The organism is Aliivibrio friggae (assembly GCF_057368515.1).
Genome location: NZ_CM170648.1, coordinates 1,902,266 through 1,959,936 on the forward strand (window position 1 = coordinate 1,902,266; position 57,671 = coordinate 1,959,936).

A 57,671-nucleotide genomic window follows, 5' to 3' on the forward strand; every position below is an offset into this window, starting at 1 on the left:
TCTACCCACTCAATCGCTAGCTCGCTTTCTTCCGGCTTACCAATCATGATAATACGAGTGTCTAGATCACTGTGCAGGGCGACTGAATACAAAATCCCTTTTTCAGAACATTCGATATCTAAAGAGACTTTACTAAATACAGGAGTCACTGGTGTGGCTTTTATTTTTACATTTCGATATTCAACATGGTCTTTTCGCTGTATCGGCGTCCCAATAAAAGAGAGCCCACCACAAATAAATCGCTCCATTAGATAACGATCCGCCAAACGAATATCACTTTCAAAAATAGGTAACTGAGTTTGCTCAAAATATTGAGCAACCTGTCGCTTTTGTTGAGTCGACGAAAAATAAATACCAAGGACAGGTTGATGATGATAGGTCGTTAATTGTGTGGATTTAAGTGTGTATGAAATATTGAGATTCTTTAATAAACTCTCATACTCTGACAATCTTTCTTGTAAAATAAAGGCAACCGCTAGCTCATTATCAATAAGTAAATGGGCAATATGACCATCACACTTAACCCATAAATCAACTAAGGTTTGTGAATTTATTTCTTTATTTTGTCGGGTAAGTAAAAATCCAGTCTGATGTGAATTCACTCTTAACCTATTCTTCTTTCAATCTTATTAAATTCACCGACAACCCAACCACCAAATTCTAGTAATAATGCAACTGCTGAGCGCTTAGGTATTTTTCGTCCTTTTAATAACATGACAACTCTTTCGATCTCTGTTTGTTTCTCAGGGTAATACTCTAAGAATTTTCGTGCGCATAATATTGGGTGATCATACCACCCTTTATCTTTGTGCATGACTAGGGAGTAGCAGCTGCGTAGTAGCTTTTTCGCAATGGCTTTTTGGTGTTCGACTTGAGAATCGATAGTTTGACTGGCAGAGATTTTCTTTATATATGCCTCTAACCACTCTTCAATATCCATATTCATGTTTTTGGCTATTTCCCAACTTGGTTCAAAATCACCAAATCGAGTCGATAGATCATCACCAAAAATACAAACACAGCAATGACGAAGCCAAAACCCCCAGCTAAATATGGATTCTAACTGCAGTACTTCTGCGGTTTCGCCAATAGTAAAGGTAACACCAGTTATTTGAGGGTATTTGGATTGGAAGCGAACTTTAATCGTGTTTATTAACGTCTGCTCTTTATTTGTCAAAGGAGCGGTTGTTAATAAGGTGACGTCTAAATTTGAACGCCCTGCTGTCGCTTCTCGTCTTGCTACGCTGCCGTATAAATAAACACTATGAACGGATTTAGGTGCAGCAGAACGAATATGTCCTATAAGATCACGGATAACGATTTCGAATTCTTTTTGAAAGGGTGATTGTTTATCAATAATAGGTAAAGTATAGCGAGACACAAAGCACTCCAATCAAGATAGATAAGGAGTTATGATCGCGATTTCATGGTTAAAAAGCAATAAAAAAACCGACCATTGTGGTCGGTTTGTTTAAGATAGTTTATGCCTTAAGCTGTAATTGCTCTCTTTTTAGACAGAACCATTAAGCCTGCACACACTAAAATAAACGCGGCTGTTGAAGCAATGAATGCCATCAATACGGAACCAGTAAAACCAAGAGCGATATAACCAATCGCTGAAACTCCGGCAACTGATAATGCATAAGGTAGTTGTGTTGATACATGGTCAATATGACTACAGCGAGCACCCGTTGAAGACAAGATTGTCGTATCAGAGATTGGAGAACAATGGTCACCAAATACTGAACCGGCTAATACTGCGCCTAACATTGGTAAGATTAGCGCAATGTCCGTTGCTCCTGCCATGTCACCTGCAATTGGTAGCATGATGCCGAATGTACCCCATGATGTACCGGTACTAAATGCCATCAAACCAGATAGTAAGAATAAGATAACAGGGATCCAATGAATACCAATGCTACCTTGAGCTAAACTAGATAGGTAAGAACCAGTGCTCATATCACCGATAACCGAGCCAATTGTCCATGCAAAGAATAGAATTAAGATTGCACCAAACATTGATTTAGCACCAATCCACATTGTCATTCCAATATCTTTTGCTGAGATGTCTTGACGGAATACAGTAATAAGAGCAGCAGCTAGACCAATTAAACCACCGTAGCAAAGCGAAGCGCCTACATCGGTATTTTCAAACGCACCTAAAATATTAAATTCTTTACCATCACCAATTAATGCTTGAGCACCGGTGTAAATCATAAAGAAAATAGTCGCAACGATAAGTACGATAATTGGGAAGATTAAATCAGATACTTTTCCTGTTTCACTTTCTGTAATGTTTAGCTCTTCGTTTAAGTCTTTAGATTCAGCATTAACCGCTTGATCATCAAAACCATTACCACGCGCCGCTTCATTTTCATGATCGCGCATTGGGCCAACATCTAATTGGAACCAAACAACAGCAAATACCATTAATAATGCGAAGACTGCATAAAAGTTCATAGGGATTAAGCGAACGTAAGCACCTAAAGCAGAATATTCAGTCACACCATGTGAAACTAAAATGCCACCAATAATCGTAATGATGTAAGCGCCCCAGCTTGATGCTGGCATTAATACACACATTGGTGCAGCTGTTGAATCTAGAATATAAGCTAGCTTTGCTCTTGATACATAAAAACGGTCAGTTACAGGGCGGGATATTGAACCAACAGCTAAGCTATTAAAATAATCATCAACAAAAATGAAAACACCAAGGAAAGCAGCAAGAAGTTTTGCTCCACGTTTACTTTTAATTCTTGTTTGTGCCCACTCAGCAAAAGCTCGAGTACCACCAGAAAGCGTTAAAAGTGCCGTCGTCATTCCTAATAAAAGAAGAAAAGCGACAATACTCATATTCCAAGTATTAATAGAACCATCATCGATAAAAACACCTTTAACAGAGCTAAAAGTATAAGATGCAGTGCCAGAAATGGAGAAGTTAGACAGCAAAATTGCGCCTAGAACGATACCTACACCAAGAGAAAGTAGTACTCGGCGAGTAACAATTGCTAAACCCAATGCAACCAATGGGGGCAATATCGATATCGGAGAATTTGAAAAATCAGCTAAGTTCATGATCTACAACAACCAGTTTGGTTGGAGATCTACTGTTGATACGGCAATGCCGTTAAAGGAAGTGAATGTTAAAACATTTCCCCACAGTAGCGCTCCATAGTTAAAAAATAAAATTGACTATGGCAGTGTTATTCCTTTTCGAAATAACCCCAGCTAAATACATCTGATTAACGTACTTAACTTCGGCATTGACTCCTTTCGATCGCTGTCATCAGAATCACCCTCTAACAATCTACTTTTAGGCAATGCGCCTCTACCCGTTTAGGTGCGACCATTGTACGGATCGAACACAACTTTGCAATACTATATCTGAGTATTTTAACATTAACTCATAACATCATTAGAATGAGATACTTTAAATTAATTATCCTGTTAGCGATTCAATAAACCACAGTCACTTTTAATATTATTATCATTATATCTTTTTATTTCATTATCAAAATATTTGTTATATTATTTTCTTGTTATATAATAAATGTATTATCAAAATAAATATGGAATCAATCATGTCTGATACTATTAAAACATTACTAAACCTACGTAGCCTACGCGTACTTTCTCGTGAAATGACACTTGAGCAATTAGAAGAAGCACTTGAAAAACTGCAATCAGTAGTTGCAGAACGCCAAGAATCTGAAGCTGAAGAACGTTCTCAACTTGCTGAAAAACAAGCAAAACTTGAAGAGTTCCGTCAAATGATGATCGAGAGCGGTATCGCACCAGAAGACCTATTAGATACTATGTCTTCTACTACTGTTAAGACAAAGCAAAAACGTGCTCCACGCCCTGCTAAATATAAGTTTTTAGATCATGCAGGTGCAGAAAAAACATGGACAGGCCAAGGTCGTACTCCATCAGCACTACAAACTCAACTAGATGCTGGTAAGTCTTTAGAAGAATTCCTAGTGTAAAAGTTAATACTTTTATATTCAAAAGCTGCTCTCTTGAGCAGCTTTTTTTATGTTTGAGATATAAAAAAAAAGAAATCTTCTTAACTATCACAATACTTAGTATATATTCTATTGTATCTGAATGTTTCTGAGGGAATTTTATCTTCATTCTCAAATCTTAAACAAAAAACAGTGATAAATTAATTCATCACTTTTCATTCAATTTATCTACCTTAAAACACGTATGCTATACCGACATTACCTGTTGTACTTGTCGTATGCTCTATCATTGAACTCTTTTCTAAATTACCTTCTAGATTTACATATCTAAGACCACCAGTCACACGAATATTCGGTGTTAAATGGAAGTAAGTAGATAAACCGACAAAAAATTGCCCATCCCAATCAGCATCAAACTCACTAATTACTCCCTTAGTTCTTTGTGATTCTTCAGCAGACACACCATATAAATGGTTATTTAAACGCTCACTATTATATGAGTAACCTATTGACGGAGTTATTGCCCAGCCTTTTCTGCGAATTGGTAATTTCCAAACCGCTTCAGCATATAAGCCATTATGTGTATTACCAATATCTGTACCACCGCCAATTTCAAATAAACCAATATGCGTAATGGCTTGGTAAGTCACACCACCTAAGATTGAAGCTTTACGTTCATCCAACTGTTGCATTGCTGCATTATCGGAATCTTCAGGCTTAAATGTTCGAGGATCATAAATAAAACGGAAAATGATATTCTGTGGTGTTCCTACTGGATATAAACGGTAACCACCACTAAAGCCACGTAAGAAGAGGTGCTCACCTTCGTAACCAACTACTGGTATAACTGTAGTATTTGAGGGTGTTTCTTTATAAAAAGAAGGTGAATAGGCAGCAGCAGCACCAATCGACCATTGAGAAATTTTTGCATTAGCGCTAGTAGCAACAGTTAATGCAGCCCCAACAATCAATCCACTTACTAGTTTATTCACGGTAACAACCTTTCTAATTGTTTTATGTATTTATACTTAGATTACGAACAGCATTATACAGTACTTAATACCTTTTCATAGTTTTTTAGCTTTTGATTTGAAAAATCTGTACTCATAGTAAAAACAACATAAAAAAACCACAATGACTAACGTTCCAGCAACGCGTAATAGGATTACAAACAGGTTAATCTAGATAACTATATTTTAGGTATAAAAAAAGCAGGCTCAGGGCCTGCTTTTTTATATATTTTTACAATGACACTTAACTGTCATCTTCTCTAAAATTACTTGGTAGATTCAATTTCATCTCATTCCAAATAAGATTACCTTCAATACCATATTGACGCATTCTTGGCATTACTGCATCTTTTCTTTCTTCTTCACAAATCTGCTTTAAATCTCGATAGAATTGCAATGCAAGTTCACGAGCTTCTGGATTTGAAAAATAATAACTACCAACACGAGCATATAATTTTTTCAGGCCATTAAAAATCAGTCCGTAAATTTGATTTCCTGATTTAAAAGCTACACCTTGAAATAACATATAATCGTAATAGTTAAATGTTTTAGCTATCAATATTTCTTCACGTTTTACTGGATCTTTCTCGTTATCTTCTTTTACTTCAGCTTTAATTTTAGCACCAAAAGGAGACTCTTCAATAAACGTATTCCAATTATCAGCAGCTAATAATTGCTCACAAGATTCGATTACACGATCAAGAGTACGCAAAGAGCCCTCTTTATTCGTTTTAAACGCTTGTCTCATGAAAATACAACTAATATTAGTACGTGCCGCTAATAGATCTTCAACAATTGATGTCGCGTTATTCGCATCAACTAATGTCATTAACGTATCTAAAATATGCAGACCCGATGTCTCCATATAATCATTAACCTTCGTTGGCTTACCATGTTGGATAGTTAGCCAACCGTCACGGGAAAGACGCTGCAATACTTCGCGAAGCGTTGTTCTTGTAACCCCGATTAGTTCGGATAATTCACGCTCTGCTGGTAAAATTGAACCAGGAGGGAATCTACCATTCCAAATACTTTCAATAATGTATTTTTCAGCAAATCCAGCAGGACTTTTAGCCTTAATAACCATACAAGTTTACAATCCGTTCTTTATATAAATTAACTGCACTCATCATACCACCAGTTCAATAATTTCTTAACCACTTATTAAATTAAGCGACTAATTAGACACATAACTCTCACTTTTAAGCTTGCTTAAACTTGAATATTCAAGCCTAACAATGCTTTTTTTATATACATTTCTTTAGTTTTAATCATAAAATCGACCAAAGGCACATTTTGATCAATTTACCTCTTTTCGAATATTGACTATTCACTAATAAAGAGTAAAGTTCCCCCGTTTGGTATAAGGTTAGGTACACATAGGTAGTTATTTGGCAAAGCAGTAACATGATTTTGTTGTTTTTCTAAATAGTTGTTTATCCTTACTAATAACAATATGTTAGGCGATTATTATCAACTCCCTACTTAACCTTATTTTTATAGTATTTAATGTAACAATGTAGAGAAAATCACATGTCTATTTCGCTAGGGAATGCATTTATCAAAAACTTTCTTGGTAAAGCCCCCGACTGGTACAAACTTGCAATACTATCCTTTTTAGTTATTAACCCTTTTGTTTTCTTTTTAGTCGATCCGTTTACCGCTGGTTGGTTATTAGTAATAGAGTTTATTTTTACTCTTGCTATGGCATTAAAATGCTATCCTTTGCAACCCGGTGGTTTACTTGCCATTGAAGCAATTGCGATAGGCATGACAAGTGCAGAGCAAGTGAAGCATGAACTGGTTGCTAACATCGAAGTATTACTATTATTAGTATTTATGGTTGCCGGTATTTATTTCATGAAGCAACTGCTTCTATTTATCTTTACCAAAATATTAATTGGCATTAAATCAAAACCAGCACTTTCTGCTGCTTTCTGTTTTACTGCGGCTTTCCTATCTGCTTTCCTTGATGCATTAACCGTTATTGCGGTTGTTATTAGCGTTGCTGTTGGCTTCTATGCGATTTATCACCGCGTTGCTTCAGGACAAGGTAGCACCCCAAGTCATGATCACACCTGCGATTCAAACGTAACAGATGAACTGACTCGTGATGATCTTGAAAACTACCGTGCTTTCTTACGTAGCCTTCTTATGCATGCTGGTGTAGGTACAGCCCTTGGTGGTGTAATGACCATGGTAGGCGAACCTCAAAATCTAATCATAGCTGATCAAGCTGGTTGGATGTTTGGTGAGTTTATTATTCGAATGTTACCAATCACTGCTCCTGTATTTGTCTGCGGCATGCTAACTTGTGTTGTTGTAGAGAAATTAGGCATCTGTGGTTACGGTGCAAAACTGCCTGCTAATGTTCGTAATATTCTTGAAGAGTATGAATCAGAAGAACGTAAAAACCGTACTAATATTGATAATGCTAAGTTAATTATTCAAGCGGTTATCGCTGTTTGGTTAATTGTCGCTCTTGCACTTCATTTAGCTGCTGTGGGACTTATCGGTCTATCGGTTATTATCTTAGCCACTGCGTTTACTGGTGTTATCGAAGAACACTCAATGGGTAAAGCGTTTGAAGAAGCTCTACCGTTTACCGCCTTATTAGCCGTCTTCTTTGCCGTTGTTGCTGTAATTATCGATCAACAATTATTTAAACCTATTATTGATGCCGTATTAGCTGTCGAAGATAAAGGCTCACAGTTAGCTCTATTCTATGTCGCAAATGGTTTGCTATCTATGGTGTCTGATAATGTATTTGTTGGTACGGTTTATATTAATGAAGTGAAAACAGCATTATTAAATGGTCAGATAACTCGTGACCAGTTTGACTTATTAGCAGTAGCCATCAATACCGGTACAAACTTACCATCAGTTGCAACACCAAATGGTCAAGCTGCTTTCTTATTCTTACTGACTTCAGCACTTGCTCCATTAATTCAATTATCATACGGACGTATGGTTTGGATGGCATTACCATATACGATTGTTTTAGCTCTTGTTGGTATGTTTGGTATTGTGTTCTTCCTTGAACCGATGACAGCAATGTTCTACGATTTAGGTTGGTTAACTCATAGTACAATAGAAAGTGCAACTTCTGCGGTTTCTAGTGGTCATTAATAAGGTATAACCTATTTTTGATATATAAAGGCTCTGTATATACGGAGCCTTTCTTTTTTTATTAAGGAATAATTAATGCAAGCCCTTAACCACTTCTCCCGCATTCGCTTATCTTGGCTATTATTGCTTCTCTGTATTGCTGCATTTGAAGCCGCAGCACTTACCTTTCAGCATGTAATGAAACTACCTCCTTGTGTAATGTGTATTTATGAACGCGTAGCTATGATGGGAATTGGTGGTGCCGCTATCATTGGTTTACTTAACCCTAATAACCTATTCATTCGTTGGTGCGGATTTATTGCTTGGGGTATCAGTGCCGCTTGGGGTTTAAAACTTGCTATGCAGCACGTTGATTTTCAATTAAATCCATCGCCTTTCGCGACCTGCGACTTATTTGTTACCTTCCCTTCTTGGGCACCACTGAACAAATGGGCGCCGTGGATGTTTGAAGCGTATGGAGATTGCAGCAAAATTGTATGGCAATTCTTAACACTAACTATGCCTCAATGGTTGGTTATTATCTTTGCCGGTAATTTAGTGGCTTTGGCTATTTTCGTTATTGCTCAATTTTTTAATAAGAAATCAGCCTAAAAATCTTTCGATTTGACACAAAAAAGCCATCAATCATTTGATGGCTTTTTATTCTATTTTTCACTAAAAGATAGCTTAGTATTTATTTCCCACAACACTTCTTAAATTTCTTACCGCTTTCACACGGACAAGCATCATTACGGCCCACATCTTTATATGGGTTTACCTTTTGTCCTTTATAACCAATTTGATATTCATCCGCAGCCATTGCTACTTCTTGTATCATGAAATCAATTTTAGGTAACATCTGCTCTAGCGTTGGTGGCGTATCAATTCCTGTTTCTGCCATTTGACGATGAGTTTCTTTTTCATCAACGGCAAGCATCATAGTCGTCAGTAATGCAGACAGCATTCGCATCGTACCATCAGCTACGTTAAGATCAGCCCATAACTCTTCAACTGTTGGCCATAGCGTCATAAAGCCTTCAGCAAATTCTGCTACATCATCAAGATTATCAAAATTTACAACCTCAGTGACTTCATATTCATGACGCTTTAGTAAAGTGTATTGATGCTCTATTTGCTGAGATACTGGTTTTAGTATTGCTTGTACATTATCAGCACCAACCAAGTCGCTTAACCACACTTCAGGGCCTAATGGCTTGGTTGCCATATTTGCAGCAAGTACTGCCCCTTCAAGAAAAAGGCCAGAGCAGTTCAAATCAACACCATCTAGTGCAATTAATTGATACTTCATTATTTATTCACTTCCGAAATTAAGTTTTCGGCGTAGTATAGCGCAAATAATTATTAGAGCCTAAGTGCCATTATTATTAATTTTTTGCTGTCGAGTACGTTATGAAAAAAAATCGAGGATTTACCTTAATTGAGTTAGTTGTTGTTATTGTAATTTTGGGGATTTTAGCGGTTACCGCTGCTCCCAAGTTTTTAAATCTACAAGATGATGCTCATAAGTCTAGAGCTGATGGTGTATTTTCTGCCTTTACTGCCGCTGTCAATATGTATCACGGCGCATGGATTCTGCAAGGTGAACCATCAGCAAGTTCTGCTGTTGGTGTTACTTTCGCTGATGAAACTATTTACCCATCAAATGAAGGTTTTCCATTAGGTACAACTTATCATGGTAAAATTACAGGTGAAGGTTGTGGTGAACTTTGGAATGCATTATTAAATCAAGAATTAACTATTGAAGAATATAAAGGCGACGGATTTGTGACTACTAGCGCTGATATAGAATATTGGTATGGTTCTCCGATTTCAGGTAAACCACAAGCATGCATGTATTACTATACATCAGACATAGCAAACAAAACTCAACAAGGTTACCAACTGAATTATTTCCCATCAACGGGAGAGACTATTACTAAAAGTTATACTAAAGGAAGTAAGTGACATAGTTCCCCTTTCCCCCTACAATCCCACCTCCAATAAAAGAGGTGGGATATGCAAGTAATACTAGGCCCGATGGAGGGCGTACTCGATCACTTAATGCGTGAACTATTAACCGAGATTAATGACTATGATTTCTGCGTTACTGAGTTTGTTCGCATCGTAGACCAGTTGTTACCTCCACACGTGTTCCACCGTATCAGTCCAGAACTACTCAATGGCAGTAAAACACAATCTGGTACTCCTATCCGTGTACAACTATTAGGACAAGAGCCTAATTGGATGGCAGAAAATGCCGTACGTGCTATTGAACTCGGCTCTGATGGTGTCGATCTTAACTTTGGTTGCCCTGCAAAAGCGGTAAACAAAAGTCGAGGTGGTGCTGCACTATTAAAAGATCCTGAGTTAATTTATCAGATCGTCAAATCGTGTCGTGATGCCGTTTCAAGTGATAAAAAAGTCACAGCCAAGATCCGTTTAGGTTGGGAAAATCCAGAAGAGTGCTTTGCTATTGCAGATGCGATAAAACAAGCAGGTGCAAGCGAGCTAACCATTCACGCAAGAACTAAAGTCGATGGTTACCGCGCAGAAGAAATAAAGTGGGATTACATTAACCAAGTTCGTCAAAAAGTCGATATTCCAATCATTGCCAATGGTGAAATTTGGAACTATGAAGATGGGCAACGTTGTATTGCTGCAACAGGCATTGATTCATTAATGGTCTGCCGTGGCGCATTCAACATCCCTAACTTAGGTAATGTTGTAAAGCACAATCACACCAAGATGCCATGGCCTGAAGTAATAGCCCTACTTATTCATTATTCAAAGTTACAAATGGCGGGTGACAAAGGTCAGTATTATTCAAACCGAGTAAAACAATGGCTCGTTTATCTTCGTCAAGAGTACACTGAAGCAAAAGATATTTTTATGGATATTCGCAGCCATAAAAAATCAGACCCAATCGTTGCAAGACTCCATCAAGAGCTAGAAAAAGTAAGCTAACTCTTATAAAAGCAGATTAATCTCCGGGTTTATGAAAAATAAACTCGGTTTTTACCTTCTTGCTTTGCTTTATAAAGAAGATCATCTGCTTTTTTAATTACATGCTCAAATGAGAATTCTTGTTGAGAATCAATTACGGCAACACCACCAGAGACAGTGAAGCCACCTTTCACCACTTTGCCAGATGAGTCTTGAATCGATTTTCTTACTCTTTCACACACATTTTCTAAACTAGCTCTAGATTCTGCATTAATACAAATCACAAACTCTTCGCCACCAAATCGAGATACAATATCACTATCGCGAACACTTTTATTCAATATCTTCGCGACGTATATAATCGCTTCATCGCCCACATCATGACCAAATACATCATTAATTTGTTTAAAGTCATCAATATCATAAAGCGCAAAGCCAACAAATTTCTTAACCACACGATCTTGTAAGCTCATTTCAAAACCACGACGATTATATAAACCTGTCATTGGATCTTGTTTTGCTAAATCACGATAATAACGTTGAGATAGATGTGTTTGATAATAAAACATCGATAAAACGGCAAGAATATAGGTTACAAAAATCAAGGTTAACGATTTAATTTCATGAGTTAAAAAACTAATTAGTTCTTGTTTTATTGAGCTTTTGTAATATAGAAAGTAGGTAAAATTAGTATCCGAAAGCGTCACTGGTTGCATAAAACGATACTGTTCGAAGCGTTCATATTTATCACTGTCTAATAATTGAATATGCTTTGAAACAACACTATTTGAACGTAATAATTTTTCAACCGATAAGTCGATTACCAATACGCCCTTAAAGAGATCCTTATAATAAATAGGCGTAGAAAAAGTTAACACTTCTAAACCATCAAAAAAAGCATCAGTATACGGTGGGGTAAAGGTGACATGTTTTCGATTGGTATTCTTCATACTGTTCATCCAATATGGTCGAGAGTAGATAGTCTCCAATGTTTGCTTGGTTAAATTTTCTGCAATTTGTTTTGGCGATGAGATGATGTAATTGTATTTTGAAATAAAATAGATCCCATGTAGATAAGATTCATAATCATGAATAAATGAGATAACAGGAGCAAGCGTAACCTTCTTAGAAGCAATATCATAGAGATCTGAACTTGGATCACACAGCTCTTTTGCTCCTGCAATACTGTAATCTAAACGACTTTTAGGTACCGATACATTCTGATTATCCATTACCGCACTTTGATCATTACTCGGACGAATAACACAAAGGCCAGCCTGTTCATCTAATTTATAGTTATGATTATAAAAACCGCCTGAACTTTGTTTATAGAGCTGGGATAAATTGTAATCAAGCGAAATCATCACTTTGATAGACCGTTGTAAAGAATCCATAATACGATCATATTCACGGTTCACTTGTCGCTGAACAGAACCAATATGATTATCTAAAACAATACTAAGCAGTAACACTAAAAACAGTGTTGGAATAACAAAGATATGTTTTAAATTTGATTTTGGCATATATAAATTCTTTAACAGAAAATGAACAGACTATAATACCTATTTATTTACTGAATATCTTGCAGAAATGTTTCATTTAACATTTATCTGACAGTAAATTACCGTTAGAAACATAACTAATGATTATCTAACTACTTGAGAAAGCAAAGATACCCCACTTTTAGTCCACGTTTTGCTATTTACCATCTCTTCAATATCTTGAGTTCCATATTGCTCACCGTCATAAACCACCACGATGCTTTCATCGCCTGATTGTAAGAAGTTAGTTTCACCAAATTCAGTGTATCGCGTTGCTCCAATACTAATGATTGCTTGTTCTGGATAATTAGCCTCAGATAAATAAAGCGCGAGATCTTCAGCGGGGCCTTCATCTTTTTGATTGTTCATTCGATCAATCATCCAATCATTCAGTTGCTCATGGAAGTAGCTGTAATCAATCGCAGCGCTATCTTCACCGTATCGATTAATTTCACCATTGCGAATATGAAAACTAGCGATACGATATTTATCTAACTCACAGCCTTTAGTAAACGAGGTTAGCTCAATAAAATCTTGCGAGATCCCCTTGGTGTTTTCACCCCAGTTTTTCTTTTCACTGATCTTCTTCGCATTGGGTTTTCTAATTGAACAATCATTGTATGCCGCAAACTTCACCGGAGTTAACGCCACGACTTTGTTGTCTTGATAAGTGATATCAAACACAATCGCAACTTCTGGTTCAATTTGCAGGTTATCAGCATCATTAGGTGGGATAATTAAATCAGACGACAGTGGATATTGAGATAAAAATCCCGCTTGTTGTGATGGGATATAAAATGGAAACAGTGCTTTGGGTTGAATGGCATTTTCAACTTTTACACTTAAAAAGTCAGTCGCTTCACCTGCTTGCTCCAGATGCCCAGCAAAGTTACCTGCTACACCAAAACCCACTGCATGTTTAAATGTCATATTGCCTTCTTAATTATTCTAAAAGTAACGTTAAGAAGGCACCTTAATTTATTCTTTAATTCTGTTCGATGATACGGATCTAATTTTATGATTTCTTTGCTTTTCTACGACGTTTAAATTGCGGTTTTGTCGGGCTTTTCAACGTTTTTAATGATTCTGGTACCGGACCTTGCTGAACTCTTTGCATAAAATTTAGGACTTTGGTTTCTAATTCAGACATAAAAGGACGATATGCGCAGGTTCTTTCTGTCATTCCTTGTAGCTGAAACTCCCAATGTGCCGTCATATCTGGGTAAGTCGCCTCATTCGGTAACGCATTAATCAAGCCTTTACCTGCCTCACTCGCATGAATGTTTTTACCATTTCGAGTTAATAATTGGCGTTTAAATAAAGTATCTAATATCCCTGCTCGCGTGGCCTCTGTTCCTAATCCATCCGTATCTCTTAGGATCTTTTTCAGCTCTTTATCTTCAACAAAGCGTGCAATACCCGTCATGGCTTGCAGCAACGTAGCCTCAGTAAAATACTTAGGAGGCTCCGTCATCTTGTGTTTTATTTCACCTTCACGACAAGTATGTACTTCGCCTTTTTTAAGCGGAGGAACTTTATTCGCTACATCATCATCGCTATTTTGTGCTTGAGCTTTGCCCAGTAATACTCGCCAGCCTGCAAACAACATCTGCTTGCCTTTGGCTGCAAAGACACCCCCTGCAATATCAAACACCAACTCAGCTTCGGCGTAAACAGCAGCAGGATAAAACTGCATTAAATACTGACGGGCAATTAAGTGATAAACCTTCTCTTCAAACCCAGAAAGCCCTGCCGAACCACTCGATTTTGGGGTTGGAATAATTGCATGGTGAGCATCTACCTTACTGTCATTCCAAGCGCGTGATTTCAACGTTAAATCTGCATTGGTTACTACGCTAGATAATTGCTTATCGTTATTACCAATTGCAGCGCATACTTGTTCACGCTGCTTATAATGGTCTTTGGGTAAATGACGACTGTCTGAGCGTGGGTAAGTGATTAATTTGTGCTTTTCATACAACGCCTGGCACGCATCTAATACTTGCTGTGCACTTAGGTTGTAACGTTTTGAAGCATCTATTTGTAATGACGATAACGAATAAGGCAAAGGCGCATTTTGCTTGGTTTCTTTATTTTCAGCTTTAGTGACGGTTGCTGGTTGATTCGCAATTCTCTGAGCCACGTTTTCGACCAATTTCAGACTGAGCACGCGCCCTTCTTCGTCTTGCCATTGTTGACACGCTTCACTTGGCTTCCACTTCGCTCGAATATCAAACGCTTGTCCATCATTCAACTGAGGATTTTGATAAGGAATTAATGCTTCTAAGGTGAAATACGCTTTAGGAACAAAATTAGCAATCTCTTCATCACGGCGAGTCACTAAGCCTAACACTGGCGTTTGTACACGGCCTACGGATAAGACACCTTGATAACCACCACGTTGACCTAATAAGGTATAAGCACGTGTCATGTTCATGCCATACAACCAATCCGCACGAGAGCGCGCTAAAGCTGAGATAGAGAGAGGAATAAACTCTTGGTTACTTCGCATTGACGTTAATGCACGTTTTACTGCCGGTAAGTTTAAATCGCTAATTAATAATCGTTGAGTCGCAGCTTTTTTCGTTTTAGACAGTTTTAAATAATCCAAAACTTCATCAACTAACAGCTGCCCTTCTCTATCAGGATCACCCGCGTGAACCACTTGAGAAGCGGTTTTCAGTAACTTTCGGATCACCGTTAATTGTTTGCTCGACGATTTTCTTGGACGAAGTTGCCACTGCTCAGGAACAATAGGTAAATGCTCCATACGCCACGATTTGTATTTATCATCATATGCATCAGGCTCAACTTGCTCTAATAGATGGCCAATACACCAAGTTACAATGTCGCCATTGCCACATTCTATGTAGCCTTGTTGATTCTTCTGTGGCTTTGCTAGACCGGCGGCAATCGCTCGACCTAAACTCGGTTTTTCTGCAATAAATAATCGTGACATAAAAAAGTGCTGATGTTGTGAATAACATCAGCACTATACCTGTATGAATAGACAGTTATCAAGTTTTGTTGCCTAACTTGTTGGAATTTTAGCTTAAAGTTTTGCGGCTAGTTCAACCCCTTGACGGATTGCTCGCTTCGCATCCAATTCACCTGCATGCTCTGCACCGCCAATAACGTGATGCTCAATGTCCGCTGAGGTTAGCGTTTCAACTAAGTCATTGACGGATACTTGGCCTGCACACATTAAGACATGATCAACATCCAGTAGCTTAACTTCTTCATTTTGACGAATATACAAACCTTCATCATTCACTTTTAAATATTCAACACCCGCTAGCATATGTACGCCGCGTTTTTGTAAGGTACGTTTATGGATCCAACCTGTTGTTTTGCCTGGGCCTTTTCCTATGCTGCCTTTTTTACGCTGCATCAGCCATACTTCGCGGGTGGTTTGATATGTATCTTGTGGCTTTAAACCGCCTTCGAACTCAATATTTTTATCGATATCCCAATCTTTTAGCCACGCATCTAATGTGTGATCTTCAGGCTCAGTTATCATGGTCGCGACATCAACGCCAATACCACCAGCACCAATCACCGCCACTTTTTGACCAAGTTTAGGTTGAGTCTTAATGTAAGTTTGATAATCAATCACCTTTGGATGATCACTGCCTTCTAGCTGTGGTGCTCTTGGTTTAACTCCTGTCGCCACCACCACCTCATCAAACTGGCGTAGTTCATCCATCTCAACGGTATAATTCAACTTAACTATAATATTCTTATGATCTAATTTATTGGAGAAATAACGAATTGTTTCTTTAAACTCTTCTTTTCCTGGGATCTGCATGGCTAAATTAAACTGCCCACCAATGCGATCACTTCGCTCAAATACCGTTACTTGATAACCACGTTCAGCCGCTGATGTAGCACAAGACAAACCGGCCATTCCCGCGCCAATTATCGCAATGGTTTTCTTTTTCTCAGCAGGTGTAATTACTAACTCGGTTTCATAACACGCCTGAGGATTAACCAAACACGTAGCTCGCTTAGCTTTAAATACATGATCCAAGCAGGCTTGATTACAGCCAATACAAGTATTAATTAATTCTGATTTGTCTTGTTCTGCTTTATTTACAAATTCTGCATCTGCTAAAAATGGTCGTGCCATCGATACCATATCGGCTTGTCCTGATGCCAATATATCTTCAGCGACTTCAGGTGTATTAATACGGTTACAAGTAACTAATGGGATAGATACTTTACCTTTTAGTTTTTCAGTTACCCAACTAAAGGCCGCTCGCGGTACTTGAGTCGCTATGGTTGGTACTCTTGCTTCATGCCAACCAATTCCTGTATTTAGTATCGTGACTCCTGCTTTTTCTAATGCTTGAGCAAGCTCCACCACCTCATCAAACGTGCTGCCTTGCTCAACTAAATCAAGCATAGATAAACGGAAGATAATAATGAAATCAGTACCTATTTTTTCACGTATCGCTTTAATTATTTCTAACGGAAAACGCATACGATTTTGATAGTTACCACCCCAATCGTCATATCTCATGTTAGTTCTAGCACAAATAAATTGATTAATGAGATAGCCTTCAGAACCCATCACTTCAATACCATCGTAATTGGCTTTTTTTGCATAATAAGCACTATTAGCAAAGTCATTAATCGTCTTCTGGATTTGACGCTCACTCATTTGACTTGGCGTAAACATCCCTATTGGTGCTCTAATATCAGAGGCGCTGACCGCTAAAGGATGCATCGCATATCGACCAGCATGAAGAAGCTGAAGTGCAATTTTCCCGCCATTATCATGTACCGCGCTGGTTAAGGCTTTATGCTTATCCGCAGCACGAGAAGAGCTAAACTGCGCACTAAATGGGGTTAGGCGCCCACGAAAATTTGGTGCAAAACCACCAGTAACAATAAGACCAACCCCACCTTTTGCCCGCGCAGCATAAAAGGCTGAGAGTTTTTTAAATCCATCATTACTCTCTTCTAATCCAGTATGCATAGAGCCCATTAATACTCGATTCTTTAATTGGGTAAACCCCAAATCTAACGGCTGAAAAAGGTGTGGGTACGTCATAACAATCCATCGCTTATAATTATTGTGGTCTGACCAGAATAGTAGCTATAGGCTTCTGCTACAATTAAGTATTTACAAATATGCAACATCCATCAATGTTTTTATTTCAATTTACTAATAACAGTAATTCTCATTTAGAACGATTTAGTCTAGTTACTTTCTGATTCAGTTAGCGTAGGATAGTGACAGAGTTCAAACTAATAATAAGGAACAATATGAAAGGGTTATTCCACTTCATAGGAAAATGTTTTAAAGCCATATGGAAGTTACTTTCCTTTACCCGTCAACTGGTATTAAACCTATTTTTTCTTGCTTTTGTGGGAGTGATTGCCTTCACTTTCCTAGCCAGTGATGAGACTAACGTTGAAACTCAACAAGTTGAGAAGAAAGCATTAATCCTTGATTTGTCTGGTCCTATTGTTGAAGAGAGTAAATTTCGCGAACCATTAGAGCGTGTTACTTCTGATTTATTAGGCAGTCAAAAATCTCAAGAAAATGTCTTATTTGATATTGTCGATACTATTCGTTTTGCGGCTCATGATGACAATGTTTCGGGCTTAGTACTTCATTTAAAAGAAATGAATGAAACCAGCTTAACTAAACTCCGTTATATCGCTAAAGCCATCAATACCTTCAAAGCTGCAGGTAAACCGGTTTATGCCATTGGTGATTACTACAATCAAAGCCAATACTATTTAGCAAGTTACGCTGATAAAGTTTTCATGGCACCTGATGGTACGGTTCTATTACGTGGCTACGGCGCTTATACGCTGTACTACAAAGACCTACTTGAAAACCTGAATGTCTCTACGCATGTTTTCCGTGTTGGAACGTACAAATCAGCGGTAGAACCGTATCTTAGAAATGACATGTCTGATGCGGCAAAAGAATCGACATCAGTATGGCTGACTCAATTGTGGGATGCCTATTTAGATGATGTTGCTACTAACCGTCAAATTGATGCAAAAACATTAACGATGCCAATGGATCAATTCATTGCGAAGTTAAAAACGCTTAATGGTGACTTATCACAAATGACAGTAGAGCTTGGTTTGGTGGATAAGCTAGCAACACGCCAAGAAGTTCGTAAAGACATGATTGAACAATTTGGTTCTAATGGCTACGACAGCTTTAAACAAATCAGTTATTACGATTATCGCCCACAAGTTCGCCCAGCTATCATTCCTGATGCCCAAGATATTGCTGTTGTTGTTGCAAGTGGAGCAATCATGGATGGAACTCAACGACAAGGTACCGTTGGTGGTGACTCTACCGCTTCTCTACTTCGTCAAGCTCGTGGAGATGACAATGTAAAAGCGGTCGTTCTTCGTGTTGATAGCCCAGGTGGTAGTGCTTTTGCTTCTGAAGTGATCCGCAATGAAGTGGATGCCCTTAAAGAAGCAGGTAAACCGGTCGTTATTTCAATGTCGAGTGTCGCCGCCTCTGGTGGGTATTGGATCTCTGCAAGTGCAGACAAGATCATTGCACAACCAACCACCATTACTGGCTCAATTGGTATCTTTGGTATTCTAACTACCTTTGAAAAAGGCTTAAATAAGATGGGGATCCACAATGATGGGATCTCAACCTCTCCATTTAATGGGGTTGGTTTAACTCGCCCGTTAAATGATGATGTAGCTCAAGTGATGCAGTTAGGTATCGAACATGGCTATCACCGCTTTATTAAACTGGTGAGTGACCATCGTGATCTATCTCTAGAAGCGGTTGATAACGTAGCACAAGGCCGTGTTTGGACAGGTAAAGATGCGCTAAAACATGGTTTAGTTGACCAATTAGGTGATTTTGATGATGCCGTACAAGCCGCAGCTCAATTAGCTAATATGGAATCATATAACCTCTACTGGGTTAAAGAGCCACTATCTCCAATGGAGCAATTCCTTGAAGAGTTAAGTATGAGCTTTAACGCTAATATCAAAACAGAGCTTTTTTCATTAGCACCAGAAGCATTGCAACCAACCATCAGCAAAGTTGCAACAGACATCAACATGTTGAATAACTTTAATGATCCAAAAGGGCAATATCTCTTCTGTTTAAACTGTAGCAATCTTTAAAAGCATGACGAGCCCGACACATGTCGGGCTTTCTTTATGCCGAAGGCACAGTATAATCGCACTACCTCCCATAACTCTGTACCGTTGTTATTATGGAAAGAAAACACATTTACATCGCCTATACAGGCGGCACAATCGGCATGTTGAAATCTGATGATCATGGTTATGTACCTGCATCAGGATTTATGCAACATCAACTAAAACAAATGCCTGAGTTTCATCGTGCAGAAATGCCAATTTTCACCATTCACGAATATGAACCATTAATTGATTCATCTGATATGACGCCAGAAGATTGGCAACGTATTGCAGATGATATTCGTGCTAACTACGATAAATACGACGGATTTGTAATTCTTCATGGTACGGATACCATGGCCTACACAGCATCAGCACTTTCATTTATGCTTGAGAACCTTGGAAAACCAGTGATCGTAACTGGCTCTCAAATCCCTCTTGCTGAGCTACGCTCTGATGGCCAAAGCAACTTATTAAATGCCTTACACATTGCAGCTAACTACCCGATTAACGAAGTCACATTATTCTTCAACAACAAATTAATTCGTGGTAACCGTAGTACAAAATCACATGCTGATGGCTTTGATGCTTTCTCTTCGCCAAACCTGTCACCATTACTTGAAGCGGGTATTAATATCCAAATCAACGGTGCTGAAATCAATAAACAGCCTGAAGGTGAATTCACGGTTAATAATATTACGCCACAACCAATTGGCGTAGTAACCATGTACCCGGGTATTTCAGCCGAAGTGATTAAAAACACATTACGCCAACCTGTGAATGCAATGATATTACTCACTTTTGGTGTAGGTAATGCCCCACAAAATCCAGAGCTTTTAGCACAACTAAAAGACGCTTCTGAGCGTGGTGTTGTCGTTGTAAACTTAACTCAATGTTTATCAGGAAAAGTAAACATGGGTGGTTACGCAACAGGTTGTGCGCTTGCTGAAGCCGGTGTGATCAGTGGTTATGATATGACCCCAGAAGCAGCACTAGCTAAACTGCACTACCTACTAAGTAAAGATCTGCCTTATGAAACCATGCGTACCATGATGCAGCAAAGTTTACGTGGCGAGTTAACTCACTAAAATCTAATAACAAGGTCATCTTGTTATAATAAAAAGGCTTCCCTGATATTCTCATGGGAAGCCTTTTTTGTTCTATTAACTAATGCAATTAACTCTATTTAGAATGTTGAGATTATTTCTTTTCGTTAAGAATTATACGCAATGTACGACGAAGTGGCTCTGCTGCACCCCATAGTAATTGGTCACCAACGGTAAAGGCATTCAAGAAATCATTACCCATCGACATCTTACGTAAACGGCCGACTGGCACAGACAAAGTACCTGTTACTTTTGCAGGTGTTAACTCTTGAGCAGTAATATCACGCTCATTTGGAATAACTTTAACCCAATCATTATGCGTTGCAATGATCTCTTCGATCTCATCCATTGGGACATCTTGCTTCAATTTGATCGTTAATGCTTGTGAGTGACAACGCATTGCCCCGATACGTACACAAGTACCATCAATCGCAATTGGTGAATCTTGAAGACCAAGGATCTTGTTGGTTTCAACCGTTGCTTTCCACTCTTCTTTACTCTGACCATTTTCGCGTTTCACGTCAATCCAAGGGATCAATGAACCCGCCAGTGGAGCCCCAAACTCTGATGTTGGGAAAGAATCAGAACGAATTGTCTCTGCTACTTTTCTATCAATATCTAAAATAGAGCTTGAAGGATTTGCTAGTTCAGATGTCACGCAATCATTCACTACGCCCATTTGAGAAATTAGCTCACGCATATTTTTCGCACCAGCACCAGAAGCCGCTTGATACGTCATAGCACTAACCCACTCAACTAGACCTGCTTTATATAAGCCACCAAGACCCATTAGCATCAAGCTAACCGTACAGTTACCACCAACATAGGTGTTAGTACCAGCATGAATGCCTTGTTGAATTTGATCAAAGTTCACTGGATCAAGCGTAATAATCGCATCATCTTTCATACGTAATGTAGATGCAGCATCAATCCAGTAGCCTTTCCAACCTGCTTGACGAAGTGCTGGGTATACTTTTTCAGTATAGCTACCACCTTGACAGGTAATAATTGCATCTAATTTTAGTAAGGACTGAATATCAAATGCATCTTGCAGTAAACCGGCATCCTTTCCAAGGTTTGGTGCTGGAATTCCAACTTGTGATGTAGTGTAAAATACAGGTTCAATATGGTCAAAATCACGTTCTTCAACCATACGCTGCATTAATACTGACCCCACCATTCCACGCCAGCCGACTAAACCTACTCTCATTATACTCTCCCTGTAATTCAAAAAATAAAAAATACTTACTCCATCTATATGATGAACAGGACAAAATCTCAAGCACTATTTGCTTCATTACTTACTTTTTATGGATCATATTTCTACCTATTTACGTTTCTTATTTCAAAAAAATGGATAAAAAAACGACACTGTTTTAGTTAAGTTGACAAAAATCGCACTTTTACATCAACAAAAAACCATTTTTTAACAACTAATACAATAAATAACCACAAACAGCTTAAAAAGTAATATTTTTAGATTATTACACCTCGTTACACTTCATGATATTTTACTCAATAATGAATTAGCAAACGATTACACTAAAAAGCAGTTAATTACTGATACTTAAAAACAAAGTTAAGTATAAAATTTGATACAAAATAAAAACATCAAACGAGTGTTAAAACCAATCAACTTAAAATATAAAACCAATTATTAACCAAAAATTTACTTATAAGCAGTCTTTTAACACCGCTATAGATAGAAATCACAAATCAACTATAGTTAATCGATCTCTTGTTGATCATAAGGTAAAGTGCATCTCGTTTAGAAAACACAATCCCTTATCGTATGAATTTTATTCATGCATACAAAAAAGAGGCTTTATACATGAAGCAAGCAACGACAAAGTTACCATCGCTAACGCAGGTAATTATATCTTTAGGGCTATTTCTACTACTTGCCTTTTCTTTCACGGCACAACTTGATCTACCTATCCAATTAGCACTTTATATTGGTTGGTTCATTATCATTACTTTAGGTATCAAGTTAGGTCATGATTATAAATCTTTAGAAAAAGCAGCTCTAAATGGCATCTCCAATGGACTAGGAGCGGTATTAATTCTCTTGGCTGTAGGTGCTTTAGTAGGTACTTGGATTTCTGGCGGTATTGTTCCAACCATTATTTACTATGGTTTAAAAGCAATTCATCCATCAATCTTCCTTCTTGCAACAATGATTATCTGTTCATTAACAGCTCTTGCAACTGGTACCTCTTGGGGTGCTGCAGGTACAGCTGGTATTGCGATGATGGGGATTGGTCAAGGTCTTGGTGTTCCGGCTCCGATTACTGCAGGTGCTATCCTTTCTGGTTGTTACTTTGGCGATAAAATGTCACCACTGTCAGACTCAGTAATTCTTGCTTCTTCAATGTCAGGCGTTGAAGTAATGGAACACATTAAGGGCATGCTTCCAGTTGCACTTATCAGTTACATCATTACTGGTATCATGTTTACCGCTTTTGGTTTCCACTTTGCTGGTAACGTTGACATGAGCCAAGTAGATTCAGTAATTCTTGCGATGGAAAATCAGTTTGTAATTTCTCCATTCTCATTTGTTCCTGTCGTGATTGTGCTTGGTCTATTAGCAATGCGTATGCCTTCTTTCCCAGTAATTAGCTTTGGTTCTCTTCTGGGTATTATTTGGGCAGTGATGGTTCAAGATATCGACTTCTTGACCGCATTCAATACAGCATGGGCTCCGTTCTCAATTGAATCTGGTGTTGGTTTCATTGACTCAATTCTAAACCGTGGCGGCATGTCTTCAATGCTTGGTTCGGTAGCTGTTATCGTATTTGGTTTAGGCTTTGGTGGTTTACTGGATAAAGTTGGCGTACTAGAAACCGTTGCTAAACTATTCGAAAAACGCGTACAAGGTCCTGGTTCACTCGCGACAAGTACAATTGCTACTGCTTTCTTTGGTAACATCTTCGGCTCAGCAATGTATGTATCGCTTATCCTTACTCCAAAGATTTGTGCGAAAAACTACGACCGTTTAGGCTACAAACGTAAGAACCTTTCTCGTAACGCAGAGTTCGGCGGAACGCTAACATCAGGTATGGTTCCATGGAGTGATAATGGTATCTACATGGCAAGTATCTTAGGTGTTGCGACACTGTCTTACGCACCGTTCATGTGGTTAAGCTTTGTATGTATTATCGTGACAATCGTGACGTCTTACATGGGTTGGTTTGTTGATAAATGTGAACCAACAATCACAGCAGAAGATACTGACGAAGCTATTGCAGTAGAAACAAAAACAGCGTAATTCATACTGCTCTACCTTTAAATAGCGTCATCTAAATAGAAAAATGCCAGCGGTTGACTCAACCACTGGCATTTTTTATGTCTATTTCTTATGTTCTAACTATTATCTATAGCCATCACAATATTTATACAACCGTTTTTTTCACAGCTGCTCGTTTACCTAAGAAGTAACCTAAGCCTAAAGGCGCAAAGAAAATAGCTAAGATAAATAAGATGAAGTAAATAATGGTGCTCTTAATCAAATCAATGACTTTATCTATCGCAAGTGTCAGCACATCTTGTGAGACTTTATCTAAATCTTGAGTAAACTTCTCACGCTCTTGAGAAACAATAATCGCAATTGCATTACGCTCCCTCTCAACCATGTTCACTAACTCTTGACGTTCACGAGCAACCATCGCCTCTAAAGCAATACGCTCAGCACTGAGTTGATTTAACTTGTCATCTGTCTTTAGATCCAAATCGTCAAGCAATGGCTGTAACTGTAAGCTCATTTGTTCTGCTAGATTTTGCATATACTCAGGGTTGTTGTTCACAAAGTCTTGAAACGACTCAGAGGTATCGCGCAAGCTTTCCATGGTTTTATTAATATCATTACCATTTAGATTACTGTTCATCGCAATCAATTGGGCTTTCCATGTCATGATCTTCGGGGTTTGTTCTGACACTAAACCTAAGCGGTCAGAGACATCACCTAACGCCTCAGGCATGGTTCCTAATGTTGCTACCGCTTCCGTTTCATCGATATTTTGATGCGCTAACCACGCTTTTAAAGCAGGGGTTCTTCGCATCATTAAATTATCAAATGGGTGCTCTGCAACAAACGTGGTAATAAAGTCTTGAGCATCACTAAACTCAGAACTCGACAACAGCTTCTTTGCCATTTTTTTAATGTCATCATTCAGAACTTGGCTTGTTTTAAAAGCGACATCGCCATCAAATAACTCAGAGCCTTTCCCTTCTAGTGAGAAGAATTGTTCCATTTGAGCAGCAAAGACCCAAGTATCAATTAAGGCTATTTTTGGAGACACTTGATACGCCGCACGTTGCAACCCTTCTTCTGCATGGATCTTCCATAACAAAACATACGATTGATGTAAGGTATCGTCTTTAGGGTATGTCGCTGATATTTGATCCGCAGCAGATTCCACTTCACTAAAGAAATGTTTGCTGTATTCACGAGTTAAAATACGAGTATTGAGTTCTGCCGTCGTTAATGGGATAGATTGAGATTCTATCTTTAGCTCAAGTAAAGAACAGCCATTGAGCAGAAAAAGGGATAGAGCTATCGAGAATAACTTAGAAACAGAAAGCTTAGAAACAAAGAATTTAGAGGTGTATTTCATGAACAACCCTACCTAACCAGAATTTTATTATTAAAGGATAGATAGGGTATCATTTTGCAAAAATCAAGTTATCAAATATGTGAGAACAAACTGTCAATTATGCATAAATCAACAGCTTTATTTTTTGCAATATAAACACGAGTTATGATTCAGAAGAACCTAGACGTCGTGTTAATTGATCTTTTAAGTTTGGTGGTGTGCCTTTGATTGTTAGAGTATCTGTTTCTGGATCATAGAAAACACGCTCACCCAGTAACATCGCATCAAAGTTCAAAGATAAACCACCGCCAGCACCAACAAACTTAGTAAGTTTACGCATTGCAGTGCGATCAACAGGGAAAGATTCTTCTAATTCATAGCCTTGCTCTTCAGCAAACTGGTAAAAATTAGAGCCTGATTCAGAGGTTGGTAATTCACCAGATAACTCTTTAACGGTTAACTCTTCGCCCGCTTGAAGTTGGCCATTGCAATAATCATATACGCTTTTACGATATTGCTGTTTTTCTTCTTTTTCTAAACGCTCATCTGCACAGAAATCTTCAACGGCTTGCATCAATACTTGGTTTTGCACCTTAGTATCCATGCCTACATCTGCTTGTAAGAAATCTAAGAAGAAATCAGAGACTTTACGTCCCACACGTCCTTTAATGAACGTCAGGTAGCGATTTGAGTCTGAATCCGTTTCCCAAGTTGATAAATCAATACGTGCCGCAATGTCCATTTTAGCAATATCAAGGTAATCAGTAGAACTAATATCTAGTTGCTCCGTGACCTTCATACTCTCGTTTGATGGTAATACTGCGACAAACAAATACTCTGTTGCTAGCGAACGATATTCAGCGATAACTAAAATACCTTCTTCAGCAAATGGGTATTTAATCAGTTCTGATTTTAATTTCTCTGCTGATTTATTACTGAATTCTAAAAATGGCGTTTCATTCTTACGAACGGAACCTAACCAATGCCCAAACTCACTTTCAGTCTTAAATACACCAAAGCCTTTGCCTGCTTTAGAGTTAAAGACACGATGCAGCTCAGATACGAGGGCTTCAGTGAACTCTTCGTTCTCAAGAGTTTGATTTCGTAGACAAACTTCGAGTTCATCTTGCTCATTTTTTACTAATTTATGTAAAATTACGTTTGAAAGGGTTAAACTCATAATAGAAAAGGTTTTTAGTTGACGTGCATAGTAGGTTATCATAAGCCGCTTTCACTATCATTAACTGAAAAGACTTATGGCTATTACTACTTCGAAATACAGCAACAAACAAATTGAACAAATGTTAACAGAGATGGTCGATGTACTAGATAAGCATCGTGCACCAGCTGATCTATCTCTAATGTTGGTTGGTAACATTGCTACTAATGTACTAAACCAAGAAGTGCCAGCAGAGCAGCGTAAAGTTATTGCTGAAAAATTTGCTCAAGCACTATTTAGCTCATTAGATACACCAAAAACTCACTAAGAGCGAGAATTCAATTACCATGGTTGATAGCGGGAATACCTACAGCGACAAAGTCTCTAAGTTAATTACTTGGGGTCACTGGTTTAGCTTCTTCAATATCGTTGCTGCAATGCTTATTGGCACGCGTTATATATCGCAATCTCCATGGCCTGAAACGTTACTTGGTCAGACCTATCTAGTGTTAAACTGGATAGGTCATTTTGGCTTTTTGGTGTTTGGGTTTTACATTCTTGTACTCTTCCCTCTTACCTTTATTACGCCATCTCAACGATTAATGCGTATCTTAAGTGTCATCATAGCAACCGCAGGTATGACCTTGCTGCTGCTAGATACTTACGCTTATCAAAATCTTCACTTGCATATTACCCCACTGGTTTGGGATATGCTGCTGAACAACGATAAATCAAATTTAAACACCCAATGGCAATATTTGTTTATTCTGGTGCCCGTAATTTTCCTACTTCAACTCTCTCTCTCGGAATGGGTGTGGAATAAATTACGCAAACTTGCACATAAGCATGTTGGTCGCCCTTTTGCGATCACCTTCGCTGTCGCATTCATTGGTAGTCACTTAATTCATACATGGGCTGATGCTTCAGCTTATGGGCCAGTAACCGCTCAACGTGCCACATTCCCATTATCTTATCCAATGACAGCACGCTCGTTTTTAGAAAAACACGGCTTTATTGATCGCGATGCATTGGCAAAACAAATCCAAGAAGAAGGTACTGGCGGCGCAAAAGAAGCGATGCGTTACCCTCTTGAGCCAATAAAATTTAAAACAAAGCAAACTGGTTATAACTTACAAATCATTATGATCGATAGCCTTCGAGCTGACACATTAAATCATATTGATACGCCAAATTTAACGCGCTTTGCTCAGAACAATCTAAACTACAACAATCATTACAGTGCCAGTAATAACCCAACAAGCTTATTTGGCTTGTTTTATGGATTGCCTGGAAACTACGTTGATAACTTTAGAAACTCAGAAATTGAATCACCAATTTTAGCTGAGCTACATAACCGTGATTACCAATTTGGTTTATTTAGTGGTGATGATTTTACTTCGTCATTGTATAAGCAAATCATCTTTACTAAAGGCGAGATCGGTGAATCTAAAGAGAAAATGTCTGATAGCAAAGCAATAGCTCAATGGAATGATTGGTTCAAAGCACAGACACCTGACAAGCCATGGTTTAGTTATTTAGAACTGACCTCTGTCTCTGAATATGACGCAACAAGTCCAATATCAACAGAAGACTCAGATCAAAATGCTTTTGAGATTAACTATCGTAAAGCCGTTAAAAAGACAGATCAGCAACTTAAAGCAGTATTGGACGCATTAAAACAATCTCCTGAGTGGGAAAATACCATTGTTGTAGTTACATCAAATCACGGTATGGAGTTTGATGAAACCAATACTAATAGCTGGGGTTCAAGCACTAACTTCAGTAAATATCAGCTTCGTGTACCTATGTTAATTCATTGGCCAGACGTTGAGCCTGAATTAATTATGACTCGTTCAAGTCACTTAGATTTAGCACCAACATTGATGGAGTCATTTTTAAAAACGACGACATCAGCTGAAAGCTACAGCAGTGGTTTAAACTTATTAACTCAAGATAACGACCGAAATTGGTTATTGGCAGGTGACAGAAAAAATATCGCCTTAATAACAGATACCAATACTGTCGTTATTGATACGTTTGGTAACTATAAAGTCTACGATGAAAACTATAATCGTTTGACGGATGAAAAACCGAAACTCTCTTTACTGATGCAAGGCATCTCAGAGCTAAAACGGTTTTATCACCCTAAAAAATAAATAGCCTCATAAAAATCCCTTTCTCATAAAGGGATTTTTTATATCTAATGTTTATACCAAATTCAAATATCGCCTTAAATCTACTTTTTTTTCACATAAAATAGTTAAGATATAAAATCAGATAAATAGAGGTGTATATGAAACTATTGCTTGTTGAAGATAATCAAGATATTGCGGGGATCATTTTTGATTTCTTTGAGATTAAAGGCTATGTATTAGATTATGCAAGTGATGGTCAGCAAGGTTATGATCTTGCTAAAAAAGAACATTTCGATTTGATTATTCTTGATGTCATGCTACCTAAAATGGATGGCTTAACCGTATGTAATCGTTTACGAGAAGAAGGAATAGACATCCCAATTCTTATGCTCACGGCACGAGATACCACAGAAGACACTCTTCTTGGCTTCAAGCAAGGTGCCGACGATTATTTAGTTAAACCTTTTGACCTTGATATTCTTGATGCCCGTATCAATGCTCTTGTTCGTAGAGTCTCAGGAAAACAAGCCAAAACAGAACTTCAGTTTGAAGAGTTATTATTAGATCTCACCTCAAATACTCTCTCTCGCCAAGGGTTAAGGTTTAGTCTCAACCCCACTCAATTTATCATCATGAAAAATCTGCTTCTTTCTGCCCCTAAAATTGTCAATAAAGAAGCGATTGCTTATGAACTATGGGGAGATGATGAACCTGAAAAAGACGTACTACGCAGCCATATTTATCAATTACGAAACTTAGTCGATAAACCATTTACTCATAAATACTTAAAAACCATTCCCAAAGTTGGTTATCAATTAATTGGGAAAGTAGACTGAAATGCGTAAATACAGTGCTAAACACCTTACTTTTATTTATTTTTCGATCGTTGCTTTGGCGATTATTATCGTTCATGCATTAGTGATTGATTCAACACTTGATAGCATTGAGAACTTACTCGCTAAACAAAAAATCCTAAGCGCAAAAGAAGTGGCAATAAACAGCCTTGATAATACCAATTCAACCAAAGTAGTAATCACTGATCGTATTACCGTTTATACAAACAAAGAAGATATTGATATTAATTACACTGATTTCTTCAATTTACCGTTAGATACTACAATAGAAGTATTCAAAAAAGACAGCTATGTCGAAAATGAGGCCTTTGTTTATCGTACATTAGATAACCATGGCAAGAGCATTTACATTGTCTTAACTGGAGATTTTACTGATGACTCTGAGCGTCGTATTTTCTTCATGGAATCAAAAACTCTTGGCTCCTCTTTATTGCTAATGCTTATCAGCTTTTTTATTATTTTAAAAATATCACAAAGAATAACAGAACCTCTAACTCGATTAACAGAAAACATAAGCAATAGAAAACAGGGAGATATATCTCAAATTCCAGATAGCATTTCAGGAAACACCCAAGAAAGTGCGCAATTAATTGAAACCCTTAATGCTAATTACCAACAAATAGAACAGTTAATCGAACGTGAACGTTCTTTCACTCGATATGCTAGCCATGAGCTACGTACACCATTAATGATCATGAAAGGAGCAACCAAACTACTTGATCAATCAAACGACCCAATATTTATACAAAGACAACAAAAACGATTAAACGATGCCGTACAAGAGATGAGTGACTTTGTTGATACCTTACTATCACTTACTCGTGATGAATCTGATCTTAAAAATTCAGCTATAACTTATCGAAGTATCGACGTTACTGAGCTGGAAAGAATTATTGAAACGCACGCACATCTACTACGCTTTAAAAAAGTTAGTTATCGTATTGAATTAGAAAGCTTAACTACCACCTATATCTCTAAAAACATATTAAAAGTCCTAATTGGTAATCTGATTAAAAATGCCTTCAACTGTACAGATGAAGGCGAAATCATCATATCAATGAATCAAGAAGGGTTTTCTATTATTGATTCTGGCATTGGTTTAGATGAAAAACCCCGTGGCGTTGAAGGGTTCGGCTTAGGATTATTGATTGTTAGAGACATTAGTCAACGTTATGATTTGACCTTCACGTTGACTAATAAAGAAGGTAGCTATGGCTGTATTGCGACTGTTTTATATAACAAAAATAAAGAAATCAGTTAAAAACAGAGCACATTGCGCAAAAATAGTGCAGTCAGCCCATATTTTTAAATTTATCCTTTACAAGATCCAGTGATACGCCTATTATTCAAATCACTGGAGGGATGGCTGAGTGGTCGAAAGCACCGGTCTTGAAAACCGGCAACCGTTAATAGCGGTTCTAGGGTTCAAATCCCTATCCCTCCACCACTTTTCAAAATTCAGATAGAGTCTGGGTTTTAAAAATTGGAGCGGTAGTTCAGTTGGTTAGAATACCGGCCTGTCACGCCGGGGGTCGCGGGTTCGAGTCCCGTCCGCTCCGCCAACATCAATGAAGCCTTGTCAGAAATGACAGGGCTTTTTTGTATCTGTTGAATATGAGTTCTCAATAAGTTTCATTAAGCTAATAACTCTAGAATTCAATCCCTCCACCACTTTTCAAAATCCAGATAGAGTCTGAGTTTTAAAAATTGGAGCGGTAGTTCAGTTGATTAGACTTTCTATTGGAGAGCTTAGCGGCCTGACACGCGGGGGACGTGCTGCTCTCAGGTGAGATAGAAAGTCCCGTCCGCTCCGCCAACATCAACGAAGCCTTGTCAGAAATGACAGGGCTTTTTTGTATCTGTCGAATATGAGATATCAATAAGTTTCATTAAACTAATAACTCTAGAATTCAATCCCTTCACCGCATTTCAAAAATCCAAATAGAGTCTGAGTTTTAAAAATTGGTGCGGTAGTTCAGTTGATTAGACTTTCTATTGGAGAGCTTAGCGGCCTGACACGCCGGGGGACGTGCTGCTCTCCAATAGAAAGTCCGTCCGCTCCGCCAACATCAACGAAGCCTTGTCAGAAATGACAGGGATTTTTTGTATCTGTCGAATATGAGATCTCAATAAGTTTCGTTAAACTAATCCATTGGTCATATCTAACTAGATCCTCATTATTCCCGACTTATGTTTATCCAGCTTAAGCTAACTTCAATAATCAAACCTCCAACATTGCTTTAAATGCCCTCAAATTGTTTAAAATTAAATCAAACAGAATCTTTTTTAAAATTAGTACTTTACAATAAAAGTGGTTCAGCCTATTATGCTCGGCATTGGAGGGATGGCTGAGTGGTCGAAAGCACCGGTCTTGAAAACCGGCAACCGTTAATAGCGGTTCTAGGGTTCAAATCCCTATCCCTCCACCACTTTTCAAAATTCAGATAGAGTCTGGGTTTTAAAAATTGGAGCGGTAGTTCAGTTGGTTAGAATACCGGCCTGTCACGCCGGGGGTCGCGGGTTCGAGTCCCGTCCGCTCCGCCAACATCAATGAAGCCTTGTCAGAAATGACAGGGCTTTTTTGTATCTGTCGAATATGAAATCCCCTTAAATTTCATTACATAATAACTCGAGTATTCAATCCCTCCACCACTTTTCAAAATCCAGATAGAGTCTGAGTTTTAAAAATTGGAGCAGTAGTTCAGTTGGTTAGACTTTCTATTGGAGAGCTTAGCGGCCTGATACGCCGGGGGACGTGCTGCTCTCAAGGTGAGATAGAAAGTCCCGTCCGCTCCGCCAACATCAACGAAGCCTTGTCAGAAATGACAGGGCTTTTTTGTATCTGTCGAATATGAAACATCCCCATAGTTACCTTATTTTCATCAAATAGTGCCTTAGAAATAAAACATATTTTCAAACCGTTTCATATAAATGGAAGTAGTTAGCTAAATTCTATTCAAAGCATTTTTAACTCAACCCCATCTGTACTAGCCTAACGCCATATTTTATAAAACAAAAAGGCTAGAAAACCATGAAACATATTATTTCAACGTTGGCAGTTATCACCGCTCTATCAACTAGCTCATTCGTTTCTGCTTCAGAGTGGAGTTATGCAGGAAAAACCGCCCCTGCTAATTGGCACGGCATCTGCCAGACAGGAGTGAATCAATCCCCTATTGATATTACCAATGCAATTGAGAGTACTTTAGACCCTATCACATTCAACTATGCTCAAGCCGGTAAGAATATCGTCAATAATGGCCATACCGTACAAGTAAATTTTGATGGCAAGCAATCTATTCAAGTTGAAGGGAAAACATTTAGTCTATTACAACTTCATTTCCATGCCCCAAGTGAAAACCTGATTGCTGGTCATTCATACCCATTAGAAATGCATTTAGTTCACGCCGATAAAGATGGAAACCTAGCCGTGATAGGAGTGATGTTTAAAGAGGGTAAAGCAAATACTGAATTGGCAAAAATTTGGGCTCAAATGCCAAAATCAGGTGATGTTAAACTTGATAGTAAATTAACGCTTACAAAGCTACTGCCTGGTGATCAGACTTATTATCGCTTTAATGGCTCATTAACTACCCCACCATGCACAGAAGGGGTTACTTGGTTGGTAATGAAAAACCCTATTACGATTTCTGCTGATCAATTAACTCAATTTGAATCTCTGTATCAAGGAAATAATCGTCCAGTACAAGCGATTAACGCCCGCCCTGTATTAAAATAAATAGTAACAACCTGCAAACTTGCTCTAACTTTCATCGATATGATCGAATTTAGAGCAAACAGTGTTTTTATCAAAAAGAATCCTTTACAAGAAGAAGGGTTGCGCCTATTATTCACCGCATCGGAGGGATGGCTGAGTGGTCGAAAGCACCGGTCTTGAAAACCGGCAACCGTTAATAGCGGTTCTAGGGTTCAAATCCCTATCCCTCCACCACATTCTAAGCCCTAGCAGAAATGCTGGGGCTTTTTTGTATCTGTCGTATTATCTCTTCTCAAATCAATTATCTTCATAAGCCTCAAAGAAGGTGTTAGAAAATTTTAAACTAGGCTACTCTGAAAATAACTAAGAAGTAAATATTCGCGTTAGCTACCTATGTCTATTTAAACGTTTTAAGCATCCATACATCACAGCCATTATGCACTGCACCATCAAGAGGTTTTGCTAATCGCTCAAAGCCAAGATCATCATATAAACTAATGGCAGATTTCATACTTGAGAGCGTATCTAAATAACACTGAGAATAACCAAACTCTTTCGCACATTTAAGTACTTTACCTGCAATGGTTTTACCAAAGCCTCTACCTCGTGCTTCAGGTAATAGAAATAGTTTACGTAGCTCACATACAGTCTTACTGCCGTTAAATGGAGCTAAGCCACAGCCACCAACCACTCGACCATCGAGCAATAAAATGAGGTATTTACTTTTGAATGCCGGATTATAGTATTTACTCATTTCCAAAACTTCATCGTCCGATGGACCAAAGCCTTCCCCTACCGCACCAAACTCAACACCTACGTTTTTAATGATGTAGCAAATATCATTGTCATGGTCGCTGGTAATACCAACAATTCGATACTCCATATCCTTTGCCTCCATTTATTCTCTTGCTTCATTATAGAAAAATATGAACACCTAATTGCGGCGTCCTCCACAAAGTAGCCATAGAGGGACAATCTCGATCACAGTGACACAAAAAAAGCGAGTAACCTAAATTACTCGCTTTTTAATGTTCTTTTCGATATTAACGAATTAAATCACACCTAACTCACGTAGACGCTCCATTAGGTAACTGTTTGCTGTGTGACGATCAGATAGCACAACATCAGGCTTTGGATGTAAGAACAACGGTAATGAGATACGAGATTTCGTTTTATCTGCACCTTCTGGGTTAATCACTCGGTGCGTGGTTGATGGGTAATAACCCCCTGATGCTTCTTGCAACATATCACCGATATTGATGATTAAGTTACCAAAATCACAAGGCACATCTAACCAATCACCTTCTTTAGTCTTAACTTGTAAACCCGGCTCATTAGCTGCTGGGAGCACTGTTAATAAGTTAATGTCTTCATGTGCACCAGCTCGGATAGCACCAAGCTCTTCATCGCCTTCTAACGGTGGGTAATGAAGAATACGAAGTAATGTCTTATCATTGTTTTCAACCATGCTAGAAAGCGATTGAGAGTACAATGCAGATACGTCTTCTGGTGAGTGCGCTTCAACCCAAGACAGCAGCTCACTAGCGAGAATATTAGCGTTATCGTAATACTCTTGAATCTGTGCTTTTAACTGCTCAGGACATTGACCCGTTGGGTAATAATGGTAGTACTCTTTAATGTCTTTTTTAGTGTGCCCTTTTGCGACTTCTGATACCGACGCAGGGAAAAATCCATCTTGAGTTTCTACATTAAACTGGAAGTTCTCTTTTTCTTCGCTGTTAAAGAATTCATACCAATTGTCATAAATGCTTTGTACAAGCTCTTGTTGAATTGGGTGATTTTTTAATACGCCAAACCCTGTCTCACGCAGTGATTTAACAAACAGCTCCGCTGCATTCTCAGCAGTGTAATCAATTGCTTCTAATTTCATAATTATTATCTTATCGTTGGCTGACTGGTTTTTATAATATGTTTTTATAATGTACTGTTAAATTGTATTAAGATGAACAGAGAGCCTCAAGCGCTAATGTCTAAAAACAGACAACAATTCGTTTACACATAGAAACACAACTATTCTGTGCAACAACAATAAGGGCAAAGTATGAAACACGTCTTCATTACAGGTGCAAACCGTGGGATAGGATTATCACTTGTTACTTACTACTTACAACAAGGGGCTAAAGTAAGCGCGACTTATCGTGATGAGAGCAGTGCTACTGAGTTATTCACACTCACCAAACAGTACGATACGCTATCACTTTACCAATTAGAGCTTACTGATTACAGCGCTATTCTTAAGCTATCTCAGCAGCTTTCAGAAAGTAAAATCGATCTATTAATCAATAATGCAGGCTATTATGGCCCTAAAGGGTATGGCTTTGGGAATTGTGATGTTACAGAGTGGAAGAAGGTATTTGAAATTAATGCCATTGCCCCTCAAAAGCTAGTTGAAGCCCTCTACCCTAGCTTGCAATTGAGTAATGATAAAACCATTGTTTGTATTTCATCTAAGGTAGGTAGCATGACAGAAAATACGTCTGGTGGCGGCTACTTATATCGCTCATCTAAAGCTGCATTAAACTCGGTAGTAAAAAGTTTAAGTAATGACTTGAAGCCAGAAGGATTTACCGTTATCGCGATGCACCCAGGTTGGGTTCAAACTGAAATGGGAGGACCAAATGCCCTTATTTCAACAGAAGAATCAGTTGCAGGATTAACAAAAGTTATTGCCCAACTATCAATCGATAATAGTGGGCAATTTTTAAATTTTGACGGAACTGAATTACCTTGGTAGCGGCTCTAAGATTCCATTTCTAACTAAACCGCGGCGAACGTTTTTACACAGTTTGGCAAAACTTTCGATCTCTGAAAAATTGGGGGTTTCTCCACGTTGAACGTAAGACTCCCAATACAGTAACTCACCTTCCACCAATTCAATCAACTTACGTGGACAACCTACACACGTATCACCACATATTTGAGCTTCAGGCGCATCAAATGGAAAATCCGCTTTCACTAATTCAATGATATTTAACATCGCGGTTTTACGATCAGGCTTTTGTGTTTTTGGTTTATTAGTCATTAGTTTCTATGAGGGTGATTTGTAATATGATCTTCCCAGTTTTTTACATCAATCGCATAAACAACCTTGTTTCTTACGCTTTCGCCAGCAGCATGCATTGCTGATTTAGACCCAGTGATCAGTGGGTGCCATTCTGGAATGTCTTTGTCTTCTGCCAATAGACGGTATGCGCAAGTCACTGGTAACCAGTTAAATTCAGCGATATTTTCACGGCTTAGTTTTAGGCAGTTTTCACCTGAAGTAAAACGCTTAGCGTAATCTTTACATGAACACGTTTTGCTGTTTAACCAGCTACATGCCACGTTAGTGTAGTAAACCTCATCTGTATCTTCATCCATTAACTTGTGTAGACAGCACTTACCACAGCCGTCACAAAGAGATTCCCACTCTTGCTCTGTCATTTCTTCTAATTTTTTTTGTTGCCAAAATTGCTCTGTCATTGCTTTACACTCGTTATGGGAAGAGGCGGTTTTATACCCATCTTGAGATAAAAGTGCAAGCGGTTTACTAATCAGTAAAGAGATAATCCTGAGTAATACCAATCTGGATAAGTAGTTGAGCAGATAATTGCGTAGGAAAAATCGATTAGAGCAAGGCATAAATTGCAGTAAGTAGTGGGCCTAATTATACCTAGTTTTTGCAATAGAAAGGTATAACACAGCTATAATCGATTTTAACAAGCAAGAATGATTAAATATTTATCTAGGTTGGTATAGTTTTGACCTGAAAGGGGAAGAATGGTATTTTGCGCATCCTTTAATTGATGCAATGAGATAGTGTTATGGAGTGTAGATTATATTGTGGTGCTTGCTGTATAGCCCCGAGTATAAGTTCATTTATTCCGGGAATGCCTGATGGGAAACCTGCAGGAGTACGCTGCGTACAATTAAACGGTGAGAACTTGTGTAAGTTGTTTGGTAAGGCAGAACGCCCAAAGGTGTGTCATCAATTTAAAGCTTGCCCTGACGTATGTGGGTCAACCCCAGAACAAGCTATTCAAACCATCACTGAACTTGAGTCAATGACGCTATAATCTTTTACAACAGCATTCGATTACGATAGTACGCGAATTACGTTTTGTACTTGTTCTGCTGTTTCAATGCCGTGGTTTGTTAAATAACCACCATCTTCCTGTGTTACCAATCCTTTCGAGAATAGACGCTTCATTGCTTCGATTGCTTCGGGTGCTGCGTCAGAATGTACTTTTAAACCCGCTTGAGTGCTTTCTAGTGGGAATTGCTTGAGAAGGTTCATTTCTTCAACGATGTCTTTATTAAATGGCATAATATATCTCTCTTATTTATTAACTGAATTCAGCATAGACTGTCTTTAAAAGATTAAAACAGAGCTAGATCACACCTATAAAAAATCCCCATAGGATTACTCTCTATGAGGATATTTTTTAATCAACTTATTATGTATTTAGACAGTTAAGCTTGAATACCAATAATTAACCACGGTGCATTTGGTTGCGTAAGGTCACGCTCCAAGTGCCAGATGTCTGTAATTTCTTCTTCAACACCTTCCACTGAATCACGGTAGCGACCAGAGAACTGTAAGCTAAGCTGTGCGTTATTTGCATTATGATCGGCACGAACAACTTCAGCATCAACAAACATAACGTCTGTGTGTTGCTCACCTTCAAGATTTGCACGCTCTTTTACTAGATCATTGTATAAGCTAATTGATACGTACTCTTGAATCGTTTCAAGTTGGTTATGGTTCCATGCACCTTGTAAAATACGGTAGTGCTCACGAGAACCATTGATGAAGCCTTGCAGATCAAAACCCGGTGGGTAGTTGTGCGGGATCTCATCAGCTGCAGGTGCGCCAAAGCCGCCTGTCGCTTGTGGCTGTGCTTGATCACCTTGGAAGTACTGTTGGTTATCACGGAAGCTTGGTTTCTCGTCGTGAGATGCTTGTGGGCCTGCGTATGCTGCCCCTTGCCTCTGATTTATACTGCTGGCTTTTGATGCCATAAACATACGGAAAAGCTTAAACAGAACAAATGCCACACCAGCCATGATTAGAATATCCATAAACTGGATACCTTCAAAGCCACCGCCAGCAAAGATTGATGCTAAAAGACCACCCATAAGAAGACCACCAAGTAGTCCGCCCATTAAGCCTTTCTTGCTTGATGCGCCCTTAGCGGTATCTTGCTTACCAATGGTATTCGTGTTTTGTTGCTTCTGTTTTGGCGCAGGCGCTGTTTTAAAGCTTTTGCCAAATGATTTACCACCACCAAATTTCTTTGCTTCTGCATGAGGCGCAGAAAGAACAAAAACAAACATTAGGGCAGCAATAGATAAAAGACGTTTCATTGTCTGTTCCTTTACTGTATTAAAATAATTTGACCTGATAATAGCCTGCATTGCTTCATATTGGGAGCTTTAAAATTGATCAGGATGTTTCAGAGTGTTAAAAGCTCTCTGTTTTATTCTCAACACTGTGCTTTACGTCCTAATTGATAAAACTCTTACTTGAAGAATCGGTAGATACATTTAAAATTAAGAACATTGTACATAATTTTATAGATCAGGGTCATATGGCGCGCAGAAACGACCATACTCATCAAGAAATACGCGACATGGCATTAGATAATGTCAAAGTATTCCTTGGCGAGCATAGTCATCACGAACTCAGTTTAAGAAAGTTAGCAAAAAGCATTGGTTATGTACCGAGTACATTAGTGAATATTTTTGGTAGTTATAATTTATTGCTTCTGAGCTCTATCGCCCAAACGCTAGATGAAATCATGCTGCAAGTAAATCAAGGGCTAGAAAACAGCGCTACTCCTGAAGAAGCACTAAAAGCCATTGCTTACTGTTATTATGACTTTGCCCAAGAGCATCCCAATCGCTGGCGATTAGTGTTTCAACATAATATGAATGGTGAGGCCTTACCTGATTGGCAAGAGAACCGCATTAATCAAATGATGGGCGTTCTTGAAGAAATAATTAAAACAATTAATCCACACAAATGCGATTCTGATGTAGAGAAAAGCAGTCGTGTTATCTGGGCCAGTGTTCATGGAATTACATTATTAAGTTTGGATGACTTGTTGTTTTCTTCAACACCAATTGATGGCCATCTTCTCATCGATAACCTACTATTGAACTATATTAATCAATGGAAGCAACACTAGCTTTGTAATCAAGGGACTTTTCATGGCAAAGCAAGCCAAGCTATTAACTCAACGTCGATTCCTGCCTTACTTTTTAACTCAAGCTTTAGGCGCATTTAACGACAACATCTATAAAAATACGCTATTACTTTTTGTTGCTTTTGCTAGTGTTGATAGCTTACCCATGCCATCTAATCTGTTTATTAATCTTGCTGCTGGCCTGTTTATTCTGCCTTTCTTTCTTTTTTCTGCTTTTGCCGGTGTCCTCGCCGATAAGTATGAGAAATCTGCCTTTATTCGCAAGGTTAAACTCGCTGAGATCGTTATTATGCTCTTTGGCGCGATGGCGTTTATCCTCCAAAATTACACCTTATTATTAATTCTTCTTTTTTTGATGGGAACACAATCGGCTTTTTTTGGTCCGGTCAAATACGCTCTTCTTCCTCAGCAACTCAAAAAAGAAGAGTTAGTGTCAGGAAATGCCTTAGTTGAAACAGGAACTTTTCTTGCTATTTTATTCGGAACCATTGGCGCTGGTTTTATTGCTTCACAAGATAACGCGGAGTACATTGCAGCAGGTTCGGTTGTTCTTTTTGCCGTACTTGGTTATCTTGCAAGCCGATCTATTCCTCACACTAAAGCCATTGCTCCCGATTTAGTTTTTAAATGGCGCCCTATCCAACAAACAAAACAGACACTTAATATTGCCAAAGAAGATCCCGCTGTATTTTTAGCGATTATGGGGATCAGCTGGTTCTGGTTTTTAGGTGCAAGTTATTTAACTCAGTTCCCAAATTATACTCATCTACATCTTAACGATAATGCCATTACTGTAACGGTATTGCTGGCGTTGTTTTCTGTTGGTATTGCGATTGGTTCTCTTACTTGTGATGTTTTATCTAAACACCGAGTTGAGATCGGCATCATTCCTTTAGGCTGTTTTGGCCTTTCTCTGTTTGGGATGAATCTGTACCTTTCAACACCAAATATGCCTATTCATGCCTCTGGTTTTATGGCGACATTTTTAAGCCCTGAGCTTTTACCTGTTTTTATTAACCTGTTCTTTTTAGGGATTTGTGGCGGGCTTTATATTGTTCCTCTCTATACCTTCATTCAAAAGCGCCCAAAGCCGGAACATCGCTCTCAGATCATTGCTGCCAATAATATCTATAATGCGCTATTTATGGTCTCTAGCGCTATCTTAGGTATTGTTTGCTTATCGATTATTGAGATCTCTATTCCTCAATTTTTTGCACTTCTGGCTATCATGAATGGAGTTGTCGCTCTCTTTCTATTCTGTAAAGTGCCTGTCTTTGTGATCCGATTTTTACTTTGGATCATTACTCACACCTTATATCGAGTAAAACATAAAGAGTTACAACATCTTCCTGAAGAAGGTGGCGCTTTACTAGTTTGTAATCATATTACTTATATGGATGCGTTTATTCTTAGTGGGGCATGCCCTCGCCCTATTCGCTTTGTCATGGAGGAGGAGTATGCCGACTTACCTTTAGTTAAATACTTCTTCCGTTTAACCAAAGTAATTCCTATTAATGCATCAAAAAGTGGTTCTATTCGTCGTGCCTTTTTCGATGTCGAAGAAGCATTATCTAACGGTGAAATCGTCTTGATTTTTCCTGAAGGGGTATTAACTCACAATGGTGAAGTAGGGCCATTTTTACGAGGAATAGACATCATATTGAAACGCTCACCCGTACCTGTAATTCCAATGGCACTGCGTGGCTTATGGGGCAGTTTCTTTAGTCGTCATGGTGGGAAAGCGATATTAAAACGACCAAGCCGCTGTTGGTCAAAAATAGAAGTGGTAGCCGGAGAGCCCGTACCACCACATCTAGCAACATCAAGCGTAATGCGTGAAAAAGTAATTCAATTACGCGGTGATTGGCAGTGAGTTAACCCACTCTTTTACTTGTGGACGTGAAATTTTAAGGCCTGTTCCAAGTAAGTGTTCAGGCATAGTTTCATAGCGAATTGGACATTCAAACTGAGTTAATTTCTCTTTTAAGAAGGTATGCAGTTCGTCATGACTAATCGGTTGTGTCATTTTAATAACGGCAACAGGGCGTTGTCCAAACTCTTCATCTGCCACATCAATAACAATCACTTGCTCAATCGCATCATGCGCTAACAAAGCCAGTTCAATTTTTTCAGGATGAATATTTTCACCACCGGAAATGAACATATTGTCAGCTCGGCCTTGAATATGAAGCTCTGCTCCCATCACATAACCAAGATCGCTAGTTTGATACCAACCCTCTTCGTTAGTGATATTCATGATGCCAGATGAACGATAATAGCCTAGTGCTAAACACTCGCCACGAACAAGAACTTCGCCTTTTTCAATACGCAATTCACGATAATGCAGTATGTTACCGACCCCTGGTTGCCCATCTGCCAGTTTCGCGGTTACCGTAGACGCCATCTCTGTCATGCCATAACCTAGCCAACATTCAATGCCATTCTCTTTAGCGGCATTGGTCAATTCTGTTGGAATAACCGCTCCACCAAGTAATACACGCTTTAATGCAAGACGAGAAACATCGCCACTGTCTAAAATTCGCTGCAATTGTGTTGGTACTAATGACGCATGGGTAACACCACATAAGTCATTTAATAACCCATCTTCGGTTGGCATTACCATTGTTGCACCAGTTAATAACCAACGCCATACAATCGCTAGGCCTGATACATGGAATAAAGGCAAAGATAATAACCATGAATCGCAATTATCAAATTCCATCGTGCTTAGTAAGCCAGCCGCAGAATGTAAGTGATTATTTGCACTATGGGCAACCGCTTTTGGTAACCCAGTAGAACCCGAGGTAAAGGTTAATGTTGCTAGTCGATTCGCTTGCCATGTCGCAGCAATCACACTGTATTCAGCGTTGATTAATTGCAGATGGTGCCAAGTACCAGAAATACTCTCTTGTCCTTCACCAAACCACATATGTTGCGCTGAAATACTCGTAACTAACTGATGAAGCTGAGCTCTCGGCGTTTTTGGGTTAATCGCAGAAAAACGAGCACCGATACGAATACACGCTAACTGTAACCAAACGAGATCAATCCCACTTTTAGCGACACCAACAACCACATCATCACGCTTAACGCCTTGTTGAATAAGACCGTTAGCGTATCGATTTACTTGGGTTGATACTTCCCCCCAAGTCCATACGTTGTTGCCATCACGAAGAGCGATTTCCATTTCACGATCTTCACCCCACTTTGCCCAAGGCCAAGTCGTAAAAAGTGGAGAGATTAGTTTTCCCATACAATCTTAAGCTCTGATAATGTATTCAGTGGTAACTGACAATTAGGCCATGGCGTGTCTAATTGCATTTTAAAAAGGTCGATAGTATCTAAACCTGGGATCGTGTCTGGTGTTTTCCATGCAGCCAATCGCGCTAACTGTGTTAATGCAAGACTTGATTCCAAGCTTGAGCTAATCACAGCCTGCATACCTAACTGATGCGCCTCTTCAACAAGGGCCAAGCACTTCTCTATTGAGCCAACCATGGTTGGTTTGATCACAATCGCTTTTACGCCTTCTTGAGCGCTTACTTCAAATCCGTCATCACGTACTGTTTCGTCCCAAGCAATGGCAATACCTGTTGCTTGTGAGAATGCCAAGCTCTCTTCTGGAGTATGGCAAGGCTCTTCTAAGAACTCGATACGAGAGCGAAATTGTGGACTGACGTAATTAGCAAATTGCTCAGCTTTTTTTGGTGTCCAGTTACGGTTAGCATCAAGACGTAAAGAGAGATCAGGAATAAGCTCTAAGAACATATTCGCAACCATTCCATCGCGGATCGCTTCATATAAGCCGACTTTGATTTTCGCGATTTTTTTGCCACTCATCTCATTAAGCTTAACCACTAAATCATCAGGATCACCTGAGCATAATGGTGCCGCTTGGTAATTACCTTCTTGCGGTAAGCCGCCTTCAAGCTCTAGCAATGCCATGCTAAAGCCAAATGCTACCGATGGGCAATTCGCATCAAGATCCAGCTCTTCACCATTTAGCCACGCTTGCGTCAGTGACAATAAATCTTCACGCGCTTGCTCTAATGTTTCTTGACTGAATTCAGGTAGAGGTGCGATTTCACCTTTGCCACACTGTGTTCCATCACGTAATTCAATGATCAAGCCATCTCGTTGTTGAAGACGTTGTTCACGAAGAATAACTCCACTGTCCATAGGGAGTTGGTATTGATATATCTTGGCTGCTTTCATTTGTTACTCCAACCAATAAAAAGAAAAAAGAGACTCATAAAGAGCCTCTAATACTTAAATCAAATCAGTGATAAATGCTTATGGATTACGAGGGAATTTATCGAAATCAGGGCGACGCTTTTCATTAAAGGCGTTGCGACCTTCTTGGCCTTCTTCTGTCATGTAGAACATCATTGTTGCGTTACCCGCTAACTCTTGAAGGCCTGCTTGACCATCACAGTCCGCATTTAATGCCGCTTTAAGGCAACGTAATGCCATTGGGCTGTGTTGTAGTGTTTCACGACACCAGCGAACTGTTTCTTTTTCTAAATCAGCAACAGGGACAACCGTGTTTACTAGACCCATGTCCAATGCTTCTTGTGCATCATAGAAACGACATAAGAACCAAATTTCACGCGCTTTTTTCTGACCAACGATGCGAGCCATGTAAGAAGCACCCCAACCGCCATCAAAAGAACCCACTTTAGGGCCTGTTTGACCAAATTGTGCGTTCTCAGCCGCAATAGTTAAGTCACACATCATATGCAGAACATGACCACCACCAACCGCATAGCCAGCAACAGCAGCAATAACTGGTTTTGGACACGTACGAATTTGGCGTTGGAAATCCAAGACGTTTAAGTGGTGTGTACCACTGTCATCACGGTAGCCGCCGTAATCGCCACGGATCTTCTGATCACCACCTGAACAGAATGCATCTTCGCCTAAACCGGTAAGAATAATAACGCCAACTTTCTCGTCATAACGAGCATCCGCCAGCGCATCGATCATCTCTTTTACCGTACCAGGACGGAAAGCGTTACGTACTTGTGGACGTGCGATAGTGATTTTCGCGATGCCATCAGCCGATTTATGATATTGAATATCTTCGTATTGAGCCGTGCAATCTGTCCAATCTACTGGAGCGTAAAGTTCTTGTTCTGAAATGCCAACAGTTCTTGCCATGGGTTTATTTCCATTGTTGTAAGAATGTATTAAGTACATGTGTAAAGCGTTCGGGCTGTTCCACATGAGCGTTATGACCGGCCTGAGCAATGATTTGATACGTTAATTGACTTTGCTCAGCCAAGTGTTGAAATTTGTTATCTGCTTCGCCGCAAATATAAAGCATAGGAATGGTGCTACGATGTAAGGCTTCAAGCAAATATGGTTGCTTAGCCAGTGATGTAGATCTCAACATCATCCCAATTGACTTACCAAGGTTATCACTTCTTTTAGCCACTAAAACTTGTCTTTGCTCAGGGTTTAGTGAAGAAAATACCTTTTGTTGATACCAATCGTCTAAAACATCAACAATCGGTTGTTGTTCAAATCGCTCAGCCCATCGAATGTCATTATTCAATCGAGCTTGCTTCTCTTCTTTTGATAGCAAACCAAAATTCCCCCCTTCAATGCACAAGCCACGAAGAGAGATATTACTTGGCAACTCAACACACGCATTCAAATACATAGCAATGCGTCCACCTAAGGAGTAGCCCACAAAAATAAACTCTTGATAAGGACTGCTTTCAAGTTGCTCGACTATCAAGCGACAAGTTTGCTCAAAGCCATGACCCTCAGACACATTAATTAAACGACTATGACCATGACCAGGAAGATCGATTAATAACACTGGGTGAGTTTTCGCTATCGCTGACGCTATCTTTTCCCAATCACCTATTGAGCCTAATAATCCGTGTAAAAATACCACGCAAGGTTGTGCGATATTCTCTTTAGGCTTAATGCATTTAGAATAAAGTGGCATGTTGGATTGTTTGGAATAAACGCGTTAACTCTTCACCAGCTTGTCCTGCTGGGGTGTTAATTTCCACTAAGTGAATACCCTGTTGTAGACCCTCATTAATCATCGACATCGCACAACTTAGTGTTTCTGGCTTATGATAGGCCAAACCAAACATCGCAGCGGCATGACTAAACTCTAATTGGTGAGGCATACGATAGAAATCGTCTTTTTTCTTTTCATCAACAGGCAGCAAATCAAAAATGCCACCACCATCATTATTGATGACCACAATGACGACCGGTTGAGTTGCTTGCTTTAATAATGCTAATGAATTCAAGTCATAAAGTAGAGAGGTATCACCGACTAAAGCCAACAAAGGATTTTGATTTGCTCGTTGAACACCCACTGCTGTTGCGATTAACCCATCAATGCCTGAGGCACCACGATTGGTATACGTGTGTTGTTGATTTAGCTCTCCGGCCATATCTAACAAACGAACAATTAAACTATTACCGATGAACCAATCACATGATTCAGCCTTCTGGCCTATGGTAAGTGCAAAGCTTAATTCTGACAGTGTTTCACTGTGGCATGCCATAGAGCGAGCCAACGCCAACGCATTAAGAGAGGCCACTTTTAAAGACTCACTCCACAATAGAGAAGGTGCGTGGTCAAAGAAGCAATCTCGCTCGGTTAAGCTTTCAGCATGAGTCTGGCACCATGCTGTAATATCTGCACGATAGCGAACATGAGAATGACAACTGGCATCAAGTAGTTCAAAGTGTGGGTCAATCAAGTAGTAATCTTGTTGATATTTATCTAACCATGCACTTAAGCGTTTAGAGACTAGACGTGCACCAAATTGAAGTACACACTCAACATCTGCAAGTAATTCAATACAGGCTGTATTCTGTAGCCATAAATCGTAATGCGCCCACGATGAGTAATAACCTGATTGTGGATCCGCCAATACTGGCCATCCTAATTCTTGCGCTAATTTAGCCGCGGCTTGTGCTTCTTCTAACGTGACGTTACCGATAATCACAATGCCTTTCTTCTGGGCTGTTTTCATCCATTGAGGTGATACGGTCACAACTGAAGAATAACGAGGTTGTTGAATATAGGCTGAGAATGCCTCTTTCCATTCTTGAATAGGCGCAAGATAATCTCGTACAAGATCATTATCTTTCTTGCCATAAAATGGTTCTGGAAAAGGACAGTTAATATGAATGGCACCACCCTGCTCTTGCTGAGCAAAGCAGGCTTGATCTAATCGACTTAATAACCACTGGGCTGGAATATTAATGCTTGGTGATGGCAGTTGGAGAGAATGACAAACATGAGATGAGAATATGCCTTGCTGATTAATCGCTTGATTTGCACCACAGTTAATCAATTCAACGGGGCGATCTGCTGTAAGTAATATTAGCTTCTCTTTGGTTAATCCTGATTCGGCAACCGAAGGCAATAAATTCGCAACCGCCGTTCCTGATGTCACTATCACCGCAACCGCTTCTTTTGAGGCTTTAGCAATACCAAGAGCAAGAAAACCCAATCCACGCTCATCAAAATGAGTATGAATTGATAAATGTTGATGCTCTGAAGCCGCAAGCGTTAATGGTGTCGAGCGAGATCCCGGAGCTATGCAAACATGCTTCACCCCATATCGAACTAACTCTTCAATAATCAACTCAGCCCAAACTTGGTTTAGCGTTACTTGCTGCTCTGGTTGCATCATGCGACTTGCGACTCCTTGATCTCTACACTCACGGTAGGATCCGATTCTAATAAGGTACACAGAGTTGAGGTTTTTTTGTCTAACTCTTCCCATTCACTGCTTGGTTCAGAGCCAGGTACAATTCCTGCCCCTGCAAATAGGTGCAATTTATTACCCATGACTAATGCACTGCGAATAGCGACACAAAATTCGCTGCGTTGCTGACTTAAAAAACCGACAGCGCCACTGTACCAACCACGGGCAAACGGTTCGTTGTCGATAATAAAATCCAACGCCGACATACGAGGCAAACCTGCAATAGCTGCAGTTGGTTGTAAGTTATCTAATAATTGCGAGTCACTGCAATCTGAGTTTATCTCAGCTGAAATTGGGCGTTTGAGGTGCTGTACTTTACGCAATTTTACTAATTCAGACGTTTCAGCGACCTTCATTGAAAGGCTAAATTTAGACAGGCGATTGATAATGTCATCCACCACAAGGCGGTTTTCATATTGGTTTTTCTTATCGCAAATTAACCATGATGCTAATTGATTGTCTTCTTCTTCATCATGTCCACGGCCAATCGTTCCTGCCAATGCTTCTGTTTTTAATGCATAGCCATTACGTACATACAGACGCTCTGGTGTTGAACCAATAAAGCAATGCTCGCTATCTAACGCCATCATAAAATGAAAACTATGGCTGTTCGCTTTGCGACTCGCTTTTAAAAACTGAGCAGATGATAAGTCTTGATCGAGCGTTAATGTCGTTTTACGCGCAAGAACCACTTTCTCAAACTGTTTGTTTGAAATAGCCGTCAGAGCTTTATTGACCATATTAGTCCAATCTGCTTTTTCTGGCGTGTTAATGCGTTGGGTCACCCGACAATGTAATTCAGATAATGAAGAGAAATGCTCGACAAGTTTATCTAGTGTCGATAGTAGACGTGAATTATCGTCTGATAGATTCACCATGATCTGCCAAGAGGAGGCTAAACGGCTGATTTCTACTTGTGGCAAAAAGAAAAAAGACGACATACAACGTCGATTACGTTCAGTACGACCATCAAAAGAACGACCACCCCAGATACGTTGCTGTGGCGCTAACACTTTTTGTGCAGCACCTGGATCAGTAAATGTCTTCACTTGCCCTACGACCGCAACTTCTTCTTGGCCATCTCGAGATTGCCAATAAAACTTAGGGTATACAGGTTGAGCTTCTAACCAGTCAATCAGTTGTTCGCCAATAGACCAATCCAATTCAAGACAGATAGTATGGGATGACGTTGCCTGCGTAATTTGATGACGAATCGATTCAATGGCATTTTGAAAAGTGGACAAATTAACCTCTCTTGATCGTTTTCAGCCATCATGGCAACCGTATTGCACAAGCGGTATTGCTTGCTATTTCCTTGTATGAACTAGTTATTCTAGCAAAAGGTTTGAAAATAAAAAATAATTCACATCAATTGTATGTCTAAAAAATAAAACTATTATCAAATTTTGCTTATTTATGTAAATCTAAAACAATGTGAATTTTCCTTAATTGCACATATATCAACCAATGCTGCTCATTATCAAAAGAAATGGCAAAAGCCTCTTTCTCAGTAGTAAATATTGCTGATGCGAATTTTGCGTGATTATTTTCTAAAAATTGTTTCTCAGTCCCCTAGAAATAGTGTAATTTGAGTCTATAACGTATTTTTTTCATCAGGGTTTCACCATGCAAAATATTGGAATGTCATCAAAACTTAGCAGTGTATGCTACGACATCCGTGGTCCAGTTCTTAAACATGCTAAAAGAATGGAAGAAGAAGGCCACAAAATTCTTAAACTAAACATTGGGAATCCCGCCCCATTTGGCTTTGACGCCCCTGATGAAATCCTAGTTGATGTGATTAAAAACCTGCCAACGTCGCAAGGTTACTGTGATTCAAAAGGCATCTACTCTGCTCGTAAAGCGGTAGTTCAGCATTATCAACGTCGTGGTCTATTAGATTTAGATGTAGAAGATGTCTACATCGGTAATGGTGCTTCAGAGCTTATCGTAATGGCAATGCAGGCGTTATTGAACAATGGCGATGAAATGCTAGTACCTGCACCTGACTATCCATTATGGACGGCATCAGTAGCACTTTCTGGTGGTAAGCCAGTTCATTACCTATGTGATGAAGGTGCAGATTGGTACCCAGATCTTGACGATATCAAAAAGAAAATCACACCGAATACTAAAGGTATTGTACTAATCAACCCGAACAACCCAACGGGTGCTGTATATAGTCGTGATTTCTTATTACAAGTGGTTGAGATTGCACGCCAAAATAACCTAATCATCTTTGCTGATGAAATTTATGACAAAGTACTTTATGACGGTGCAGTTCATACAACATTAGCAACACTAGCTCCCGATCTTTTAACTGTAACGTTTAACGGTCTATCGAAAGCGTACCGTGTGTGTGGTTTCCGTGGTGGCTGGATGTTCTTGAATGGTCCTAAAGATCACGCTCAAGGCTATATTGCCGGTTTAGATATGCTGGCTTCAATGCGTTTGTGTGCCAACGTGCCAATGCAACACGCGATTCAAACTGCACTAGGTGGTTATCAAAGTATTAATGAGCTTCTGCTTCCGGGTGGGCGTTTATTAGAGCAACGTGACAAAGCGTATGACTTAATTACTCAAATCCCAGGCGTAAGTTGTGTGAAGCCAAAGGGGGCAATGTACTTATTCCCTAAACTTGATCCTAAGATGTACAAGATTAAAGATGATCAGAAGTTTGTTCTAGATTTCTTAATCAAGGAAAAAGTGCTGTTAGTTCAAGGCACTGGCTTTAACTGGCCAAAACCCGATCACTTCCGCATCGTAACACTGCCTCGTGTTGACGATTTAGAAACGGCAATTGGTCGTCTAGAGCGCTTCTTACATACTTATAAGCAGTAATTGATCTAATCTCAATCACGCGAATATAAAATGAAAAATAGAGCCTGCTGAATTTGCAGGCTTTTTTATATTTAAAAAACAGTGAACACTATGAACGCTGACGTACAAATTGATTTTGAACAATTGAGTCCAAAAATATCTCACTTTTTATGCATTTAAAGTCTATTGATGCCTCTAAATCACCAAACAGTGACGAACCACCACCTAAAAGTACTGGAATCGTGGTAATAATCATCTCATCAATCAGATCTTCTTTTAAGAAATTTTGAATCGTAACTCCGCCATCAATATACAAATTCATAAATCCTTTTGCATGGATTTGATCTAATACTTCTTTCAATGGGCCTTTTACTAAAAAGATTTTATCTTCATAGCCATCAGGTACTGAAGTCATCGTGTTGCTCAATACAAAAACAGGTTTTGAATAAGGCCAATCGATACCAAAGCTCAATACCATATCTAACGTATTACGCCCCATCACTAACGCATCAATACTAGCTACATGCTTAGCATAACCCATGTCATTACCTTCTGGATTAGGGATCGCATGTAACCAATCTAATCCCCCATTTTTATCCGCGATATATCCGTCTAGGCTTGTTGCTATAAATACGACATTTGACATATTTGAATTCTCTATTTTATTAAAACTAAGCGACACACCCTTTAGGCGTCATATTAAAATGGCGTTTAAACTCTCGGCTAAATTGTGATGTACTGGTATAGCCTACAGAGTGAGCAGCATCATTAACACGTCGACCTTCTAGTTGAATCAACTCTTTGGCTTTATTCAAACGCACTTTTTTCAAATATTGTAACGGAGACTCTAACGTGACTTTACGAAACGCCGAATGAAACGCAGACACGCTCATATTGGCTTCTTCAGCTAAGTTTTGTACTGTTAATCCATCCGCATAAGATTGGTGCATTTTATTCATCGCTTTAGCGACTCTGGCATACTGGCCATCATGATGTGCTAAATTAAATAATACATGCCCTTCTGTTCCAGTCAGTACTCGATAGACAATTTCATTTAATAAAGACTCACCTAATAATTTCGTATCGAGATCGCTATGTAGTGCCAGCATCAAGCGCTTACAACTATCAAGCATGTCATCAGCCATTTTAACTGATGTAAGGCCAAAGCCATCTTGATTTGATTTTACGAGCGCTTGAAAATTAGCTGCCTCTAGTTCATTAACCAGACGATGAAGTAAGGTTGAATCAACATTGATCGTTAAACCAAGTAATGGACTATCATCTTCAGGAAAGGCTTCACATTCTAGTGGCATTGGCACACCGACAACCAGATAATCATCAGGTCCATAATGCACAGGCTGATTACCAATATGTATGTGTTTATGCCCTTTACCCATCACAATAATTCCCGATTGATAAACAAACGGCTGTCGTTGATTTCCTTTACTACTACGGTAAAACCACACGTTTGGGATTGCAGTTTCTCTTATACCTTCCAGATCATTAAAACCATAACGATCGGCATAGCTTTGCATTAAGTCACCAAGAGAATTCATCAGCGTTCCTTTATCTAATCAAGATCACATCTATTACTTTATTTTTTGAAAATACAGTCAATTGTAGAAATAGGCAATAAAAATCCATAAATTCACCTTACAAAAGCAACAACCCAAGACTAATATGCACTTATTGAAATAATAAGTTCTAAAAAATAGAACATCACCTTTTGGAAGAAATGAGGTAAAGCAATGAAATTCTCTTACGTTAACCCGACACAAATCCATTTTGGCCAAGGTCAAATTGCAGCAATCGCTACATCTATTCCACAAGATCAAAAAGTATTAGTGATTTATGGTGGTGGTTCAATTAAAACAAACGGTGTTTATGACCAAGTAGTTACTGCACTTTCTGACCATTCTTGGATTGAGTTTTCAGGCGTTGAGCCAAACCCAACGGTTGAAACATTAGATAAAGCAGTTGCTATCGCAAAAGCAGAAAAGGTTGATTATATTCTTGCTGTGGGTGGTGGATCAGTTATTGATGGTTCAAAATACGTTGCAGCTGCAACAAAGTACGACGGTAACGGTTGGGATATCCTAATTGGGCAGCACACTGTGACAGAAGCGGTGCCACTAGGCGCGATTTTAACGCTACCAGCAACAGGCTCTGAGTCTAACTCTGGTGCGGTAATTACTCAAAAATCGACACAAACTAAACTGCCTTTCATGGCAGCGGCAGTACAACCTAAATTTGCGGTTCTTGATCCTGATTCAATGAAAACACTACCAGAGCGCCAACTAACAAATGGTTTAGTCGATGCTTGGGTTCATACCTGTGAGCAATACCTAACGATGCCTGCTGGTGCAATGGTTCAAGATGGTTACGCAGAAACTCTACTTCGTAATTTATTAGTTCTTGGTGAGCAATACGACAACCGTGATAATAACGAATGGCGTTCAAACCTAATGTGGACAGCAAACCAAGCTTTAAACGGCCTTATTGGTACTGGTGTTCCTCACGATTGGGCAACACACATGATTGGTCACGAACTGACAGCGCTTTATCATGTTGATCACGCTCGTTCTTTATCTATCATTCAGCCATCTTTACTTCGTAACCAAATCGAAGCAAAACGCGCGAAACTAGAACAAATGGGTAAAAACGTCTTTGGTTTAGAGGCTTCTGATGATTTAGCAGAGCGCACAATCATTGAAATCGAAACGTTCTACCATAGCCTGAATTCTCCAACAGAGCTAACTGAGCACGGCGATGATAAAGCAGCAGCCATTGATGCGATCATCAAACAACTTGAAGCTCATGGCATGGTTGCTCTAGGCGAACATCAAGCGATTACCCTTAAGGTATCTCGTGAAATCCTAGAAGACGCAGTGAAGTAATATTATACCAATCGTAGAAAATAAAAAGCCGATTTAGCATACAGTAATGCTGAGTCGGCTTTTCTTATTCTTAATGGATTTAAATAATAAATAGATTACTTAATCACTGCCTTCTTTCTACGCTCCCACTGCGTAATAAACGCAACAGAAGCAATAATTATTGCAGCACCTAACCACAAACGTCCTGGTGGTGCCCATCCAAATACGACCCAACCCGCTAATACATTCAATGGTAACTTAGCATGATCAAACGGTTGCACAAACGACGCATCAGCAACAGCGTATGCTTTTACGATAGCCCATTGAGCCAATGCCGTCATAACACCTGCACCAAATAATAATAACCACACATTCATGCCGCTTGGTGTTTGCCAATCTGGTAACGCCAGTAAGATATTAAATGGAGTGATAAGAACCAAAAGATAAACCACCATGGTTGATGGTGAATCATTTGCCGACATTTTCTTAACCATTAGTGAATAACACGCCCAAAAGAACGCCGCGCCAACCGGCAATAAGGTTGCCCATGTAAAGCTATCTGCCCATGGTTCAAGAATGATCATCGCTCCAACAAAACCAGCTAGTGTTGCACACCAGCGAGCCGCTCCCACTTTCTCTTTTAAGAATAAGCCAGAGCCAATAGTCGCGAATAAAGGAGAGGTCATTAACAGTGCGATGCCTTGCCAAATTGGAACTGGATACGCCAGCGCCCACAACCAAAGTTGGATACCAATTACGGATAAGAATACACGCAACGCATGCATGCCAAAATGTTCCGTTCGAAGAGAATTACGCAACCCTAATGTGCGTAAATAAGGCAAGATGACGATCAACGCAATCCCATATTGAACTAAAGCAACCATCGTTGATGGAAGACCAAAGTTCATACTGACATATTGAGCAATACTGTTAACAATCGCAAAGGCAAGGCCTGCGGTTAACATCCAAGAAGCGCCTTGGACTGGTTGATGCTGAGACATAAAGAGCAATTCACATTAAAAAAAGGAAACAAATCATACGACTGTTCCCCTCTTTTGCCAACCGCTAAGCCCTAACAATCACGTATAAACAGAGCTTATTAGTAATGATTAGCTCATAAACTTACGACTTAGGATTTTTAGCATCCATTTTTTGTGTTTTAACAGCAATCTTGCTCTTGGCAACCAATTTGGTGTGTTTAATATTGTTTTAGCATGAGAGAACGTTCGAAAGCCCTCAATACCATGATAGCTCCCCATACCTGAATCTCCGATCCCCCCAAAAGGCGCATCATCGGCAGCTACATGCATAATGGTGTCATTAATTGCCAATCCACCACTGTGTGTTTTCTGGCTAATGTCTTTAACTAATTTTTTATCTAATGACATAATATAAAGCGCTAATGGTCGCGGACGAGCCTGAATATAACTCAAGGCTTCTTCTATATCGTCATAGCCAATAATCGGCAAAATCGGACCAAAAATTTCTTCCTGCATAACCCGCATATCTTCTGTTACGTTTGTAATCAAATGGGGGAAAAACGAACGGCCTTGCTGATCCTCCATCTCCCCAATCGTGGTGATCTTCGCTCCTTTCTCTTGTGCATCATCAAGATAAGCCTTTAAACGATCGTATTGAGCTTGGTTAATAATATGACTGTACTCTCGTCGCCCTTTTTTCTCAGGAAAAGCCTGTAAAAAACGTTGGGTATAAAGCGAAATAAATTTATCCACCTTATCTTTTGGCACAAACACATAATCAGGCGCTACGCATATTTGCCCAGCATTCATTGATTTACCAAGCATAATGGCATCAACCGCAGAAACTAAATCGGCATCTTCTGCGATGATCACTGGCGATTTTCCACCTAGTTCAAGAGTCACTGGCGTAAGATTTTTAGCCGCGGCGCTAGCAACTAATTTCCCGACCTGAGTAGAGCCCGTAAACAGCAGATGATTAAAAGGCAATTGGGAAAATTCAGCGGCAATGTCACTTTCCCCTTCTATAATACAAACATGCTTCGAGAGATCCGAAAATATCCGACGAAGTATTTGATTTGTTTCAGGGGTGTATTCACTCAACTTCACCATGACACGGTTTCCCGCAGCTATCGCTGTCACAATTGGAGCAATACTTAAATATATCGGAAAGTTCCACGGAACAATCACACCAACCACGCCTAGCGGTTGATAACAAACAGAAACCTTAGAGGGAGAAAGCAGTAAGCCTGCATGACGCTTTTTTATTTTAAGCCATTTAGATAATTGCTTACGCGTATAATTGATGTGTTGAATAGAAGGCATTAAATCACAAATGGTGGAATCGAAATGACTTCGAAAACCATAATCATTTTCTAATGCAGATACCAAAGCGCCTTTTTCAGCTAAAAGTGCCGTTTTTAACCCGTTCAATAACGCGAGTCGATCATCCTTTGAAGGATAAGGCGAGGCTTGATAGGCTTGTTGCAGCTGTTCAAATTCATCCGATAAATTAACGACACTACTCATGAGCTTATTCCATTCAGCAAAGTGAATCTTATTATAGCAATCCATCTTCATGAACTAAATAACACTAATTTAAGCGTGTGTTCTTGCTCTCTTTTTCAAATAACTCATTGATCTTTTTGTAACAAAGCTGTAATGATATATCAGTAGCAATAACTTCGAGAACAACAATAATGAATAAACCAATCGATATTACGTTATCCCAACACTGGGAAGATCGCATCAGTAACGAACAGAAGTTACGTCGTAATGATCAGCGCAGCGTTTTTCAACGAGATCGTGCTCGTATTCTCCACTCTGCCGCTTTTCGTCGCCTTCAAGCAAAAACTCAAGTTCATGGTCCCGGTAGTGCCAATGATTTTTATCGCACCCGCTTAACTCATTCCTTAGAGGTATCACAAATAGGAACGGGGGTAGTTGCTCAGCTTAAATTAAGACAACCGGAATTTCGCAATCTATTAACCTCTACCAGTTTGATGGAGAGTATCTGTTTAGCTCATGATATCGGCCATCCTCCTTTTGGGCACGGTGGGGAAATTGCACTTAATTATATGATGCGTGATCACGGTGGCTTTGAAGGCAATGGCCAAACTTTGCGAATTTTAAGTAAGTTAGAACCTTATACTGAACATTTCGGTATGAACTTAGCAAGAAGAACCCTACTTGGTGTTTTAAAGTACCCCGCTTTCTTAGATCAGGTTCATTCAAGTTACCGACCTGAGCCTGTGACTAATTTGCGACACTTAAAATCGATTGAATGGCATCCACCTAAAGGTATTTATCGTGATGATACTCAGATCCTAGATTGGATTTTGGCTCCATTATCAGAGCACGATAGAACCCTGTTATCTACGCTTCGCTTCCAAAAAGAAAATGACAACGCGCATCGTAAAACACGCTTTAAATCTATTGATTGCTCTATTATGGAGTTGGCGGATGATATTGCTTATGGTGTTCATGACTTAGAAGATGCGATAGTGATGGGAATTGTCACTCGTAATCAGTGGCAAGAATCAGTAGCCAGTAAGCTTGCAGACTGCGGTGATGAATGGTTTGAAGAAAATATTGAAACCATCAGTGATAAATTATTTTCTGGTCTTCAATATCAACGTAAAGATGGGATTGGCAGCATCGTAAATGCCCTGTTGACGTCAATTAGCATTAAAAAAACCACCTTTGAAGAAGAGCCTGAATTCGAATCAGAATTATTGCGTTGGAATGCATATTTAAGCCCACCAATGACCTATGCGTTAGATATTCTGAAAAAATTTGTTGGCCAATACGTAATACATAATTCTGAAATGCAGCGAATTGAATACAAAGGCCAGCAAATTGTGATGGAGATTTTTGATGCGCTTAATTCAGATCCTGAGCGTTTATTGCCTGAAAATGATAAACGAGAGTGGCAAGAGGCTATCGCTTCTGGGGGGAATGCGCATCGAGTCATAGCTGATTATATCGCAGGCATGACCGATGGCTATGCCCAGCGTTTATATAATCAGCTATTTGTTCCTATTTGACCGAATACTAATCCAATACTAAGAGATAAAAGAACTACTCTGAACGGTAGTTCTTTTGGTATACCCCTTCAGGCATTTGGCTAATATGAAATTCAATCATGTTATCGAATGCCGTTAGAATCGAACCAAATTTGTCCAACTCTTTAGTTTCGGCTGACTCACCATCAAGCTGGCTTAATACATGATACCCAGCTTCTGCCGTTGATAAGGCATTGTCTTTTGGCGCTTTTCGAACACGATAGTTACCAGATAACTCGGTATCAAGATGTACTTTTGGTAATGAATGCAGATTCGTCGAAAGCTGCCACATTTTATAAGCTTTCTTCCATGTTCCATCCAGTAAAATCACACGTTGTTTCTGCTTTGTCTGATTTGAGGACGATGAAATTGCCTGACTGGTGCCATCTAAAAACAACACTTGATGTTGGTATTGTTCGTCGGCCAATAGAGTATTTAGCTCTGTGTGGTCTGTGAAATTTTCACCGATAAAAGTGCGGCAATTTACCAAACTTAACGATAAGATCTTTGCTGTTCCCAATGGTCGCTTAGCTTCTGTGGAATGCTGTAGTATGATGAGTTCAACCTCAGTAGAGATCGGTGTTATCCACTCACAGATACACGCTTTTTTTGTTTTTAGACATTGAAGACAGAATCGAATCACAAGGAACCTTTGATTTGTTTAAATTACTCTTTCCCATTTTAGTCGTGCTTGGT

The 57,671-nt window shown here is 39.2% G+C and carries 51 protein-coding genes, 5 tRNA genes and 1 riboswitch (2 of these 57 running past the window's edge); of the genes, 26 read left to right on the forward strand and 30 right to left on the reverse strand.

Annotated elements, in window-relative coordinates; all coding sequences use genetic code 11:
- The 3 genes from AC2INI_RS08825 to AC2INI_RS08835 form a co-directional block, all read right to left on the reverse strand.
- Positions 1-602: the start of a DNA polymerase II gene (locus AC2INI_RS08825; protein ID WP_486304633.1), read on the reverse strand. The gene continues 1,768 nt to the left of window position 1, outside the view; only the first 602 of its 2,370 coding nucleotides appear in the window; it begins with the start codon at positions 600-602; its stop codon lies off the left edge, out of view.
- 2 nt (positions 603-604) lie between these two features.
- Positions 605-1,381: a nucleotidyltransferase domain-containing protein gene (locus tag AC2INI_RS08830; RefSeq protein WP_486304634.1), complete on the reverse strand. Its 777-nt coding sequence runs from the start codon at positions 1,379-1,381 to the stop codon at positions 605-607.
- A 107-nt stretch (positions 1,382-1,488) separates the two neighbouring features.
- Entirely contained in the window at positions 1,489-3,075 is a 1,587-nt protein-coding gene (locus AC2INI_RS08835) for a Na+/H+ antiporter NhaC family protein (protein WP_122033125.1), read from the reverse strand.
- Positions 3,076-3,154: 79 nt separating this feature from the next.
- A riboswitch (Lysine riboswitch) is annotated at positions 3,155-3,339 on the reverse strand.
- Between the two features lie 242 nt (positions 3,340-3,581).
- Between AC2INI_RS08835 and AC2INI_RS08840 the strand changes: the two genes are divergently transcribed.
- Complete coding sequence (locus AC2INI_RS08840) at positions 3,582-3,986, forward strand: H-NS family histone-like protein (RefSeq protein ID WP_162922474.1); 405 nt, start codon at positions 3,582-3,584, stop codon at positions 3,984-3,986.
- A 212-nt stretch (positions 3,987-4,198) separates the two neighbouring features.
- On the opposite strand, the gene AC2INI_RS08845 is transcribed toward AC2INI_RS08840, so the two are convergent.
- Positions 4,199-4,957, reverse strand: a complete 759-nt coding sequence (locus AC2INI_RS08845; protein WP_122033127.1) for a MipA/OmpV family protein — start codon at positions 4,955-4,957, stop codon at positions 4,199-4,201.
- Between the two features lie 262 nt (positions 4,958-5,219).
- On the reverse strand, positions 5,220-6,062 hold the full coding sequence (gene fadR, locus AC2INI_RS08850) for a fatty acid metabolism transcriptional regulator FadR (RefSeq protein WP_122033128.1): 843 nt from the start codon (positions 6,060-6,062) through the stop codon (positions 5,220-5,222).
- Between the two features lie 446 nt (positions 6,063-6,508).
- Here fadR and nhaB point away from each other — a divergent pair, with 446 nt between their 5' ends.
- On the forward strand, positions 6,509-8,104 hold the full coding sequence (gene nhaB, locus AC2INI_RS08855) for a Na(+)/H(+) antiporter NhaB (RefSeq protein ID WP_486304635.1): 1,596 nt from the start codon (positions 6,509-6,511) through the stop codon (positions 8,102-8,104).
- A gap of 75 nt (positions 8,105-8,179) precedes the next feature.
- Positions 8,180-8,695 (forward strand): disulfide bond formation protein DsbB, encoded by a 516-nt coding sequence (dsbB, locus tag AC2INI_RS08860; RefSeq protein WP_122033130.1) that lies wholly within the window; start codon positions 8,180-8,182, stop codon positions 8,693-8,695.
- An 82-nt stretch (positions 8,696-8,777) separates the two neighbouring features.
- Here dsbB and AC2INI_RS08865 read toward each other — a convergent pair whose 3' ends face one another.
- Complete coding sequence (locus tag AC2INI_RS08865) at positions 8,778-9,392, reverse strand: SEC-C metal-binding domain-containing protein (protein ID WP_486304636.1); 615 nt, start codon at positions 9,390-9,392, stop codon at positions 8,778-8,780.
- 101 nt (positions 9,393-9,493) lie between these two features.
- Here AC2INI_RS08865 and AC2INI_RS08870 point away from each other — a divergent pair, with 101 nt between their 5' ends.
- Both AC2INI_RS08870 and dusC read left to right on the forward strand, forming a co-directional pair.
- A complete protein-coding gene (locus AC2INI_RS08870) occupies positions 9,494-10,048 on the forward strand; it encodes a type II secretion system protein (protein WP_486304637.1) in 555 nt (184 codons plus the stop codon).
- Between the two features lie 51 nt (positions 10,049-10,099).
- Positions 10,100-11,047 (forward strand): tRNA dihydrouridine(16) synthase DusC, encoded by a 948-nt coding sequence (gene dusC / locus AC2INI_RS08875; RefSeq protein ID WP_486304638.1) that lies wholly within the window; start codon positions 10,100-10,102, stop codon positions 11,045-11,047.
- Positions 11,048-11,076: 29 nt separating this feature from the next.
- Here dusC and AC2INI_RS08880 read toward each other — a convergent pair whose 3' ends face one another.
- The 4 genes from AC2INI_RS08880 to AC2INI_RS08895 form a co-directional block, all read right to left on the reverse strand.
- Positions 11,077-12,549, reverse strand: coding sequence for a sensor domain-containing diguanylate cyclase (locus tag AC2INI_RS08880; protein WP_486304639.1), 1,473 nt, complete (start codon positions 12,547-12,549; stop codon positions 11,077-11,079).
- A 123-nt stretch (positions 12,550-12,672) separates the two neighbouring features.
- Entirely contained in the window at positions 12,673-13,497 is an 825-nt protein-coding gene (locus AC2INI_RS08885; protein WP_486304640.1) for a DUF5718 family protein, read from the reverse strand.
- An 85-nt stretch (positions 13,498-13,582) separates the two neighbouring features.
- Positions 13,583-15,526, reverse strand: a complete 1,944-nt coding sequence (locus tag AC2INI_RS08890) for a DNA topoisomerase III (RefSeq protein ID WP_486304641.1) — start codon at positions 15,524-15,526, stop codon at positions 13,583-13,585.
- A 93-nt stretch (positions 15,527-15,619) separates the two neighbouring features.
- Positions 15,620-17,623 carry an FAD-dependent oxidoreductase gene (locus tag AC2INI_RS08895; RefSeq protein ID WP_486304642.1) on the reverse strand — a complete coding sequence of 668 codons (2,004 nt, stop codon included), beginning with the start codon at positions 17,621-17,623 and terminating at the stop codon, positions 15,620-15,622.
- A 215-nt stretch (positions 17,624-17,838) separates the two neighbouring features.
- Here AC2INI_RS08895 and sppA point away from each other — a divergent pair, with 215 nt between their 5' ends.
- Positions 17,839-19,695: a signal peptide peptidase SppA gene (gene sppA / locus AC2INI_RS08900; protein WP_486304643.1), complete on the forward strand. Its 1,857-nt coding sequence runs from the start codon at positions 17,839-17,841 to the stop codon at positions 19,693-19,695.
- A 92-nt stretch (positions 19,696-19,787) separates the two neighbouring features.
- Complete coding sequence (gene ansA, locus AC2INI_RS08905; protein ID WP_045102434.1) at positions 19,788-20,801, forward strand: asparaginase; 1,014 nt, start codon at positions 19,788-19,790, stop codon at positions 20,799-20,801.
- 112 nt (positions 20,802-20,913) lie between these two features.
- Here the strand turns inward: ansA and asd are convergent, their stop codons facing one another.
- Positions 20,914-22,029 (reverse strand): aspartate-semialdehyde dehydrogenase, encoded by a 1,116-nt coding sequence (gene asd / locus AC2INI_RS08910; protein ID WP_045102435.1) that lies wholly within the window; start codon positions 22,027-22,029, stop codon positions 20,914-20,916.
- A gap of 621 nt (positions 22,030-22,650) precedes the next feature.
- Here asd and nhaC point away from each other — a divergent pair.
- Positions 22,651-24,087: a Na+/H+ antiporter NhaC gene (gene nhaC, locus AC2INI_RS08915; RefSeq protein ID WP_122033140.1), complete on the forward strand. Its 1,437-nt coding sequence runs from the start codon at positions 22,651-22,653 to the stop codon at positions 24,085-24,087.
- Between the two features lie 124 nt (positions 24,088-24,211).
- On the opposite strand, the gene AC2INI_RS08920 is transcribed toward nhaC, so the two are convergent.
- A complete protein-coding gene (locus AC2INI_RS08920; protein ID WP_486304644.1) occupies positions 24,212-25,432 on the reverse strand; it encodes a chemotaxis protein in 1,221 nt (406 codons plus the stop codon).
- A gap of 142 nt (positions 25,433-25,574) precedes the next feature.
- Positions 25,575-26,591 carry a nucleoid-associated protein YejK gene (gene yejK, locus AC2INI_RS08925; protein ID WP_045103335.1) on the reverse strand — a complete coding sequence of 339 codons (1,017 nt, stop codon included), beginning with the start codon at positions 26,589-26,591 and terminating at the stop codon, positions 25,575-25,577.
- Positions 26,592-26,667: 76 nt separating this feature from the next.
- Between yejK and AC2INI_RS08930 the strand changes: the two genes are divergently transcribed.
- From AC2INI_RS08930 to AC2INI_RS08975, 10 genes are all read left to right on the forward strand, one after another.
- Positions 26,668-26,898, forward strand: coding sequence for a YejL family protein (locus AC2INI_RS08930; RefSeq protein WP_122033143.1), 231 nt, complete (start codon positions 26,668-26,670; stop codon positions 26,896-26,898).
- Between the two features lie 19 nt (positions 26,899-26,917).
- Positions 26,918-28,726, forward strand: coding sequence for a DUF3413 domain-containing protein (locus AC2INI_RS08935; RefSeq protein ID WP_486304645.1), 1,809 nt, complete (start codon positions 26,918-26,920; stop codon positions 28,724-28,726).
- Positions 28,727-28,863: 137 nt separating this feature from the next.
- On the forward strand, positions 28,864-29,541 hold the full coding sequence (locus AC2INI_RS08940; protein WP_486304646.1) for a response regulator transcription factor: 678 nt from the start codon (positions 28,864-28,866) through the stop codon (positions 29,539-29,541).
- Between the two features lies 1 nt (position 29,542).
- The gene (locus tag AC2INI_RS08945) at positions 29,543-30,820 is read left to right on the forward strand and encodes a sensor histidine kinase (protein WP_486304647.1); all 1,278 of its coding nucleotides are present in this window, start codon (positions 29,543-29,545) and stop codon (positions 30,818-30,820) included.
- Between the two features lie 95 nt (positions 30,821-30,915).
- Positions 30,916-31,006 (forward strand) — tRNA-Ser (locus AC2INI_RS08950).
- 38 nt (positions 31,007-31,044) lie between these two features.
- Positions 31,045-31,121, forward strand: a tRNA-Asp gene (locus tag AC2INI_RS08955).
- 776 nt (positions 31,122-31,897) lie between these two features.
- Positions 31,898-31,988, forward strand: a tRNA-Ser gene (locus tag AC2INI_RS08960).
- A gap of 38 nt (positions 31,989-32,026) precedes the next feature.
- A tRNA-Asp gene (locus AC2INI_RS08965) sits at positions 32,027-32,103 on the forward strand.
- A gap of 487 nt (positions 32,104-32,590) precedes the next feature.
- A complete protein-coding gene (locus AC2INI_RS08970; RefSeq protein WP_486304648.1) occupies positions 32,591-33,298 on the forward strand; it encodes a carbonic anhydrase in 708 nt (235 codons plus the stop codon).
- A gap of 122 nt (positions 33,299-33,420) precedes the next feature.
- Positions 33,421-33,511: transfer RNA gene (locus tag AC2INI_RS08975), tRNA-Ser, on the forward strand.
- Positions 33,512-33,674: 163 nt separating this feature from the next.
- Here AC2INI_RS08975 and AC2INI_RS08980 read toward each other — a convergent pair.
- Positions 33,675-34,160 carry a GNAT family N-acetyltransferase gene (locus tag AC2INI_RS08980; protein WP_486304649.1) on the reverse strand — a complete coding sequence of 162 codons (486 nt, stop codon included), beginning with the start codon at positions 34,158-34,160 and terminating at the stop codon, positions 33,675-33,677.
- Positions 34,161-34,328: 168 nt separating this feature from the next.
- Positions 34,329-35,168, reverse strand: coding sequence for an isopenicillin N synthase family dioxygenase (locus tag AC2INI_RS08985; protein WP_486304650.1), 840 nt, complete (start codon positions 35,166-35,168; stop codon positions 34,329-34,331).
- A 171-nt stretch (positions 35,169-35,339) separates the two neighbouring features.
- Between AC2INI_RS08985 and AC2INI_RS08990 the strand changes: the two genes are divergently transcribed.
- The gene (locus AC2INI_RS08990) at positions 35,340-36,032 is read left to right on the forward strand and encodes an SDR family oxidoreductase (protein WP_486304651.1); all 693 of its coding nucleotides are present in this window, start codon (positions 35,340-35,342) and stop codon (positions 36,030-36,032) included.
- On the opposite strand, the gene AC2INI_RS08995 is transcribed toward AC2INI_RS08990, so the two are convergent.
- Positions 36,021-36,320, reverse strand: a complete 300-nt coding sequence (locus tag AC2INI_RS08995) for a hypothetical protein (RefSeq protein WP_122033151.1) — start codon at positions 36,318-36,320, stop codon at positions 36,021-36,023. The genes AC2INI_RS08990 and AC2INI_RS08995 overlap by 12 nt on opposite strands.
- The gene (locus AC2INI_RS09000; RefSeq protein WP_122033152.1) at positions 36,320-36,760 is read right to left on the reverse strand and encodes a YcgN family cysteine cluster protein; all 441 of its coding nucleotides are present in this window, start codon (positions 36,758-36,760) and stop codon (positions 36,320-36,322) included. The genes AC2INI_RS08995 and AC2INI_RS09000 overlap by 1 nt, the downstream gene beginning before the upstream one ends.
- Before the next feature lie 341 nt (positions 36,761-37,101).
- Between AC2INI_RS09000 and AC2INI_RS09005 the strand changes: the two genes are divergently transcribed.
- Complete coding sequence (locus AC2INI_RS09005) at positions 37,102-37,353, forward strand: YkgJ family cysteine cluster protein (RefSeq protein ID WP_486304652.1); 252 nt, start codon at positions 37,102-37,104, stop codon at positions 37,351-37,353.
- 20 nt (positions 37,354-37,373) lie between these two features.
- Here AC2INI_RS09005 and AC2INI_RS09010 read toward each other — a convergent pair whose 3' ends face one another.
- A complete protein-coding gene (locus AC2INI_RS09010; RefSeq protein WP_122033154.1) occupies positions 37,374-37,604 on the reverse strand; it encodes a TIGR02647 family protein in 231 nt (76 codons plus the stop codon).
- Between the two features lie 146 nt (positions 37,605-37,750).
- Positions 37,751-38,644 (reverse strand): Tim44 domain-containing protein, encoded by an 894-nt coding sequence (locus AC2INI_RS09015; RefSeq protein ID WP_486304653.1) that lies wholly within the window; start codon positions 38,642-38,644, stop codon positions 37,751-37,753.
- A 224-nt stretch (positions 38,645-38,868) separates the two neighbouring features.
- Between AC2INI_RS09015 and AC2INI_RS09020 the strand changes: the two genes are divergently transcribed.
- Entirely contained in the window at positions 38,869-39,468 is a 600-nt protein-coding gene (locus tag AC2INI_RS09020; RefSeq protein WP_122033156.1) for a TetR/AcrR family transcriptional regulator, read from the forward strand.
- 22 nt (positions 39,469-39,490) lie between these two features.
- Positions 39,491-41,359 (forward strand): MFS transporter, encoded by a 1,869-nt coding sequence (locus AC2INI_RS09025; protein ID WP_486304654.1) that lies wholly within the window; start codon positions 39,491-39,493, stop codon positions 41,357-41,359.
- Here AC2INI_RS09025 and menE read toward each other — a convergent pair.
- The 6 genes from menE to AC2INI_RS09055 form a co-directional block, all read right to left on the reverse strand.
- Complete coding sequence (gene menE / locus AC2INI_RS09030; protein WP_122033158.1) at positions 41,339-42,739, reverse strand: o-succinylbenzoate--CoA ligase; 1,401 nt, start codon at positions 42,737-42,739, stop codon at positions 41,339-41,341. The genes AC2INI_RS09025 and menE overlap by 21 nt on opposite strands.
- Positions 42,727-43,701 (reverse strand): o-succinylbenzoate synthase, encoded by a 975-nt coding sequence (gene menC, locus AC2INI_RS09035; RefSeq protein ID WP_122033159.1) that lies wholly within the window; start codon positions 43,699-43,701, stop codon positions 42,727-42,729. The genes menE and menC overlap by 13 nt, the downstream gene beginning before the upstream one ends.
- A 78-nt stretch (positions 43,702-43,779) precedes the next feature.
- Positions 43,780-44,646: a 1,4-dihydroxy-2-naphthoyl-CoA synthase gene (gene menB / locus AC2INI_RS09040; RefSeq protein WP_045102455.1), complete on the reverse strand. Its 867-nt coding sequence runs from the start codon at positions 44,644-44,646 to the stop codon at positions 43,780-43,782.
- A 4-nt stretch (positions 44,647-44,650) separates the two neighbouring features.
- Positions 44,651-45,445 (reverse strand): 2-succinyl-6-hydroxy-2,4-cyclohexadiene-1-carboxylate synthase, encoded by a 795-nt coding sequence (gene menH / locus AC2INI_RS09045; RefSeq protein ID WP_486304655.1) that lies wholly within the window; start codon positions 45,443-45,445, stop codon positions 44,651-44,653.
- Positions 45,429-47,162 carry a 2-succinyl-5-enolpyruvyl-6-hydroxy-3-cyclohexene-1-carboxylic-acid synthase gene (menD, locus tag AC2INI_RS09050; RefSeq protein ID WP_486304656.1) on the reverse strand — a complete coding sequence of 578 codons (1,734 nt, stop codon included), beginning with the start codon at positions 47,160-47,162 and terminating at the stop codon, positions 45,429-45,431. Before menD ends, menH begins: the two co-directional genes overlap by 17 nt.
- Complete coding sequence (locus AC2INI_RS09055; protein ID WP_122033161.1) at positions 47,159-48,481, reverse strand: isochorismate synthase; 1,323 nt, start codon at positions 48,479-48,481, stop codon at positions 47,159-47,161. The genes menD and AC2INI_RS09055 overlap by 4 nt, the downstream gene beginning before the upstream one ends.
- Before the next feature lie 382 nt (positions 48,482-48,863).
- Here AC2INI_RS09055 and AC2INI_RS09060 point away from each other — a divergent pair, with 382 nt between their 5' ends.
- Positions 48,864-50,078 (forward strand): pyridoxal phosphate-dependent aminotransferase, encoded by a 1,215-nt coding sequence (locus tag AC2INI_RS09060; RefSeq protein WP_045102459.1) that lies wholly within the window; start codon positions 48,864-48,866, stop codon positions 50,076-50,078.
- An 88-nt stretch (positions 50,079-50,166) separates the two neighbouring features.
- On the opposite strand, the gene AC2INI_RS09065 is transcribed toward AC2INI_RS09060, so the two are convergent.
- Positions 50,167-50,703: a dihydrofolate reductase family protein gene (locus AC2INI_RS09065; protein WP_122033162.1), complete on the reverse strand. Its 537-nt coding sequence runs from the start codon at positions 50,701-50,703 to the stop codon at positions 50,167-50,169.
- Positions 50,704-50,728: 25 nt separating this feature from the next.
- Positions 50,729-51,613, reverse strand: coding sequence for an AraC family transcriptional regulator (locus AC2INI_RS09070; RefSeq protein WP_486304657.1), 885 nt, complete (start codon positions 51,611-51,613; stop codon positions 50,729-50,731).
- Positions 51,614-51,805: 192 nt separating this feature from the next.
- Here AC2INI_RS09070 and AC2INI_RS09075 point away from each other — a divergent pair, with 192 nt between their 5' ends.
- Positions 51,806-52,954, forward strand: coding sequence for an iron-containing alcohol dehydrogenase (locus AC2INI_RS09075; RefSeq protein ID WP_486304658.1), 1,149 nt, complete (start codon positions 51,806-51,808; stop codon positions 52,952-52,954).
- A gap of 95 nt (positions 52,955-53,049) precedes the next feature.
- On the opposite strand, the gene AC2INI_RS09080 is transcribed toward AC2INI_RS09075, so the two are convergent.
- Both AC2INI_RS09080 and AC2INI_RS09085 read right to left on the reverse strand, forming a co-directional pair.
- Entirely contained in the window at positions 53,050-53,934 is an 885-nt protein-coding gene (locus AC2INI_RS09080; RefSeq protein WP_486304659.1) for a DMT family transporter, read from the reverse strand.
- A 108-nt stretch (positions 53,935-54,042) separates the two neighbouring features.
- Positions 54,043-55,440, reverse strand: coding sequence for a coniferyl aldehyde dehydrogenase (locus AC2INI_RS09085; RefSeq protein WP_486304660.1), 1,398 nt, complete (start codon positions 55,438-55,440; stop codon positions 54,043-54,045).
- A gap of 170 nt (positions 55,441-55,610) precedes the next feature.
- Here AC2INI_RS09085 and AC2INI_RS09090 point away from each other — a divergent pair, with 170 nt between their 5' ends.
- Positions 55,611-56,957 carry an anti-phage deoxyguanosine triphosphatase gene (locus AC2INI_RS09090; protein ID WP_486304661.1) on the forward strand — a complete coding sequence of 449 codons (1,347 nt, stop codon included), beginning with the start codon at positions 55,611-55,613 and terminating at the stop codon, positions 56,955-56,957.
- A 34-nt stretch (positions 56,958-56,991) separates the two neighbouring features.
- Here the strand turns inward: AC2INI_RS09090 and AC2INI_RS09095 are convergent, their stop codons facing one another.
- Entirely contained in the window at positions 56,992-57,618 is a 627-nt protein-coding gene (locus AC2INI_RS09095; RefSeq protein WP_486304662.1) for a tRNA-uridine aminocarboxypropyltransferase, read from the reverse strand.
- A 14-nt stretch (positions 57,619-57,632) separates the two neighbouring features.
- On the opposite strand from AC2INI_RS09095, the gene rrtA reads away from it, so the two are divergent.
- Positions 57,633-57,671 carry the 5' portion of a rhombosortase gene (gene rrtA / locus AC2INI_RS09100; RefSeq protein WP_486304663.1) on the forward strand. 525 nt of this gene lie beyond the right edge of the window, so 39 of the gene's 564 nt are visible here — the first part of the coding sequence; it begins with the start codon at positions 57,633-57,635; its stop codon lies beyond the right edge, outside the window.

Bases quoted from the DNA above. Each gene is read 5' to 3' on its own strand.
- AC2INI_RS08835 (WP_122033125.1), bottom strand. From the start codon at position 3,075: ATGAACTTAGCTGATTTTTCAAATTCTCCGATATCGATATTGCCCCCA.
- menE (WP_122033158.1), bottom strand. From the start codon at position 42,739: ATGGGAAAACTAATCTCTCCACTTTTTACGACTTGGCCTTGGGCAAAG.
- AC2INI_RS09090 (WP_486304661.1), top strand. From the start codon at position 55,611: ATGAATAAACCAATCGATATTACGTTATCCCAACACTGGGAAGATCGC.
- AC2INI_RS08990 (WP_486304651.1), top strand. From the start codon at position 35,340: ATGAAACACGTCTTCATTACAGGTGCAAACCGTGGGATAGGATTATCA.
- AC2INI_RS08865 (WP_486304636.1), bottom strand. From the start codon at position 9,392: ATGAAGTATCAATTAATTGCACTAGATGGTGTTGATTTGAACTGCTCT.
- dsbB (WP_122033130.1), top strand. From the start codon at position 8,180: ATGCAAGCCCTTAACCACTTCTCCCGCATTCGCTTATCTTGGCTATTA.
- AC2INI_RS09070 (WP_486304657.1), bottom strand. From the start codon at position 51,613: ATGAATTCTCTTGGTGACTTAATGCAAAGCTATGCCGATCGTTATGGT.
- AC2INI_RS09010 (WP_122033154.1), bottom strand. From the start codon at position 37,604: ATGCCATTTAATAAAGACATCGTTGAAGAAATGAACCTTCTCAAGCAA.
- dusC (WP_486304638.1), top strand. From the start codon at position 10,100: ATGCAAGTAATACTAGGCCCGATGGAGGGCGTACTCGATCACTTAATG.
- sppA (WP_486304643.1), top strand. From the start codon at position 17,839: ATGAAAGGGTTATTCCACTTCATAGGAAAATGTTTTAAAGCCATATGG.
- AC2INI_RS08895 (WP_486304642.1), bottom strand. From the start codon at position 17,623: ATGACGTACCCACACCTTTTTCAGCCGTTAGATTTGGGGTTTACCCAA.
- yejK (WP_045103335.1), bottom strand. From the start codon at position 26,591: ATGAGTTTAACCCTTTCAAACGTAATTTTACATAAATTAGTAAAAAAT.
- ansA (WP_045102434.1), top strand. From the start codon at position 19,788: ATGGAAAGAAAACACATTTACATCGCCTATACAGGCGGCACAATCGGC.
- AC2INI_RS08985 (WP_486304650.1), bottom strand. From the start codon at position 35,168: ATGAAATTAGAAGCAATTGATTACACTGCTGAGAATGCAGCGGAGCTG.
- menC (WP_122033159.1), bottom strand. From the start codon at position 43,701: ATGAAAGCAGCCAAGATATATCAATACCAACTCCCTATGGACAGTGGA.
- AC2INI_RS08880 (WP_486304639.1), bottom strand. From the start codon at position 12,549: ATGCCAAAATCAAATTTAAAACATATCTTTGTTATTCCAACACTGTTT.
- AC2INI_RS09005 (WP_486304652.1), top strand. From the start codon at position 37,102: ATGGAGTGTAGATTATATTGTGGTGCTTGCTGTATAGCCCCGAGTATA.
- AC2INI_RS08930 (WP_122033143.1), top strand. From the start codon at position 26,668: ATGGCTATTACTACTTCGAAATACAGCAACAAACAAATTGAACAAATG.
- AC2INI_RS09080 (WP_486304659.1), bottom strand. From the start codon at position 53,934: ATGTCTCAGCATCAACCAGTCCAAGGCGCTTCTTGGATGTTAACCGCA.
- AC2INI_RS08995 (WP_122033151.1), bottom strand. From the start codon at position 36,320: ATGACTAATAAACCAAAAACACAAAAGCCTGATCGTAAAACCGCGATG.
- AC2INI_RS09060 (WP_045102459.1), top strand. From the start codon at position 48,864: ATGCAAAATATTGGAATGTCATCAAAACTTAGCAGTGTATGCTACGAC.
- AC2INI_RS09025 (WP_486304654.1), top strand. From the start codon at position 39,491: ATGGCAAAGCAAGCCAAGCTATTAACTCAACGTCGATTCCTGCCTTAC.
- AC2INI_RS09000 (WP_122033152.1), bottom strand. From the start codon at position 36,760: ATGACAGAGCAATTTTGGCAACAAAAAAAATTAGAAGAAATGACAGAG.
- AC2INI_RS08945 (WP_486304647.1), top strand. From the start codon at position 29,543: ATGCGTAAATACAGTGCTAAACACCTTACTTTTATTTATTTTTCGATC.
- AC2INI_RS09020 (WP_122033156.1), top strand. From the start codon at position 38,869: ATGGCGCGCAGAAACGACCATACTCATCAAGAAATACGCGACATGGCA.
- AC2INI_RS08885 (WP_486304640.1), bottom strand. From the start codon at position 13,497: ATGACATTTAAACATGCAGTGGGTTTTGGTGTAGCAGGTAACTTTGCT.
- nhaC (WP_122033140.1), top strand. From the start codon at position 22,651: ATGAAGCAAGCAACGACAAAGTTACCATCGCTAACGCAGGTAATTATA.
- AC2INI_RS08935 (WP_486304645.1), top strand. From the start codon at position 26,918: ATGGTTGATAGCGGGAATACCTACAGCGACAAAGTCTCTAAGTTAATT.
- fadR (WP_122033128.1), bottom strand. From the start codon at position 6,062: ATGGTTATTAAGGCTAAAAGTCCTGCTGGATTTGCTGAAAAATACATT.
- AC2INI_RS09015 (WP_486304653.1), bottom strand. From the start codon at position 38,644: ATGAAACGTCTTTTATCTATTGCTGCCCTAATGTTTGTTTTTGTTCTT.
- AC2INI_RS08890 (WP_486304641.1), bottom strand. From the start codon at position 15,526: ATGTCACGATTATTTATTGCAGAAAAACCGAGTTTAGGTCGAGCGATT.
- AC2INI_RS08970 (WP_486304648.1), top strand. From the start codon at position 32,591: ATGAAACATATTATTTCAACGTTGGCAGTTATCACCGCTCTATCAACT.
- AC2INI_RS09075 (WP_486304658.1), top strand. From the start codon at position 51,806: ATGAAATTCTCTTACGTTAACCCGACACAAATCCATTTTGGCCAAGGT.
- AC2INI_RS08980 (WP_486304649.1), bottom strand. From the start codon at position 34,160: ATGGAGTATCGAATTGTTGGTATTACCAGCGACCATGACAATGATATT.
- AC2INI_RS08940 (WP_486304646.1), top strand. From the start codon at position 28,864: ATGAAACTATTGCTTGTTGAAGATAATCAAGATATTGCGGGGATCATT.
- AC2INI_RS08870 (WP_486304637.1), top strand. From the start codon at position 9,494: ATGAAAAAAAATCGAGGATTTACCTTAATTGAGTTAGTTGTTGTTATT.
- AC2INI_RS08840 (WP_162922474.1), top strand. From the start codon at position 3,582: ATGTCTGATACTATTAAAACATTACTAAACCTACGTAGCCTACGCGTA.
- menB (WP_045102455.1), bottom strand. From the start codon at position 44,646: ATGGCAAGAACTGTTGGCATTTCAGAACAAGAACTTTACGCTCCAGTA.
- AC2INI_RS09085 (WP_486304660.1), bottom strand. From the start codon at position 55,440: ATGAGTAGTGTCGTTAATTTATCGGATGAATTTGAACAGCTGCAACAA.
- menD (WP_486304656.1), bottom strand. From the start codon at position 47,162: ATGATGCAACCAGAGCAGCAAGTAACGCTAAACCAAGTTTGGGCTGAG.
- menH (WP_486304655.1), bottom strand. From the start codon at position 45,445: ATGCCACTTTATTCTAAATGCATTAAGCCTAAAGAGAATATCGCACAA.
- asd (WP_045102435.1), bottom strand. From the start codon at position 22,029: ATGAGAGTAGGTTTAGTCGGCTGGCGTGGAATGGTGGGGTCAGTATTA.
- AC2INI_RS09065 (WP_122033162.1), bottom strand. From the start codon at position 50,703: ATGTCAAATGTCGTATTTATAGCAACAAGCCTAGACGGATATATCGCG.
- nhaB (WP_486304635.1), top strand. From the start codon at position 6,509: ATGTCTATTTCGCTAGGGAATGCATTTATCAAAAACTTTCTTGGTAAA.
- AC2INI_RS08920 (WP_486304644.1), bottom strand. From the start codon at position 25,432: ATGAAATACACCTCTAAATTCTTTGTTTCTAAGCTTTCTGTTTCTAAG.